A 57,671-nucleotide genomic window follows, 5' to 3' on the forward strand; every position below is an offset into this window, starting at 1 on the left:
GTAACGGAAGTATTTGCTGATAATATGGAGATGTTATCTCCGAAAGGTACTGCTTCGCAGGGTGGTGCATATGTTCCTCCTGCCCAACCGCAAGGACAACCTCAATCAGTGCAGCAACCTAATGTATCACCAATACAGGATAACTCGGTAGATGATTTACCGTTCTAGATTGTTTAACTAAAACCCAATTCCTTGGACCCTGACTCGTATTTATGCCATTTGGCGAATTTATTTGACGGTGTAACCGTAATGACTCCTTCCATAGGAGCTATTATAGCTTTGATTTTAGCTATATTGTTATTGTTTGCTTCCGGTTTTGTCTCTGCTTCGGAGATAGCCTTTTTTTCGTTGTCTCCAAAAGATAAGAGTGAAATAGAAGAAGAGAAACATCCTTCGGATGCTAAAATTATGGCATTACTGGATGATTCGGAACGCTTGCTTGCAACGATTCTTATATCGAACAACTTTGTGAATGTCACGATTATCATGCTTCTGAATTTCTTTTTCGATTCATGGATAAATTTTGGATCGTCAAAAGTGTTGCAGTTTATAGTGATAACGGTCATTCTGACATTCTTACTGTTATTATTTGGAGAAATTATGCCGAAAATATATTCGGCACAGAATACGTTGAAATTCACCCGTTTTACAGCACCTGCTATCTCTGTCTTAAAACGGATTTGCAAACCTTTATCCTCGTTATTGGTACATTCCACTACGCTTGTGAACAAGCATATTGAGAGGAAGAATTATAATATCTCGGTAAATGAGTTATCTCATGCTTTGGAATTGACGGATAAGAGTGAGATTTCGGAGGAAAATAATATATTGGAAGGAATTATCCGTTTTGGTGGTGAGACAGCAAAAGAAATTATGACTTCACGCTTGGATGTTGTAGATTTGGATTTGAAAACTCCATTTAAGGATGTTCTACAGTGTGTGGTAGACAATGCATATTCACGTATTCCTATTTATTCCGGATCGAAAGATAATATTAAAGGTATACTTTATATAAAAGATCTGTTGCCGCATTTGAATAAGGGCGATAATTTTCGTTGGCAGTCATTGATTCGTCCTGCCTATTTTGTTCCGGAAACGAAAATGATTGATGATTTGCTTCGTGATTTTCAGGCAAATAAGATTCATATTGCTATCGTAGTCGATGAATTCGGAGGAACTTCCGGTATTGTAACAATGGAAGATATTATTGAAGAAATTGTAGGTGAAATCAATGATGAATATGATGAGGAAGAACGTACTTATGTGAAATTGAATGACCGTACGTATATTTTTGAAGCTAAGACTCAGTTGACGGATTTTTATAAGATAACAAAACTGAGTGCGGATATATTTGAACCGGAGGCGAACGAGGCTGATACTCTTGCCGGATTATTATTAGAGATAAAAGGGGAATTTCCTGTACTTCATGAAAAATTGGAATATAAAGATTATACGTTTGAAGTACTGGAGATGGATGACCGCCGTATATTAAAAGTAAAATTTACTATCAATGACGACCATAAAGAAGAAGCATAACCTTTTCATGGCTGCCTATATACTATTTTTACTATTCATATCAATGGCAGCTTTTAATTGTTCCCATTCGGATAATAAACAAAATGTCCGTAAGATAGAACTTCCGGAAGCAACTTATAGCATGTCTCCGGATTCTTTCCCGTTTCGTTTTGAAATATCTGATCAGGCTGAACTTTCCGTCCGGAAGAATAAAGATGGAGAATACTTCTGTGATGTAGTGTATCCTGAATTGAATGCGCAAATTTATTGTACATGGCATGAAATTGTTCCTGAAAAGTTTAATCAGATGACAGAAGAAAGCCGGAGAATGGTTTATTCGCATACGAATGTAGCTACGGCGATTAAGGAGCAATTTTACTCGAATGATTTTATAAGAGTTTATGGCATTCTGTATGACATTAAAGGTCCGGTTGCCACTCCCGTGCAGATTGCACTGACGGATAGTACCAGTTATTTTTTTAATGCTTCTCTCTACTTTAATTCTGCCCCCAATACAGACTCTATTGCTCCTTATCTGGATTATGTTCGTAAAGATATTGTTCGTATGATGGAAAGTTTCACTCCTGTAAATCATTGATATGCCGATTCTTTGTAAACATAGTGAGAACGGGCTTATTTGGGGAATCTGGAAGATGGATGATGCTCCGGATTTGAGTAAGCGTGAACGTGAGCTAATTGCAGTCAATTCTTTAATGGCAGAATTGTGTAATGAGACAAAGACGATACAGCATCAGGAAAGCGGAAAGCCTTTTTTGGAGGATGAATCCTATCATATCAGTATATCGCATACGAAAGGATATGCAGCTGTTGCATTACATCCTTTCAAAGAGGTGGGTATTGATATAGAACAGTATGGAGATAAAGTTTGCAGGGTTCGTAATAAGTTTCTCCAGCCTGAAGAAGAAAAGCAGGTAGATAAGGATGACATCTATAAATTGTTACTTTATTGGTCGGCTAAAGAAACTGTTTTTAAAGTGCTTGGGTTGGAAGGAGTGGAGTTGAAGCAACATATTCGTATATTTCCTTTTGTATCTGCAGAGCAAGGTACGTTTCATGCTATGGAATTGAAAACAGGGACTAACAACCAATTTTTGATTAAATATTTAATTCATAAGGACTTTGTTTTGACTTATACGGTGTAAGGCTTGTTAAGCGCATGGGTATATAAAATTACCCAAGATACGTTTGATGCCGTAAACTTGGGTAAATAATATTTTCTGAGAGAGTCGGAAAATCATTCCTAATCAAATAAACTCTTAAACTTCTTGAATATCTTTTCTTTAATACTTGTATTAGGCTTGAAGTTTTCTGATGCTTCCATCTTCTCCAAAGCACTCTTTTCTTCTTTATTCAATGCTTCAGGAACATAGATACTGATATTTACCAGTAAGTCTCCTGTTCCGTATCCATTGACACTCGGCAGACCTTTGCCACGCAGACGAAGAACCTTGCCCGGTTGTGTTCCGGATTCTATTTTAACCTTCACCTTGCTGTCTATTGTCGGGATTTCTACCGTACCTCCTAAAGCTGCTGTCGGGAAACTTAGCAATAGGTTGTATATCAAATCGTTTTCGTCACGGATTAAGTTTGGATCTTGCTCTTCTTCTACCAAGATTAGTAAATCACCCGGAACGCCATTGTGTTTTCCCGCATTACCTTTTCCACTCATGGAAAGTTGCATACCTTCTGCTACGCCGGCGGGGATATTTACACTGACTACTTCTTCTCCGTATACAATGCCTTCACCCGAGCACTCTTTACATTTATTTTTAATAATTTTTCCTTCACCGCCACAGGTTTGACAGGTGGTGCGAGTTTGCATAGTGCCTAAAATAGTTTGTTGGTTACGAATGACTGTACCGCTACCCTTACAAGTAGGGCAGGTTTCCGAGTCACCACCTTCTGCACCGCTTCCATGACAATGGGTACAAGTTAGATATTTCTTTAACTTGAATTTCTTTTCTACTCCGGTAGAGATTTCTTGTAAGTTCAGTTTGACTTTTACACGCAGATCGGAACCCCTGAACCGGCGTTGTGTCTGCTGACCTCCACCGCCGAAGCCTCCGAAACCACCAAAGCCTCCGCCGCCATGTCCGCCGAATATATCGCCGAACATAGAGAAGATGTCATCCATAGACATACCGCCACTGAATCCGCCAAATGGTCCTCCGTTTCCTGCTGCACCACTCATACCCGCATGACCGAATTGGTCGTAGCGCGCACGCTTGTCAGGATTGCTCAATACATCATAAGCTTCGGCTGCTTCTTTGAATTTTTCTTCGGCTTCTTTATCACCCGGATTTTTGTCCGGATGATATTGGATGGCTTTTTTTCTGTATGCTTTCTTTATTTCTTCTACTGTTGCTGTTTTCGTTACTTCCAGCACTTCATAATAGTCTCTCTTTGCCATGTTTGCTGTCTAAAGATTAATTATTGACCAACTACGACTTTGGCGTGACGTACTACTTTATCATTAAGTGTATAACCGTTTTGCACGCAATCCAGAATTTTACCTTTTTGTTCTTCTGTCGGAGCAGGAACGAGTGCTATCGCTTCATGATAGTCTGTATCGAAATCTTTATCTTTCGTCTCTATCTTTTGCACTCCGTTTTCTGCCAGAACTTTCATGAACTTATTGTAAATCAGCTCTACGCCTTCTTTCATGGCTACTATATCTTCTGATGTTTCCATGTTTTTGATGGCGCGTTCCAAATCATCAAGTATGGGAAGTATGCTTGAAACAACCTTTTCACCGCCGGTTTTGATGAGTTCTGCTTTCTCTTTCATCGTACGTTTACGGTAGTTATCGAACTCGGCAGAAAGACGTAAGTATTTATCTTCCAAATCTTCTACTTTCGAATTTGCTTCTTCCAATAGCTTTTCTATGTCATTTCCTTCGTCTGCAACTTCTTTTGTTACAGTATCTTCTGTCTCCTGTTCATTGGTTTCAGTGTTGGTATCTTCCAACTCTTCTTCCTTTACTTTCTTTTCTTTCGGATCCATATTGATTGTCTTTTTGTTCTTTTTTGAATGATAATTAGCCATAATTATATGAGGTTTAAGTTTACAACGTAGCAACAAATAGTTTGCCAATATTGTTCTCTTTCCAAATAATCGTGCAAAAGTAGACTTTTTTGGTGAATAATAAAAAAAACAGAATGAAAAAACTATCGGTTTATGGCATTATGGCAGAATTATCCCTACCTTTGCACTCTGATTTTTTTAATATATATAAATTAAGATAAAGGATAATGATTACAGTTTCTAATGTTGCAGTACAATTCGGTAAACGAGTCTTGTTTAATGATGTGAATCTGAAATTTACGAATGGTAACTGTTATGGCATCATTGGTGCTAACGGTGCCGGCAAATCTACTTTTTTACGTACAATTTCAGGTGATCTTGACCCGACGAAAGGTACGATAACTTTAGGTCCGGGCGAGCGTTTGTCGGTATTGAGTCAGGACCACTTTAAGTGGGATGGTTTTACAGTAATGGATACTGTAATGATGGGACATAGCATTTTGTGGGACATCATGAAACAGCGCGAAGCTCTTTATGCAAAGGAAGACTTTACAGACGAAGATGGTTTGAAAGTATCTGAACTGGAAGAAAAATTTGCTGAGTTAGACGGATGGAATGCGGAAAGTGATGCTGCCGCCCTGTTAAGTGGTTTAGGTGTCAGTGAAGATAAACATTATGTGTTGATGGGTGAGTTGAGTGGTAAGGAAAAGGTACGTGTCATGCTGGCTCAGGCACTTTATGGTAATCCTGATAACTTATTGCTGGATGAGCCTACCAATGATCTCGATATGGAGACTGTTACATGGTTGGAAGAGTATTTGTCTAACTTTGAGCATACAGTATTGGTGGTCAGTCACGACCGTCACTTCCTGGATTCTGTTTGTACACATACGGTCGATATTGACTATGGAAAGATCAACCTGTTTGCCGGTAACTATAGTTTCTGGTATGAATCAAGTCAGTTGGCATTGCGTCAGCAACAGAACCAAAAGGCTAAGGCTGACGAGAAAAAAAGGGAATTGGAAGAGTTTATCCGCCGTTTCTCTGCCAATGTTGCTAAGAGCAAGCAGACTACCAGCCGTAAGAAGATGTTGGAGAAACTGAATGTAGAGGAAATCAAACCTTCTTCACGTAAGTATCCGGGTATTATTTTCTCAATGGAACGGGAACCGGGTAATCAGATATTGGAAGTTTCCGGTTTAAGTAAGAAGACGGAAGATGGTGTGGTATTGTTTAACGATGTGAATTTTAATGTAGAGAAAGGTGATAAGATTGTATTTCTCTCACGCAATCCTCGTGCGATGACTGCATTCTTTGAAATTATAAACGGTAATATGAAACCGGATGCCGGTTCTTATAATTGGGGTGTGACCATAACTACGGCCTATTTGCCATTGGATAATACCGATTTCTTTAATACGGATTTAAATCTGGTCGATTGGCTGAGCCAGTTCGGAGAAGGAAATGAAGTCTATATGAAAGGATTCCTCGGACGTATGCTTTTCTCCGGTGAAGAGGTTTTAAAGAAAGTCAGCGTTCTGTCCGGAGGTGAGAAAATGCGTTGCATGATTGCACGTATGCAGCTCCGCAATGCTAACTGTTTGATACTGGATACTCCGACCAATCATTTGGATTTGGAATCCATTCAGGCATTCAACAATAATTTGAAGTCTTATAAAGGAAATATCCTCTTCTCTTCCCATGACCACGAGTTTATTGAGACGGTTGCCAATCGGGTGATTGAATTGACACCGAATGGTATAATCGATAAGATGATGGAGTATGACGAGTACATAACTTCCGATCATATCAAAGAGTTACGTACACGCATGTATGGTAAGTAAATCAACATACGGTCGATTGATTGCAAACGATAGGAGTTTGTCATCAATCGACCGTATCTTTATTAACAAACGACCTTATGTTTTTTTCAATCAACCTTATGATTTTTAAAAACATCGTGGTGTTTGTTTATAACAGTAAGGTATTTTATAAATCGCCTAAGGGAGCGTTGCCCATCACTCAAGGGAGCGACGACTAACGCTCCCTTGAGTGATAGCTTACATCTACGGGAGCGTAAGCTAACGCCCCCTTAGGCGTTTTTGCTTGCTTATTTTGCTGATTTAGCTGTTATTTAATTTACTTTGAGTTGCCTTCACCTTATCACTATTTACTCTTATATTATTGATTACTATTTAATTAAAGTGAAGGCACTATTTTTTTGAACTGCACTCCAAAAAGTAGAATCAAGTTAGGGTATTAAAGCTCCTCCTCTGTTTATAGAGGAGGTGTCACGTAGTGACGGAGGAGTTCTTTTTTTTAAGTTGAGAATTGAGAAAAAGACACTCCCTCCCCTCTTTCAGAGGTACTCCCTCTATAAACAGAGGGAGAGCTTTTATTATTTGTTGTGAAAAGTTACCTTCACTCTAACCTATTACTATATAGTGATTTATCTCTAAAAGTGATAAGGTGAAGGCAGTACGAATACAATTTGAAAACATGCACAAAGACGTATCCATGTGCTTATTTGACGTCTTTTCCGTTAAGCATTACTTTTTCCAATCTGTCACATCCCAGAAATGCACTATCTCCAACTTCAGTTACACTTTCCGGCAATACCAGTTCACCGCTTAAATGCGTACAACCGCTGAATGCACGTTGCCCGATAGTTTTCAACGTTTTTGGAAAATCAATGTACATCAAGTACCTTTTCTGTGCAAATGTAAATTCGGGAATGATTCCGTTATTGCTTTCAGACAAATCTATGCCTACAAGATCAGGCATATTATCGCGTATGTTTTTGAAATCGGCAAGATCCATACTGCCGGATACTTTTAGGAAGTTTATCTGGTCGGGGCGATAGCCACTTTTGCGGATCTCATTATCCAGTGTACCCGGTTCATTCACAGTGACAGTTACCGAAACAGGATCACCTTCCAATATATTAAAATGTTCCCATTGAGGCTTACGCCAATACTCGTCACGACTTCCCAGTGGCACGAATACAGTTGTAAGAGAATCATTTAATGCTTGCGGAAGCAAATTAACCGACTTCTTTTTCTTTATCTGGCAAATTCTCAGATTATCACATCCCATGAATGCACAGTCTTCAATATTCTTTAAATTAGGAGATAATATAACCTGTTTTAATGTTTTCTTGTCTTTGAATGCATAAGCGGGAATACAGTTCATCGGATATACATAGGTCTTTTCCGGATATGTACCTTTTTTGCCTACATACAGTTTAATTTCGGCATTGGTCAGATCCAAATATTCAAGTTTGTTGAATTCGTCCCTCAATACTTTGAAATCAATGGCATTTAATTTACCTGTCAGTGTAAGATGCGTAACCTGTTGTGCTTCTTCCTCCGTTAGTTGCGCTCTTAGTTCACCTACTTCCGGTACGCGAATACTCATTTGTGCAGATAGATGGCAAATATTAAATCCTACTAGCAAGATTATCCATAAGAGTCTATTTTTCATGATCATAATGTTTGTTCGGAACAAAGATATATATTTTTGATAGTATACGTCTTTTCTCCAAAGATAAAATAGATGATATTCGTTAAATATTCTATTTCCGCGTTCTGAACTCTATTCCGATATTTAGGTTGAATACATCATCGGCATATGAAGACTTCGTCTTTTCTCCTTTTTTGATAAAGGAGTAGGGGATATGTGAAGCATGAGGTTCTATAAAGACTGCCAGATTCTTTTTTATGTAGTATTTTAATTGTATTCCTCCTGTCATGGCAGTATATGACTTTTGAATCGGATCGCTTCCATTTTGTTTATTCATTTTTCCGAATTCCACCCCAAACATAGGGATTACCTCCCAGCGAACAAACTTGTCCTTCGTGAAAAAGGCAATAGGATTGAGCATCGCTTCAATTCGTGCGCCTCCATATCTGCACCATTCATTCTGTGCTATATCTTCGTTGTAACGCCAGTCATTTTGCGATATAAATCCGCTTATACGGATACCGAATGGGTTAATAAGCCATTTCCCAAGTGATAAGTAACCGTTTGGACCTATGGATTTGAGTATTCCTATTTGTCGAACCAATGCGGAATTCTGAAATTGCACTCCTCCTCCGATACTGATGAATGAATTGGCGAGGAATCTTTCATACTCCGTATATATCTGCGTCTTATCCCGTTTATAATAACTTCCTAACCGATAGTTAATTCCTATAATTCCGCCATAACCAACATCGTATTTGTGCCAATTCCTTTGTGAAGAATGGTCTGCACCATCTGTAAGGATAGCTATTTGAGGTTCGATAAAGATATTTATGCGTGAGTTGGTATTTATTTTCAATTGTAATCCCAGATGAAGATCGAATGAACCTTTTACTTCACCGCCCAATGTGGATATGCGCCCTCCCAAGCCTTCTACTGTGGAGATTTCCATAAAACGATGAGGATCGTATCCATTCAGGAAGGCACTTATATTGAATATATGGTCGACAGCGATGCCATATCCGTTCAGTCTCATGTTATCACTTTCACAGCTAAATGATTTCCAATAACCGGATAATCTCATGCCGTTTATTGCATTAAATTCTTTTGTTGCAGAGACTCCGGCTTGTTCTCCCAAAGACAATTTTGTTCCTGCCCTGGGTACTATCTTGTCGATGCCTCCCCAAATGCCGATATACAGATTATCGGAGAAATTATTGTTCTTAAACTCCTGTCCTTTGGGTATGTACCGTTTCTGCAAAGAATAATTCAATGCATTAAATCCTTTTTGTGTTTTTGTGATTGTATCTTGCTGTGCATATATACTTGTGACAGGTATTATGCAGCACAGGATGACTATATATAATTTAAAGTGTACAGGCATTTTTTTATAAGTTATACTGTTGTATGAGTATGTCTATCATATCTATATCCGTAGGATACATATCCATCGTGTATTCATATAAATCCTTACCGATGTCTCCATCCATCTCGGCTATGTGTTGATAAGATTCGTCCAGTTGGAAACATTTGACAAGACAATTCTTGGCACTTTCAAATCCGGCTTCTCCGGTACGGTTATGAATGATAGCTTTTAGGTACCATGTCTTAGGATCGTCTGCCGGAAGATTCTTGGAAGCACGTAAAGCCATTGCATCATATCCTTTGGAATCCATTGCCAGATTCATGATAACTTCATTAAGCGGTGAAGTTGATTTCACAAGGTCGAATACTTTATGTGCCTGTTCTCTTTCTTCAGGAGTACGTCCTCCTTTATAATAGCCCCCCAAACACATGGCAAATGCTTTAAGTTTGGCATTCTTTTCCGTATCAGGTAGAATTTGCGCCATGATACTTGCCTGCTCAAAGTTATTTGCTTTCAAGTACATGGCAAGTTGGTTGGCTACGACTTCTTCCGGATTGATTATTTCTTTCGTCACTCCGTCTATGCGCGTGCGTTCTATATTTGCTCCCTTGGTCTTTCTGTCGATAAAAGGTTCCAGTATGGATACGTCTACCGTGTCTCGTTTCAAGTAAGATACAGCCAGATTGTTAGCAGGAAGTATCCACGGTTGTCCCTCTATTTCTTTAGAATCCTCGTAAGCCCTTCTATATAGGTCTTCTAATTCTTTGGCGTCTTTTACTAACCGGAATAAATGCCAGTATTCGTATAAAGCGAATTTCTTCTTTCCGGTACGGTAATCTTTGTCGTTTTCATACCGGGAGAGGATTTCTTCAGGGGTAAGTTCTCTGAATATCTCATGTTTATACTCAAAGCGCATATAGCGTAGTTTTGGTAAATGCTCTCTGATAGTTGTTTGATAGGAAGGTAATTTCTTTATTTGGGCAAATTGTATATCTTTGTTTTTAGGAGACCCTTCTATAATTTTTCTAATCTCTTTTGCTTCTTCAAAAAGAGAATCCTTTTCCAATATATCTGCCACATCCGTCCAATCGGCTACTTGAGCATCCGGAGCAGGCATAAATACACGGGACAGTGCTTTAGAAGGCAATAGGTTTGTGATTTGTTGTTTGGCGAATGCAGCGCGGCGTTGTGCTAAGGTGTAATTGGAACTATAAACCCCTTCCGGTGATGAAACTCCCGTGACATGTATTTCTTTCAGTTTACAGTCTTCACATTGGATGATTCCCATCAGGTCTTCTTTCAGCTTATTGAGTTGCATTGCATTCCCTTCGTCGTCCGGATCTATCTCAGCTTTACCCACAAGGAAAGTTAATGATACATTGGTGGCGCCGTTTCTTAACTCTCGCTTTGGTTTTCGGATATACTTGTTCGGATCCAAATTGTATTGTTCCAGAGAGTATTCAAGGAACTTTAGCGGGCGTTTTGCTTCGCAGCTGATTATCTTGGCTGTTTTGGAATAATAAATTACATTGAAATCTTCCAGTTGGATAACCGCATTACCAAAATAGTTTTTGGTCGGGTCGGGCACGGATATGGTATCTTCCCAAGATACATTCATCCTGTTTTCGGTTAGCGGAGAAGAACTGGCAAACTGTGCTAAAGGGTCATGGCGCAGATCATATCCCATTCGCCTTTCTTGAGTTAACTTATATTGTTCTCCGTCATAAATAATAGGATGTGAGTAGCAAATCGTATCCAGATTATCACACTGCACTACGTAGGGTTGTATGATAAGGCGTCCGTTTGTTTTTCCGAATTGGGCAGGTATGGGGAAAGTATTGTGCATCATCAGTTTGTTCCCTATCATGGTCGGTGCTGTTTCTATCGGGTTTATATCTTTGGAAATCCCTAGAATCTCAATGGGGGCTATCATGATGCCGGCATCAATCGATACATTAATTTCCATACGATAGTTTACGGCTTCGAGTACACAGGGAGCAACGCCGACTTTGAATATAAGTGCTCCGGTTTCCGCTACTCGTATTTCATAGTTTCCTCCGGCATCCGTTGTCGCTTCTCCGTCTGCTCTACCAATTTCTACTGTTTGATTGTCGATTGCGTCTTTTGCTTCTTGTGCACCGGCTATAGTATTAAAAGCATATACCCATACAGCTTCATCTTTAAATGGCTTTTTGGTCTCTTTGTCAATAACGCGTCCGGATACCAACTTTATCTGTTGTGCATATGTTGATATGCATAGCGCTTGAATTAGCAAAAGGAACAAGAAACAATAAAACGATTGTAATGCTGCTTTCATGTTTATTTAATAATATAAGAGAAAGATACACCTAGTTTGATGGGTAATAACTTATACCCGTGAGCATTGGCTCTACCTAAACCGTTGGTGGTATAATCCTTGAAATTATCACTGATATAGTATTGCTTCTGCTGAAAATAGATAGCACCGAATCCTCCGTAAAACTCCACATTGCAGTGTTTACCCAAAAGAATCGAATATCCCATTGTTATACCTATCCCTGCGGCATCGCCTTTGTAGATGTTCTTCTTCCAGGTAATATCATAATTGACCCCCAATGCTGCAATGCCGAGATATTCCCGAACCATAGGGCGACCGTTAAACCAAAAGCGGTATTCCGGTTGTATGCCTATCATTTTAATATCTGTGCCGTAAGGTTTATAATTTCCGAAAACTGAAATATCCATACTTGATCGGTCGCCGACAACGAATTCACAACCGGCATTGGGTGTACCTGCTGCAATCATTAAAGCATTGGTCTTCACTGCCACTCTCTGTGACGAAGCATTTTGCACTCCGACAAATAGAATGACGGATGATAGTAGTATGTATTTCAGTTTTCGAAACATATCAATTAATTAATATCAATTTCTTTATCGTTTTCCCCGTCCACCCATGTCTCTACTGTTGCAGTCATGTTGACTGTACGGGTATAATTAATCGTGATTTTGGTTGTTTTACCTTTCACCAACTTAATCGCTTCTGCTCCTGTACTTTTATCATATAATGTATATTCAGTCGGAGTACCGTTTTCATTAGTCAATGCTAATTCTATTTTTTGAATAGCATCAACTGCCGGGATAAACATAAACTTGGAAGCAAGGGTAGAGGTGACCGTTATATTTGTATTTGGACTATCCTCGAATACATTTGTTGCAGTAGTTTCGAGACTCTTATCTGTAGTGATGTCTCCGGTTGAGATATCCATGCTACCTTTTTGTCCCTCTACAGTTGTAACTGTTATCTTATTCAAAATAGGAGCAGTTGTAAAATCATCAACCATTGTTTTTATATAAAAGTCCAGTCTGCCTAAAGCATGGTTAAATGTAAGAGGTACATCGACGGACTTTTCGGCAACACCGGCAGCAACAGGTTCTTTTCCTGTATACATATAATCAGGCGTAGCTTCAACAGTAGACTGAATTTCAACCGGGATGATCGGTGCACTGCCTGCCGTATATGAAACATTGGCGGTATAAGGATAATATGCATAGAACACCAGAGCTGCTCCTGATTCATCCGGAAATTTCGGTGTTGCGTTCTGTTTCAGTAATTGTGAGCCGTTAGCAAATGCTTTGGCTTCATACTGTGCATTGTCCAGATACTCTTGCATGACAATGTTTTCTTTTGTCCAATCCAATAAATTCATTTCATCGGCAGTAGATTTTATGCCGTAAATACCTATCTGTTCTCCCGCTGAAAAGTATGTATTCTCAATGATAGAACGACTTTTGGCTTTGTCTATTTCCAATGACATATTGGCATTGACGCCGGAGGTGAAAGTAATTTCCACCCCCTTGTTTGAGTCAATGTTTTTTATATCCGCTTCTTCGCTACATGAAGCGAGAAGAAGCATCGGTAATATTCCTAATATATACTTATTCATATTTCAATGAATCCTTAGTTGATTTCTATTCCAAGATCTTCTCCGGTGTTCCAATGAGTCAATGTGGCAGAAATATTAATGTTACGCATTCCGTTTACTGTAAGTGTCACTTCATGAGAATCTCCCTTTACAAAAGCACTCTTATCACTTTTCTCGATACTGAACTGTGAAGTGTATTCTTCGTTTGCTAATGCCGGGTGATTGGTCTTACCGGTTTCGTTCAAACCAATTGTAATCGATACTTTGTATAATGTAGTAGTATTGGAAGGAACCATAATGCTTTCACCCATTGAAACACCTGTATCAGTACCCGGTGTAGTTGCTGTAGCATCAGTCCCGTCTGCATTTTTTAGTATAATATCATCAGAACCGTCACAGTATAACTCGCCTCCGGTAGCGTTGTTTTGGGCTATCGTAAGCGTTGCATTTGTCGGTATTTCATTAAAAATGATCTTTCTTACTTCCAGTTCTGTAGGAGGAATATTGTTTTCCGGATCATTTCCGGCTATGATTTTGAATGTAAAACGCGTGAGTAGGTGGTTAAAATTGATATTCGGTTCTTCTCCACCTTTTCTCAGATAGCGTGCGTTATAACCTTTATACACAACGTCTCCAACTGTTTTATCTTCGGCTACTGCAATTCCCCACAAAATGTCTTGTGTTCCGTCAAGCGTATATGTACAAGTTGCTGTCGTGGTGGTATAGCTGACAGTAGCATAAGGATAATAGGAATAAAAAGAATAATTCTTATATAACCCCGTGATATATCCGGCAGGATATGCATAAGGCTTATCGAGAGTAATACTGTATCCGTTTGGCAGAATAGCTGCAATAGTAGATTGGGCGTTGTCTATCAGGCGGATATCTTTGTCGGCAGCAACACTTGTATCATCCCAGTTAAAACTATTCGCTAAACCCAGAACTCCGAAATTATGTCCGGCGGTAGTCCAATTGTCTTGATCTACAACTGCTTTAGTAGTCGTATTGATAGTTGGAGCTGTAGCATTGAGAGATACTTCCATTAATTCGTCCCCATTCTCATCGATGATAGTATTATTATCATCTTTGGAACATGCCGGCAGCAGCAATACTGCTGCCAACATATAAGGTAATATATTTCTTTTCATGGATTTTCTTGTTTATTAGAATTCATTATCCGGATCAATAGGAATGCTACCGCCATCTTTCCAAGCAGTGAGTTCAGCGGTAATATCAATCTTTTGTAATCCCCAAACGGTTAAGTTAATGTTATATGCATATCCGGCAAGGAATAGTCCTTTGGACTCTCCTTCTGTAGGGGGATTGATCTTTTGAGTAGGATAACTATAAGTGCTTTGTGTAAATGGAATTTTATTACCGTCTATATCATAGTATTGTACTACATCAAATTCAACTTCATAATAATCTGTCCCTGCGGGAGATACTAATAAACCGGCTCCCACTACTGTTGCCTTTTGTGTAGCTCCTTCTGCATCATCCCATACCGGATAATATTTACCGAATTTGCTTACATCTGCCGGTTTAGTTTCAGGAACATTTTGAATGTTATTATATACCTCAGCACTTGTTGTATACCAAGTAATTCCATTGTTTAGCATCACAAGATTTGCAGTGGAAGAGGCGGGTTGCGCTTCTTCTTGCAATATTAATTTCTCAGTGGTTTCTTCCCATTGAATATAATCTGTAACAGAAGGGTTGTAAACAACCAATAGCTTACCTGTGTTTTTAGATTTCACTCTGATTTCTTTAATAAACACATTTTCTCCTCCTTCGTTTCCTGCATAGACATTGAAGTTCAGTTGTGTAAGCAAGTGGTTGAAAGTCATGTTTGGTTGCACACCTTTACGGGCTGTGTAAGCGCTATATGCTTTTCCTGGATCTGCAGGGTCTGTCAATAATGCTTTTTGAGCATCCGTTAATACAGCTTTGGCTACCATCAAGTCCTGTGAACCGTCAATGATAAACGGTACTGCAATAGCACTGTCTTTGCTTGCTACTTCGATAATCTCCGGATCTCCCGTACTTGCATCATCAATGTGATATCCAAAGAAATCATAAGCCTTTGTTCTGGGGAAATATCTGGTTATATTATCTTTCCAGTCAAGTTTGCTTTGATTCATTGGTTCTACTGTTGCTGTCGGTGCGATTGCCGGTTCATTGTTGATTAGCAATAAATCTCCATTTACCGTTGTACTTACTCCGTCATTGGTGAGTTGGTATGAATAGGTGTCATACGTAGTTGTTCCGGTAGGGAAATGTTTTTCAATGGCATAGATATTTACCGTTTCACCATTCCAAACATTAGTTTCTGTCGTTTGTCCGCCTACCATACCAATACCTTTGGTGGTAGCTCTCGCATTTTGAGATGTTACTGACAGTTGAATTGCTGCTTCCTGATCGTTATCCGAACCACCGGCAACGTCTGAATCCTTAGAACAAGATGCCATCACACAGATTGCCATCATTGCAAAAAACAAATTTTTCTTCATACTAAAATTGTTTTAAGAGTTAATATTAAAGTGATTATTAAAATTCAAATTCATTATCCGGATCAACGTCTGTATTTCCACCGTCTTTCCATTGTTCTATTTCAATTGAAATTTGTATCTCTATATCTCCATATACGGCAATACGTACATTATAAATATATCCGGGTTTAAATCCTCCGTTGTTCTTAATATTTTGCGGAGTTGTGAAATACCTTACGATTCCATTATCTTCCGTTTGTTTGAAACGGACTAAAAGATCATAAGAATCGTCTGGTGGAAGTAACAAGTCGCTTCCTATATCAGTAGCCTTACGGTCATATACATCTTTGGATTTATCACCTTCTTGCCAGATTGCTTTATAAAAGTCTTGTCGGAGATCGCTTCCGTCACTCTCCGTTAAATAGAGATATCTCATATTTGTCCAGTCGGACAGGCCTATCTCATCCGTATTCTTAGATACAACTACGAATTTTCCTATCGTATTGGCTTTTACAGATATGGTATCAAGGACTACTTTACCGGCTTTAATGGAATCGCCTGCATAAATTTGGAACTTTAATCGTGCCATGTGGTGCTTGAATTGGAAATAAGGGTGCACTCCTCGATGGGCGGTATAAGCACTGAAATGATAATTAAGCATATTATTCCGTTCGTTAACAGACATCCCGTTAATAATTCCCAATTGTGTCTCGGATAAAGTAGCTACGGATGACATCAAATCCTGTCTGCCGTCTATCTGTACCGGAAAGGATATTTGGTCGGAAGTACGCGAAATATCTTTGTCGGTTATTATATTATTTGTGAATAAATCATCTACATAGAATGCATAAAATGTATATGGACAGCTTTGATGGGTGGTATTATAATTAATTTCCGTATCATTCTGCCATAGCAGGTATGCATAGTCGTCCCGATTAAATACGGCAGGCATACCACCTTTCATATTATTGTCTCCCAAATGAGTACCATCAACCAAACAATTATCAGGCACTTCTTTATTATCTGCGTATTTCCCGGAGAAATCTACGTTATCATCACTGCTAAAGGCATAAATATAAAATGTAGATTTATCTCTCAATAAAGTATCTGCATGCATACCGGGTAATGGATTGAAAGCTCCATTGCCACGGCTAAGAACTGTATAGCTGGGATCTCCGATTGCCAATAATACAGGCACGGGTTCATCTAGTATCTCTATGTCCGGAGTGTCCGGACCATCTCCCTGAAATGAACGGTCGGCACAGCTTGTTAACATTGCCAGGAGTAGAATTATACCGGATAATATTATTTTTTTCATTTATATTTTATTATATATCTACGTTAATATCTCCATTTTCTTCATTTGTGAACCATCCGCTCACTCCGTCTTCTTCTTCTTTCTCTATTTCTCCGGCTTTAATCTTTAATTGCCGGTCAATAATGAGGGTGGCTGTTTCTTTTGCTTTTACATTGCCTTCCCCGCTCTCTGATGATTTAAGTAAACCGGCTTCTGTTATCAGTTTGGATATATTGACTCCGGCGCGAAAGATCTTTTTTTTACTCTCGGACTTGGCTAAAACGGCTATTTGTAAAACTCCCGGGCCGGATACTGCTTTCTCGTCTTGTCCGGCTACTAATCCGAATACACTAATCGTCCCTTCGAACGTACTAACGTTATCTTGTCTTTTTGCTAAATCGGGAGAATAAATCATTTTACCTAAGTTTGCTTCGTTAACAATACCATTATAAGGATTCATATCCATTGGGATCCCGGCTATTTCTGCCATTATTTCTTCTAGTTGTACTGAATTGTCGGTTTCTATTTCTAGACGAATTGTGATATTCTGAGTTAATATTTTAGGAAAGAAACTAATTTCTGCAGAATTTCCGGTGTATATTGATATGTAATTCTGTACATCGGCAAAGAATGCTCCGGTATTTGCCATATAACTGTATCCGGGACTAAAATCTATCCAGTCCATTCCTGCCAGTTGTGGAACTTCCTCACGTTTCAGACTTTTCATACGAAGGGCTAGGTCTTCTAAACTGATGTTACTAAAGTCTGTTTTGAATTCATTCAGGTTTACGATATCAACCATACTGTCCTTGTTGCAAGCTACCATGAAATATTCTCCACTTTTCATTCCTACCGGACTACTGTTGACGGAAGGTAAACTGAAATAATCATGGTATGTATTGAGCGGGCGACTAACGATGACATACATTGAATCCGGTTTTGTTTTGTCAAGTGTTCCCCAGTTAAACTTAAAAGAAACTTGTGCCAAATGCGGATGTACGGATACGTCGCAGAGCTGCACATCTGTACATGCACTCCACAATAAAGAAGCTATACCTATTATTATATATATGTATAATTTCCTCATATCGTTTTTATTTAGGTTCTTTTTGCATTTTGTACTTGTTCTTTATAGATGCAAAACGGTATACAAAAGATACATTTAAATTGCTTATGACAGGGAATGGAACCAGATGCCCGCCTTTACTCTTTTCCGGGATTCGGGGATAACAATTACTTTCTCTGTCATATTCAAATACATCATATTTTGTATATAATAATCCCACACTTCCACCTATCTCCAGATCTACGGCATGATTGCGATAACCATATAAAGGTATACTGAATCCTGCGGAGATGCCGGCTCCTATAGCTTTACCTTGTTTGCCTTGTTTACCGAATTTTAATGTATAACTGGAGGCATCTACATATGCTCCGATATAATAAGCGCGCCAGTAGCGGGGATGAAATCTTCTTTTAGTGAATACATCTTCTTTAAGGCGTTTGAAAAAACCGATCTTTACAGTATCCGGACGTCTATCATTGCGGATAGTAGTACGGTAGTATGAACGAAATTCCATGCGGGTAGTAAAGAGATTGTATACAGTGGAAGGTTTATAATTCTGTGAAGTATTCCAATTCCATTTAGCTCCGAGGCTTAGTGTGTGACGATTATATGGCGAATTTCCCAAATCAAACTCTGCCGTCAGATTTGGGAGTATGCATAGCCAGTCAACCGCATTGGTTTTAAAAGCCCATCTGTCTTTAAATGGTACAATTGAGTCTTCGTTTATTTCTTTTATTTTCCTGTAATGTGAAACCGGTGCTTCTTGTCCATAGGATTCTGTCGGGAAACATGATGAAAGGAATATTAAAAAGAGTGATATATATACAAAAAAAATGGAGCTGTTTTGGGAGCTTCTTCTTACAATATATAAGAATATTCCTATTCTTTGAATATTGCATAATTTATACATTTGCCTGCATCTAACGTGGCACATTACTGGATACGACGTTTCTGTTTTTTATTATAGAATGCGGCAAATGTATATCTTATATTTTAAAAATAAAAATAAAAAGAAGCAAAACTTATATATTCGTTATTTTATTCTTTTTATTTGGTTGCAATTTGTAACTAATTGGGCGGTTTTTCTATTTATTGTTCTATTCCTTTCATTGTTAGCTGTACTCGTTTTCGTTCCATATCCACGCCAATGACTTGTACCATTACGTGTTGGTGTATTGAGACTATTTCAGTCGGGTCGGAAATGAATTTATCTGCCAATTGTGATACATGTACTAATCCGTTTTCTTTAATGCCTACGTCAACAAAGCATCCGAAGTTAGTAATATTGGTTACAATGCCGGGTAGGGTCATTCCTTCATGCAAATCTTCGATTGTTCTGATATTTTTATCAAACTCGAATACTTTGATTTTTTGTCGCGGATCACGCCCCGGTTTATCCAGTTCTTGCATAATATCGTTGAGTGTGGGCATACCGACAGTAGGGGATAGGTATTTTTCCAGATTGATTTTAGAACGTAATTCTCTATTGGCAATAAGATCTTCTACCGTACAGTTCATATCTTTAGCCATTTCTTCTACTATATAATAACTTTCCGGATGTACGGCTGTGTTATCCAATGGATTTTTAGCTTGGGGAATACGGAGAAATCCTGCGCATTGTTCGAATGCTTTGGCTCCCATCCGAGGGACTTTCATTAGTTGCTTACGGGATGTGAATGCCCCGTTTTCGGTACGATAATCTACGATGTTTTGTGCCAGTTGTGGTCCTAAACCGGAGATATAGGTGAGCAGATGGCGGCTTGCGGTATTCAGGTTCACACCTACCAGATTGACGCAATTCTCTACGGTTTGGTCAAGAGATTTTTTTAGCTTGGTCTGGTCTACATCATGCTGGTATTGTCCCACACCGATGGATTTGGGTTCTATTTTAACCAATTCCGCTAACGGGTCCATCAATCGTCTGCCGATAGATACAGCTCCGCGTACGGTAACATCGTAATCGGGAAACTCTTCTCTTGCGGTTTTGGATGCCGAATAGATGGACGCCCCGTTTTCACTTACAACGAACACCTGTACTTCCCGGTCGAATCGTAAGGAAGTAATAAATGACTCTGTTTCCCGACTTGCTGTTCCATTGCCAATAGCAATCGCCTGTATGTCGTACATTTCAACTAATTTAGCTACTTTACGTCCGGCTATACTGTTCTCGTTCTTGGGAGGATGCGGATAGATCGCTTCATTATGTAAAAGGTTTCCTTGCGCATCAAGACATACAAGTTTACATCCGGTACGGAATCCGGGATCAATGCCTAACACTCGTTTTTGTCCCAAGGGAGGAGCTAATAATAATTGACGCAGATTTTCGGCAAATACCCGGATTGCTTCTTCGTCTGCTTTTTCTTTGGACAGGGCTGCAAACTCCGTTTCAATTGAAGGTTTTAATAATCGTTTATAAGAATCCCGGACAGCTTCGGAAACCTGTTTACCGCATTCGTTGTTGCTACGGACAAAAATGCGTTCCAGCCGTTCGATACATTCGTCATCTTCCGGCGATATGCCAACTTTCAACAAACCTTCCGCTTCTCCTCGACGAATAGCGAGTATACGGTGTGAAGAACTCCGTTTCAACGGCTCGGAAAAATCAAAATAATCACGATATTTAATCGCTTCTTCCTCTTTACCTTTTACCACTTTGGAAGTAATCACTGCCTGACGGGTAAATTGGTTACGTATTTGGTTACGTGCTCGCTCGTCTTCATTTATCTGTTCGGCGATAATGTCTCGTGCACCTTTCAGTGCATCTTCTTCATCTTTTACATCTCCTTTTACAAATAACCGTGCTTTACTCATGATGTCTGTTTCGCGCTGCATCATGATTGTCATGGCAAGCGGTTCTAACCCTTTCTGGCGTGCTACTTCCGCACGTGTTTTCCGTTTGGGTTTATAAGGTAAATAGATATCTTCCAGTTCTGTGCTATCCCAGCAAGCGATAATGCGTTTTTTTAGCTCGTCGGAGAGTTTCCCTTGTTCTTCAATTGTTTCGAGAACCGTGTTTTTTCTTTTCTCCAATTCGCAGAGTTTATCATGCTGTTCTTTGATGTTCCCGATCTGCACTTCGTCCAATCCGCCGGTAACCTCTTTACGGTAACGGCTGATAAAAGGAATGGTTGCCCCGTCATTTAGGAGGCCTAATGTATTGTTTACCTGTTTCTCGGCTATCTTTAAAGCCGAAGCTATCATTTGAGGAAATATATTCATGGTGTTTATGATACTTTGATGTTGCGCAAAGATAGCATATTTTTATCTCAAAATAAGGTCGGACAAGAAAACATACGGTCGATGGTTTGCAAACGATAGGAGTTTGTAATCAATCGACCGTATCTTTGTAATCAAACGACCTGATGTTTTTTTTAATCATCGAGATGTTTTTTAAATTCACTTCGATGTTTTTTAAAATCAACCTGATGATTGTTTCAAAACTAGCGGAAGTTAAAAATGCTGCATTTTGCTGACGTAGACTCCTGTTAAAATGGAATTGTTTTTATTTATCCTTCAATCCTTCAGCTTTTGGAGAATATGTTTGATAATCAGTGCTCTTAGACTGAAAGATCCTCTTGAAAAAGGTTCAGGACCAGAGGTATCAAAATACATATTCCGTCTTTCAGCTGAAGGATAGCATCATTCAGCCTAACGTGTTATGAATCAAACGTAAATACGGAAACTGAAGGATGAAAGAGCTTTAAAACATCGTTCTGTATTAGAAGTCTTCTATTTCTTCGTATTCCTTTTCCCGGTAAACATTCAATTGGTTTCTAAGAAAATGAATTTCTTGTTGCATACTTTGCATTCTGTCCAGTAGATGATGAATGGCATCTATTCCGGCAATATTAATGGAAAGGTCGTAATACATCCGGGTATATCTTTCCAGATCTGCCAACTGAGAAACAAACAGATACTTTTCCTTATTCATTTCCTGAATCTCAATTAATCCGTCTTCTTCCAGCATGAGGATAAATGACGGTTCTATATGGCATTTGTTGCAGTATTCACTGACAATAATTAAATCGGTTTGCATAATTCAATCGTTTTATTATTTACTATTTTGCAATTCCCGGAATAATTCCTTTTGCTTTTCTGTTAATCCCGTAGGTATAGTAATGGAATAGGTGACAATTAAATCACCGGCCTTACCTTCCTGCTTATAGACAGGAAAACCTTTTCCCTTCAGTCTTACCTTTGTTCCGTTTTGCGTTTCGGGTTTGACTTTCAGCTTAACTTTTCCATCAAGTGTTTCTACGGTTTGCTCACCTCCTAATATAGCGGTATACAGGTTGAGTGGAGCGGTGATATACAGGTCATCTCCCAGTCGTTTGAAAGTAGCATCTTCCGGAATAACGAATGTGATATATAAATCACCGTTCGGTCCGCCATTGATACCCGGTGCGCCGTGCCCTTTCAATTTGATGGTTTGCCCGTTTGCCACACCTGCCGGTATGGTAATACGAATGCTTTTCCCGTTCACATTGAGTATTTGTTTATGCGTTTGTGCAGCGTCACGCAATGATAATTGTAACTCTGCATTGTAATCCTGCCCCCTGAAACCGCCGCGATTCCCATTCCCGGTTCGTCCATGATTTCCGAATAAAGATTCAAAGAAATCGGAAAATCCACTTTCGTTTCCTCCGAAACCACCTCCAAATCCTGAACCATCAAAGCCCTGTCCGGATGAATACCAGTATTCACCTCCACCACCGCTACCAGCATGTCCTCGATACTGTTGCTTCTGTGCTTCAAACTCATCAGCATGTTTCCAGTGTTCACCGTATTCATCGTATTTTTTACGTTTCTCGGGATCGCTCAACACTTCATTTGCTTCGTTTATTTCTTGAAATTTATCTTTGGCACTCGGATCGTTCGGATTCAGGTCAGGATGATATTTCCTAGCCAGTTTACGGAATGCTTTTTTAATGTCATCCTGTGAAGCGCTTTTATCCACTCCGAGTACCTTGTAATAATCTATATAAGCCATGTTCTCGAATATTTAGTTTAACATGTTTTATTAGACTGACAACAAAAAAAGAACCGTTTAGTTGTTGCTGCCTCTCTTTTTTATAATTATTATGTTAATCTTGTTTTTTGTGTTTTTTTCTAGATATATCCGATATTTGCATTATATTTGCAACTAATTAATTATTATTGTTAATAGTCTGCTCATAAGTAAAAGTGAAACTCAAGAGGATAAAATATATTATTCTGGTTTTTATGCTGCTTATCTTGCCTTGGGTAAGTGTTCAGGCTGATGCACCGCAAGAAAAATACATACTTGTTATTAGTTCTTATAATCCTGAAACAGGGCAGGTCGCGGAAAATCTATCTTCTTTTTTAGATGAATATAAACGTTTAGGCGGCACTAAGTCTGTGATTATCGAGAATATGAACTGCAAGAGCTTTTCTGAATCTGTGTTATGGCAGAAACAGATGGCTGATATCTTAGAGAAATATGACCGTAATGTTTCTCCTGATTTGATAATTCTTTTAGGGCAAGAAGCATGGTCTGCCTATTTGTCACAAAGTAAGGTGCTTCCCTCGCGTATTCCTGTCATGTGTGGCATGGCGAGTCGTAATGCTATTATTTTACCGACAGATACAACTGCTCTTGCCGATTGGGAGCCGGAAAGCATTGACGCTTTTAAGGATGTAAGAAATTGTAATATTGTAGCCGGATTTGCCTATGAGTATAACGTTACAAAGAATATAGAGTTAATAAAAAAGTTATATCCTGAAACAAAAAATATAGCTTTCCTCTCTGATAATACATACGGAGGAGTGTCTATGCAAGCGCTTTTCCGTAAAGAAATGAAGCAGTTTCCTGAATATAATCCGATATTGCTTGATGGAAGAAAGTATTCTATTTATACGATTGTGCCGAAAATTATAGATTTGCCGAAAAACACAGTCTTGTTGTTAGGTACATGGCGTGTAGATATGAATGAGGGTTATTTTATGCGTAATGCAACTTATACTTTACGGGATGCCAATCCGAATGTGCCGGTCTTTTCACTTGCTTCTATCGGTATGGGATATTGGGCTATTGGAGGATATATGCCGAACTACAAAATAGTAGGCAAGGATATGGCTCGTCAGGTAGTTGACTTTTTTAGTGGGAAAGGCCAAAGCCAAGTACATATAGAATTTGTGCCCGGAAGCTATGTCTTTGATGCAACCAAATTAAAGGAGTTGAATATTTCTAAGGATATATTGCCTAAAAATGCCGAATATATAAATGTGTCGCATTCTTTCTTCGAAGAATATAAATACCGGATTATTGGTGTTGTTGCGGCTTTCCTAATCTTGCTTGCGGGATTTTTAGTTTCTCTTTATTTTTATATCCGTGCTAAATTGTTGGCGGATGATCTTATGAAATCTGAAGTGGAATTACGTAAAGCAAAAGATAAGGCAGAAGAGTCGAATCGGTTGAAAACCGCATTCCTTGCCAATATGAGCCATGAAATACGTACGCCACTTAATGCTATTGTCGGCTTTTCGAATGTTTTGGTGAGCAGTGATGTTACTCACGAAGAACAACAAAAATATTTTGATATTATTCAGACTAATTCAGGCTTATTACTTCACCTTATTAATGATATTCTTGATATTTCCCGTCTTGAATCAGGACGTATCAAATTTGTTTATGAGGATTGTGATATCGTCGGTTTGTGTCATAACGTAGTGGCAACTTCAGCTTATGCGAGAAAGACAAATGCGGTGTATAAGTTTGAATCTTCATTAGAAGAGTATACTTTGAGAACGGATGTACAGCGTTTACAGCAAATTTTGATAAATCTGTTGTCTAATGCAGCCAAGTTTACTCCTGAAGGTTCAATAACGCTTGATTTTGAAATAGATGAAGCTTCACAAATGGTTATATTTTCAGTAACAGATACAGGATGTGGTATTCCTATAGAAAAGCAAAAACAAGTTTTCGAACGTTTTGAGAAACTGAATGAATATGCTCAAGGTACCGGATTGGGACTTTCTATCTGTAAACTGATACTTAATATCTTTGGAGGAGATATTTGGATTGATCCTACTTATACGGGTGGGGCCAGATTCATGTTCTCTCATCCGTTGAAAGTGGAAGAACAACAAGAAGACTAATTTTCATGAAACGTATTAATTTTATTATCGTACTGCTGTTTGCTTTTTCATTATATTTGCAAGCACAGATTAGAGAGGTGAAGCTAAAGTTTGTAGAAACAAGTGATGTACACGGTAATTATTATCCTTATAATTTTATAGAAGATAAAGCATGGAACGGCAGTTTGGCTAGAGTTCATGCTTTTGTTGAAAAGAAAAGGGAAATATATAAGGATAATCTGATATTAGTCGATAATGGGGATATTCTGCAAGGACAACCGACTGCTTATTATTATAATTTTATAGATACGGTATCCATTCATCTAACTGCGGATATGATGAATTATATGGGATATAATGTCGGCAATATGGGGAATCATGATGTGGAAACCGGACATGCCGTATATGACCGTTGGATAAAAGAGTGTAATTTTCCGGTACTTGGAGCAAATATCGTTCGTGTATCAGATGGTACTCCTTATTTGAAACCCTACGAAATAATAGTGCGTGATGGCGTTAAGATAGCAATTCTGGGGATGATAACCCCTGCTATCCCAACTTGGTTGCCGGAAGCTTTGTGGCAGGGATTACGTTTTGACGATATGGAAGAAACGGCTAAAAAGTGGATGACAATCATTAAAGAAAAAGAGAATCCGGATATTATTGTCGGACTGTTTCATGCCGGTAAAGATGCGGTAAGAGTTGCGGATAAATATAATGAGAATGCTTCTGTTTCTATAGCACGAAATATTCCCGGGTTTGATTTCCTGTTTATCGGGCATGACCATTTACGAAATTGTTTTAAGGTGGCTAATATTGAAGGAGACTCAGTGCTGATCATGGATCCGGGCAGTCGGGCAGGCGTTGTGTCGAATGTCGATGTAAAGTTGACTTTGAAAGATGGGAAAGTGATAGATAAAAGAATTAGTGGTGTACTGTCCAATGTAGATAAGTATGGAGTAAGTGAGGAGTTTATGAAGAAATTTACTCCTCAATATGATGTGGTCAAGGCATTTGTCTCTAAGAAAATCGGAACTTTTACCCATGCTATCAGTACTAAACCTGCTTATTTTGGGCCGGCGGCTTTTATTGATTTTATTCATAAAATACAATTAAATCTAACTAAAGCTGATATTTCGTTTACCGCTCCATTATCTTATGATGCAGAAATACCGGGTGGTGACATAGAAGTAAGGGATATGTTTAATTTGTATAAATATGAAAATATGCTTTATACAATGCGTATGTCGGGGAAAGAGGTTAAAGGATTTCTTGAAATGTCATATGCTATGTGGACAAATCAGATGAAATCGGCAGACGATCATATTTTATTGTTGAAAGAAACGTTGGGCTCAGATGAAACATATTTCTTTAAGAATTTCAGTTTTAACTTTGATTCGGCAGCAGGGATTATCTATACTGTGGATGTGACCAAACCGGAGGGAGAAAAGATTACTATCGTGAGTATGGCAGATGGTACCCCGTTTGATGAAAATAAAATGTATAAGGTAGCAATGAATTCTTATCGTGGTAATGGTGGCGGTGAACTTCTGACAAAAGGAGCCGGTATTCCACAGGATGAACTGAAAAGTAGGATTATTTCATCGACATCCAAGGATCTTCGTTACTTCATGATGAATTATATAGAAGATAAAGGAATTCTGAATCCTCAATCTCTCAATCAGTGGAAATTTATACCGGAGGATTGGGCTAAGATGGCTTCAGAACGTGATTATAAACTACTATTTGGAGAAAAGTAAGATCCTTATTTAGATTTATTCAAAATAATATTATATCTTTGCAACCCAATAAATATAGTTTGTGAGATTGAGAAGAAAAATATCATTGTCATTTTTCCTGTTGACATTATTTGTGTCATATCAAGTGAGCATAACAATGTTTACTCATGTGCACTACGTAAATGGGATAATGGTGGTACACTCTCACCCATCACGGGATAAACATCATAAACATACTTCTTCTCAAATAGTTCTTATCAGTCAATTAAGTCATTTTAATACTCCAAAGACTGAGACTGCTTGTGTGCAGACGGTGGAACGGCCTTTACTTTATTTATTAAAATATAGTGGACAGGTTTCTTATGCGAAAGGCATACATTTAGAAAATCTTACCCTTCGTGCTCCTCCGGTGAATGAATAATACATATTGATTAATTCTTGTATTATTATCATTCACATAATATTTATAAATGAAAAACTATATTTTTACTATTGTACTCATATTTATGGGTATGGGGCTTCGTGCCAATAATCCCGTGCGAGAAGGGAATATAATTGATGGTCATGTTTTGGTAAAGGGTTCGGAAGAGAATATACCCTATGCGACAATTCAGATCGTAGGGCATTCTTATGGGACTGTTTCCAATGAAGAGGGGCAGTTTGAGTTTAAAGGTTTACCTGCTGGAAAATATACATTGCGAGTTCAGGCATTAGGCTATAAGAAACAGGACAAAGTAGTTGAAGTGAGTAAAGAATATGCTACTGTCGTACATTTCCTGATGGAAGAAGAAACATTTGTGACGGATGAAATTGTTGTTTCTGCCAATCGTAATGAGGTGAGCCGTAAGGAGGCTCCGGTCATTGTAAATGTAATGGGAGCAAAGCTTTTTGAAACGGTCAATTCAACAGATTTGGCCAAGTCGTTATCGTATCAGTCGGGGTTACGGGTTGAGAATAATTGTCAGAATTGCGGATTCCCACAGGTACGAATCAACGGCTTGGAAGGACCGTATTCCCAGATCTTGATAAATAGCCGTCCGGTAATCAGTGCTTTGTCGGGAGTATATGGCTTGGAACAAATTCCTGTTAATATGATAGACAGAGTGGAGGTCGTTCGTGGAGGTGGTTCTGCTTTATTTGGTGCGAATGCCGTAGGCGGTACGATTAATATTATAACGAAAGATCCGGTAAGCAATTCATTTCAGGTTGCATCTACTATGTCGAATATGAACGGACAGAGTTGGGAGCAATATATGGGTGCTAATGTTTCTTTGGTGGCAAAGGATAATAGTTATGGCATAGCTTTGTATGAATCTTACCGAAATAGAAATCCTTACGATGCGGATGGCGATGGATTTTCCGAGTTGGGAAAATTGAATATGAATACTTTCGGATTTCGTTCTTATTACAGACCGACAAAGTTCAGTCGTATAAACCTGGAGTATCATACGACAAATGAATTTCGTCGTGGTGGGAATAAATTTGATCTGCAACCGCATGAAGCTGATATTACCGAGCAGACAAAGCATGTGATAAACAGCGGGGGAGCAAGTTATGATCTTTCATGGAAAGAATATAAGCATAAGATTTCAGTATATGGTTCTATACAGCATACGGACAGAAATAGTTATTATGGGGCTCAACGAGATTTGAATGCTTATGGTAAAACAACGGATCTCACTTGGGTAGTTGGTGCGATGTATATAGGTAATATGAAGAAATGTTTATTTGCTCCGGCCACATTCACCGGAGGGGTGGAATATCAGGATAATTCAATGCATGATATTATGACCGGTTATGGTAGAGATATGCAGCAGGATGTACGTATTGCCGGTACATTTATTCAGAATGAATGGAAGATGAAACAATTCATTTTATTAATAGGTGGACGTCTGGATAAACATAACCTGATTGATAATCCGATATTTAGTCCTCGTATAAATTTGTTATATAAACCGACCGATAAATTGCAGGCCCGTTTGACTTACTCTACAGGATTCCGTGCTCCGCAGGCCTATGATGAAGATTTGCATGTAACGGCCGTAGGAGGGGAGGGAATGTTAATTCGTTTGGCAGAAGGATTGAAACCGGAACGCTCTAATAGTTTTAGTGGTTCGGTAGACTGGACTGCGAATTTCGGACATTTTCAATCCAATTTATTGATAGAAGGTTTTTATACGGATCTTCGTGATGTGTTCGTGCTGGAATCTATCGGACATGATAATGGTAATTTGGTAAAAGAACGTCGTAACGGAAGTGGTGCACGAGTGTTTGGTGCGAATATTGATGCGAAGATTGCGCATGGTAAAGAAGCTGCTTTGCAGCTTGGATTTACGGTGCAGAGAAGTCAGTATAAATCAGCGGAAGCATGGAGTGAGGATGAAGCTGTGGAAAAGATAAAGCGTATGCCTCGTACACCGGATTATTATGGCTATTTTACCTTTACAAGTGCTCCATTAAAGAATTTTGATTTTGCTTTATCCGGTACATATACAGGTAAAATGGTAGTGCCGCATTTTGCTCCAAGTGACATCCCTGCTGAATTTGCGAATATGTATATTAAACAAGATCGTTTGGAAAGGACACCCGATTTCTTTGATTTGAATATTAAATTAAACTATACTTTTGTGTTGCATGATCATATTAAGTTGCAAATTAATGGAGGTATTCAGAATATATTCAATAGTTTCCAAAAGGATTTGGATAAAGGAGAATATCGTGATTCCGGTTATTTTTATGGTCCTACTCAACCAAGAACTTATTTTGTGGGAATTAAGATTATGAATTAGGAAAAGAGCTATTGATCTGTGATAATAAAGCGAAGAACCTGCTGAATATAGCTATTTTATAAATGGTAGCAGGTTCTTCACTTTTATAAATGGGGATTATCTTTCGAAAACTCTGCTGCGTGCTAACATATATGCTCCGATAACGCCAGCTTTATCTTTTAATTTAGATGTTGTTATTATAGAGTCTTTGCTCACCAAGTTCAAAGAATATTTGCGAATGGCTGATTTTATAGGTCGGGTAATATAATCGCCGATGGCAGAAACTGTTCCACCTGTAATTAAAATATTTATTATTTAGAAAGAGTTAGATGTGCTATTCTAAGTTGTTGTATTATAGTAGAATTGAATTAATTAAAATAATAAGAATGACGACTTACTTTCTTAAAATAGTAAGTCGTATATCGTGAATCTATTTTGGCTTGACTTCATTAATGAGATTCTTACCCTCTGTATAAGATTTGATATTTTCTAATGTGGTGGTTGCAATATTTCGCATAGCTTCATGCGTAAAAAATGCCTGATGGGAAGTGACAATAACATTTGGAAAGGATAAAAGACGTGCTAATGTATCGTCATCAATAATTTTATCCGACTTATCTTCATAGAAATATTCACTTTCTTCTTCATAAACATCCAGACCGGCATAACCGATTTTTTTGTTTTTTAATCCTTCTATCAAAGCATTGGTATGAATCAGTTGTCCACGACCGGTATTAATAAGCATAACACCATCTTTCATTTTACTGATAGAATAGTCATTAATCAGATATTTAGTTGTATCTGTGAGCGGACAATGTAGTGAGATAATATCGGAATTATGATAAAGTTCGTCTAATGTTGTATAAACGACTTGATGTTCACGGGCAAAATTATAGTCTGGATATAAATCATAAGCTAATATATTCATTCCGAATCCTCGGAGTATTTGAATCAAGATTTTAGCTATTTTGCCGGTTCCGATGATTCCTACTGTTTTTCCATGCATATCGAATCCCATTAATCCGTGGAGAGAAAAATTCCCATCACGGGTACGCCATGTTGCGCGTGGTATTTTACGGTTAAGAGATAGCATCAAGGCTACTGTGTATTCTGCTACTGCATAAGGTGAATAAGCAGGTACACGTACCACGGTAATTCTATTTGCTTGTGCTGCAGATAAGTCTACATTGTTGTATCCTGCACAGCGCAGAGCTAATAATCTTACTCCATTATCAGCCATGACTTTAAGTACTTCTGCATCCGCTATGTCATTTACGAATATACAGACAGCATCTGCCCCCTGAGTAAGCATGACGTTGTTTTTATTGAGATGACCTTTGAAATATTTAATCTCAAACCCAAACTTTTTATTTACCTTATCGAAAGATACTTCATCGTAAGGCTTTGTTCCGAAAAATGCAATTGTGTATGTCATATAGTCTTTTTTATTGAAACAATGAGCTATGTAGGAAAGTTTGAATCAAGATGGATAATAAGTTGATTATATATCTGCTTGGATTTAGAAAGAAGTTTTTTCTCTTTTATAAATATTGTAATAGTTTCTCTTGAAACAATCAGCTTAAAGTATATAAAACAGATAAAATTTAATGGTTATTGAACTTATTTGCACAAGACTATTGTGTGTGTGCAATATTGTCGTATCTTTGCACCTGAATTAATTTAAAAACTGTTATAATGAAGAAAATTTCATTGATTAGTATCGTGTTGCTAACCGTTTCAACTACAACTTTTGCCGGTGGACTTCTCACCAATACTAACCAGAACATTGCATTCTTAAGAAATCCGGCACGAGATGCTTCTATTGAAATTGATGCTGTATATTCAAATCCGGCAGGACTTGCTTTCCTTGCTAAGGATGGTTTTCATATATCACTAAACGGACAAAGTGCATTTCAAACTCGTACGATCACTTCTAGTTTTAAACCCTTCTTGATGAATACCGATGGCAGAACAACAGGTACAGACGGTAGTCGTGTATATAAAGGTGAAGCATCTGCTCCTTTTATTCCATCTGTGCAGGCTGCGTATAAGAGAAATAATTGGACTTTCTCTGCTGGATTTGCTGTGACCGGAGGTGGTGGTAAGGCTACGTTTAATGAAGGACTTGGCTCTTTTGAATCACAGGTGGCTTTACTTCCGTTGGCATTGCAACAAGCCGGGTATAATGCTACTCAGTATTCTGTAGATAGCTATATGCGTGGTAAACAATATATTTTTGGGTTGCAATTGGGAGCAACTTATAAGATTACGGATTATCTTTCGGCTTTTGTTGGAGCTCGTATGAATTATGTTAGTAATGGCTATGAAGGTCATATCCGTAATATACAGGCAAATATTGGTTTAAATGGTGAGATGATTAACGTGAATAAATATTTTACGACTGCAGCAGAACAGGCATCACAAGCAGCAGCGGCTTATCTTGCTGCCGGAAATCAAGCTGCAGCAGAACAATATACGGCATTGGCCATAGCTGCACAAGAAGTTGCCGGTCAAACTGCTGATAAAAATTTGGATTGCGATCAAACCGGTTGGGGAGTAACACCGATATTAGGACTTGACTTTAAGTGGAAGAAATGGAATGTAGGTGTGAAATATGAATTTAATACCAAACTGAATGTGGAGAATAAGACTCGTGTAGATGATACGGGATTATTTAAAGACGGTGTAAATACACCTCACGACATCCCCAGTATGCTGACGGTTGGTGTATCTTATGAAATACTTCTGGTACTTCGTGCATCAGTAGGTTATCACCATTTCTTTGATACACATGCAAAGATGGCGAGTGATAAGCAGAAATCTATCAGTCAGGGTACGAATGAATATCTGGGAGGTATTGAATGGGATGTTTGTAAATGGGCTCAGGTCAGTGCAGGAATGCAGCGTACTAAATATGGTTTAGAAGATGGTTATATGTCTGATATGAGTTTCACTACCAGTTCATATTCTTTTGGGTTTGGTGCAGGATTCCGGTTAATGGAAGATTTGAAATTGAACATTGCTTATTTCTGGACTAATTATGATACTTATAATAAAGTAACTGCTGACTATAATGGTACAGGATTAGATTTTAAAGATAGTTTTACCCGTACGAATAAGGTATTCGGTATCGGTTTGGATTATCGTTTCTAATTTATTCGGATAATAGCTTATTGTAAGAGAGGGTTCTAAAAAATCCTCTCTTTCTTTTTATTATTCCCTTATAAACTGCTATCTTTGCAACCCAATTAACGTACGATGCCGTGAATAGCGGTCGTGTATTCTAGAACACCACGTAAAAAACAGGAAAATGAAAAATAAAGTATCTGTACCCTTTATGCTGTTGGGAATACTTTTTTGTGTATGTCTCGTAGCATCTAATTTATTGGAAACCAAAGTTGTTCAACTTTGGGGCATTACGGCAACTGCCGGATTGATCGTATTTCCTATTTCTTATATCATTAACGACTGTATAGCCGAAGTTTGGGGCTTTAAGAAAGCGCGCCTGATTATCTGGAGTGGTTTTGCAATGAACTTTTTGGTAATCGGTTTTGCGCAATTGGCTGTTATGCTTCCTGCCGCACCTTTTTGGGAAGGTGAAGAGGGCTTCAACTTTGTGTTTGGTATGGCTCCTCGAATAGCAGTTGCCAGTTTGACGGCTTTCCTTGTCGGGTCTTTCCTCAATGCTTATGTGATGAGCAAAATGAAAGTTGCTTCCAATGGAAAGCATTTTTCTCTTCGTGCCATTCTCTCTACTTTAGTAGGCGAGAGTGCAGATTCATTAATCTTCTTTCCGATTGCATTCGGCGGACTGATTCCGGTGAATGAGTTACTGATAATGGTTGCTACACAGGCGGTATTGAAGTCACTTTATGAAGTCATTATCCTTCCGGTTACTATATATGTGGTGAAGTATATAAAAAAGGTAGATGGTAGTGATGTGTATGATGAGCACATTTCTTATAATGTTCTTAAAATCAAAGATATTTAATTCGTATGAATAAAGAAACAGCATTGGTCGTGTTCAGTGGTGGACAAGACTCAACTACTTGCCTGTTTTGGGCTATGAGAGAGTTTAAGAAAGTGTATGCATTGAGTTTTATTTATGGGCAAAAGCACCGGAACGAAGTGGAACTGGCCCGTCATATAGCTGATGAGGCTGAAGTGGAATTTGAAGTTATGGATGTATCCTTTATTGGGAAATTAGGAAGAAACTCTTTGACGGATATGTCGATTCCGATGGATCAGGAAAAGCCGACGGATAGTTTTCCGAACACTTTTGTTCCGGGAAGGAATTTGTTCTTTTTGAGTATTGCAGCTGTATATGCTCGTGAAAAAGGAATAAATCATATCGTAACTGGAGTTTCTCAGACTGATTTTAGCGGCTACCCGGATTGTCGTGATGCTTTTATTAAATCATTAAACGTTACATTGAACTTGGCGATGGACGAGCAGTTTGTTATCCATACTCCTTTAATGTGGATTGACAAGGCACAAACATGGCAACTTGCGGATGAGTTAGGGGTACTTGAGTTGATTCGCCGTGAAACATTGACTTGTTACAATGGTGTTCAAGGTGATGGATGTGGGCATTGTCCCTCTTGCAAATTGCGTAAAGAAGGATTGGATAAATATCTGGAAGCAAAGAATAAAGGTATAAAATTGTAATAAAATAATAGGAATGGCAGATTTAAAAGAGCAGCTTTCTCTTTTAGGAAGAAAGACGGAGTATAAGCAGGATTATGCTCCTGAAGTATTGGAGGCGTTTGATAATAAACATCCGGAGAATGATTATTGGGTTCGGTTTAACTGTCCTGAGTTTACAAGTTTATGTCCCATCACCGGACAACCTGATTTTGCGGAGATACGCATCAGTTATTTACCGGACATCAAGATGGTAGAGAGTAAAAGTCTGAAACTTTATCTATTCAGTTTCCGTAATCATGGTGCTTTTCATGAAGATTGTGTCAATATCATCATGAAAGACTTGATTCGTTTGATGAATCCGAAATATATTGAAGTAACAGGTTTGTTTACTCCTCGTGGCGGTATTTCTATTTATCCTTATGCTAATTATGGGAAACCTGGTACAAAATATGAAGAAATGGCTCATCACCGTATGATGAATCATGGTATGAAATAGAAGCCTGATTATTATACATACGGTCGATTGATTTTAAAGGTGCGGTCCTTTGTTTACAAACTCCTATCGTTTGCAAACAAAGGACCGTATGTATAAAAAACACTTAATGGGAAGATTCTTTTTGCATCTTATCGACCAATTGATTAATAAATATCTTTGGTCTTTTCAGCCTCTTTTGTATTTAGTATATCCTTTCCCTTTTCTTAGGGTTGAAAGAGCTTTCTGTACTTTCATTATTTGTCATTTCTCTATGTATGATAGCTTTGTGCTTTGATTAACATGAATATGACCACTGCTGCAATAATTCCTATTTGCAACCAATCAGCCCATACGCCCAAAGTCAATGACATACTAATCCATTGCCAAAGTATAACAAAAATACCTAAACCAATAAGCATGTTACGCATCATGGAGGAAAGTCCATCGATGTCCACCTTGGCTTTTTCTTCTTTCGACATAGTATTGTAACCTGCAATCAGATTAGGAAAACGTTTCACCAAAAGACCACATAAAATGAGAATGCCTCCGGTTATAAAGTTTACTTCCATAATTCTAATACATTAATTTGATTAATTGTCTGCAGATTATATCGCTTGCAATAATGATGACGGCATATGACAATCCTAATTTCCAACCTTTAAGATTACATGAAACTTTGAAAGCCTGATACATCCAAATGAGAACTATCACTATAAATAAGATGGATGGAAACGTAATGAATGCTCCTTTTATCATGTCCGGCTGTTGCATAATCCATTCAGGTGTGGCAGTAGTCGGAATATTCATTAGTTTCTGAACTGATTCGGGAAAGAAAAATAAATTCATCAATATAAAAGGTAGTTGAGCGAAAGCAATTGTTCCGAATACGTCGATACCTCTGATGTGTGAGGGAGAAAGTAACTTGCCGGCTACAAAGAATAATATGGAAGGAATTAACCATATAATTATATGTTCTCCGGCAAAGCACCACCATGCATTGTTCGAGGCCGGACCGAAATGCAGTAGTCCGTGATAATGGATCGGTGCTATGATGGACATAGCAATTGAGATAATAATGCCTGCAATGCCCCATAAGAGAGCTTGTATACCCGCTATTTTCAGGAACGGATTAGACAGTGTACTGAAAAAATGTTTTACGTTTGCCATAGTTATGATATTTTGTTGAGTTTGATAATCAGATCGTCCAATAAATTACGTACGGTAGGATAGCTTAGTCCCATACTCTTTGCCATATCCTTTAGGCTACCGCTTGCTTTCACGAAGTCTAAGACAAAAGTTTGTTCCTTTTCTGTGAGACGGGCTAGGGGAGGAAGTTCAAATTCTCCGCATACTTTAGTGCCGCATTGTTCGCAAAATAGTTCGCTTACTTTTAAAGATGTATCACAGCCGGGGCACTGTAAAGGCAATCGTTTCTTAATTTCCATTTTGTTAATCCATAAGTATTGTTTTGCAAATATAGAATATTATTTTAATATTGTCAATTATATATTTAATAAAATTGAATTATATATTCGTTTTATTCATTTTGTGAACAACGTTTTCCATAATCTGTTCTCATGTTTGGAAATCTGTAACTATGCTGTTAGGATTATATTTAATTGCGATATTGAAATTAGGGAGAACAGAAACTAAAATCTACTCTAAAAAATATTTTCGTTTCAATTCTTTCTAAATTTTATTTATCTTTGCACAAAATGTCGGAGTATATCCGGCATTGTTGATTAGACATAATATTATCAGAACAAGAAACTGGCACTTTCAAAGACAAAGATAATATGATGTCTGCGCTAGCTTGTATTGCAATAAATATAAGTTCTGGTGCGGGCATGCTGTATTCTCTTTTGTCAGGTATGCCAGTACCTTTGTTCTGGGATTACAAGTATGCTTGCACCTTTTTAAATAAGGGTGAGCATACACAAAGACAAAGAGTATGAAAAACCCGGAAACACAAGCTTTACGCAGAGCTTTGACGAAAGTGCGCAGACAAAACAACAAAGAAAAGGCTGAAATATTAAAGCCGTTTTTAGAGATGCTGGATTTAAGTATCAGTTCTGATATGTTATTCTTTAGCAAAGATGATCCAGAAAGTATTTTCCCTTTACCTCTTGATAATATATTTGGTTTGCAAATGGATGAAGATTATCTTTATCTATTTTGTCAGAATGGATATGTACATATTCTCGGGATAAGAGAAAGAGGACACTTGGTTCAATTTTTGGAAAGGAAACGTCCAAGTGTTTTGGAGCAATTTAAATATTTTCTTTGGAGTTGCTTCGGTAAATCATAGGAATGATATTATACCATATAATATGGTAGTCCAACTTATTATTATCAAGACTTTCTTTAGTGGTTAAAGATTGAAAAAGAAAAAAGCCCCCGATAAAGGACGAGGGCAACCTAAATGTTTTCACAACGGAATAATCCTTATTGTGACTTGCTTCAAATTAGTTTTGCAAAAATAAGAAATAATTTTCTACAAAACAACCTTCTGTAGAAATAAATTTGTATTTTTGAAAAGTTTTGATAAAGATTCTATTATGAAAAAGATTTTAGGCCTTGATTTAGGTACTACTAGCATAGGATGGGCTTTGGTAAATGAAGCTGAAAGTAGTGAAGAGCAATCATCAATAATCAAACTTGGTGTGCGTGTAAATCCTTTAAGTGTCGATGAACAGAGAAGTTTTGAACAAGGTAAGAGTATTGCAACAAATACCGATCGGACATTGAAAAGGAGTATGCGCCGTAATTTGCAGCGATATAAATTACGCCGTGAGAATCTGATAGATTGTTTTAAAGAGAATGGATTGATAACTGATGAGACTTTATTGTGCGAGAATGGTAACCAAACTACTTTTCAAACCTATCGGTTACGTGCCAAGGCTGTAACGGAGGAAATCTCATTGGATGAATTGGCGCGTGTTTTTTTGATGATAAATAAAAAGCGTGGCTATAAAAGCAGCCGTAAAGTAAAATCTGTGGAGGAAGGACAGAAAATTGATGGTATGTCGGTCGCTATGCAATTGTATGATGAAGATATAACTCCTGGTCAGTTAGTATTATCATTATTTAATCAAGGTAAAAAGTATGTTCCTGATTTTTATCGTTCGGATTTGCAAAAAGAGCTTGATAGAATATGGATGTGTCAGCAACAATTTTATCCGGAAATATTAACGGATGAATTTAAGGAATTGCTGAAAGGAAAAAGTAAGTCGAATACAATTAAAATATTTCTAGGAAAGTATAAGCTGTATACGGCTGATAATAAAGGGAAAGATAAGCGATTGCAAGTTTATCAATGGCGTGTTGATGCTTTAACAAAACAGCTTTCCATTGAAGAAGTAGCTTTGGTGATTAGTGAATTGAATGGAGCTATTGATAGCTCTAGCGGTTATTTGGGAGCAATTAGTGATCGTAGTAAAGAACTATATTTTAATAAGCTTACCGTAGGGCAATTTCTTCTGAGAGAATTAGAACGCGACTCTAATTGGAGTCTTAAAAATAAGGTGTTTTATCGTCACGATTATTTGGATGAATTTGAAGCTATTTGGGAAAAGCAAGCGACGTTTCATCCGGAGCTTACTTCTGAATTGAAGAAAGAAATTCGTGATATTATTATATTCTATCAACGTCCACTAAAGAGCCAAAAAGGATTAGTTGGTTTTTGTGAGTTTGAAAGTCGCCAAATGGCAATTTGTATAGATGGAAAACAGAAAATGAAGACAGTGGGTTGTAAAGTATGCCCTCAGTCATCTCCTCTTTTTCAAGAATTTAAGATTTGGCATACCCTCAATAATTTGCGAGTGATTGAAAAATCATCGAACTTATCGCGTTTCTTGGAACAGGAAGAAAAGGAAACTCTATTTATGGAATTGAGTGTTAAGGATAAACTTAATAAGAAAGATGCCCTTAAATTGTTATATAGAAATTATAAGGATTTAGATTTGAATTATGAAGATTTAGAAGGAGATTGCACTCAATCGATATTGTTTAAAGCGTATCAAAAGATTATTGCAATGACTGGAAACGGAGAATATGATTTCTCTAGGATGCCGTCTGATGAAATAAAAGAAAAGGTAAAGGTTATTTTTGATGGATTAGGATATAATACGGATATATTATTTTTTGATTCGTCAAAAGAAGGGCATACTTTTGATAAACAACCGATGTATCAGTTGTGGCATTTGCTATATTCTTATGAAGGAGACAAATCAAATACAGGCAATGATAGTTTGATTCGTAAAATAACAGAACTTTGCGGTTTTGAAAAGGAATATGCCAATATAATTGCTAATATAACATTTCAATCGGATTATGGCAGTCTAAGCACGAAAGCTATTCGTAAGATTTTACCTTATATGAAAGAGGGAAGTTGTTATAATCAAGCTTGCGAATTTGCAGGTTATCGCCATTCTCAGCGTTCCTTGACAAAAGAAGAGTTGGATAAGAAAGAATATAAAGATCATTTGGATCTTCTCCCTAAGAATAGTTTGCGTAACCCTGTAGTTGAGAAGATACTTAATCAGATGATAAATGTTGTGAATCATGTGGTTGATACATTTGGAAAGCCTGATGAAATCCGTATAGAGTTGGCACGCGAATTGAAAAAGAGTGCGAAAGAACGCAAGGTTATGACTGAGAATATAAATAAGGCGACAATTGACCATGATAAGTATCGGCAAATTCTTCAAAAAGAATTTGGGTTGGTGAATGTGAGCCGAAATGATATAATTCGTTATAAATTATATTTAGAACTAAAGGATAATGGTTATAAAACACTTTATTCTAATATGTATATACCTCAGGAAAAGTTGTTTAGTAAAGAATTTGATATAGAGCATATTATTCCTCAGGCGAAATTATTTGATGATTCTTTTTCTAATAAAACTATTGAGAGCAGAAAGGTTAATATTGAGAAAAGCAATTTAACAGCCTATGATTATGTATTGAATAAATATGATATCGAAGGTGTGCGTGATTATGAAGTCCGTATCGAGAATATGTATAAAAATGGTGCGCTTCGTAAAACGAAGTATAATAAACTATTAATGAAAGAGGCTGATATACCAAATGATTTCATTGAGCGTGATTTACGTGATTCTCAGTATATAGCTAAAAAAGCCCGTGAGATATTAGAAGATTTGGTGAAGTTTGTTGTTCCTACTGTAGGTTCTATAACTGACCGTTTACGTGAAGATTGGCAATTGGTAGATGTTATGCAAGAATTGAATTGGGATAAATATGATAAATTAGCTTTAACGGAGATTGTAGAAGACAAAGATGGGCGCAAAATTCGACGTATAAAAGATTGGACAAAGCGTAATGATCATCGCCATCATGCAATGGATGCTTTAACAATTGCATTTACTAAAAGATGTATTATACAGTATTTGAATAATTTAAATGCTAGAAGTGATAAATCCAGTAGTATTTATGGAATAGAACGAAAGGAGCTCTATCGCGATAAACATGAAAAATTGAGATTCATTCCTCCGATGCCATTAGATGTGTTTAGAACAGAAGCGAAGCGGCATCTCGAAAGTGTTCTAATTTCTATAAAGGCTAAGAATAGGGTAGTTACACCAAATATTAATAGGACAAAAGCACAGAATGGTTATAATAAAAAAGAGCAATTGACTCCTCGTGGGCAATTACATAATGAGACTATTTATGGTAGTATAAAACAATATGTAACTAAGATAGAGACTGTTGGTGGAGGGTTTGGTGCTATGCAAATAGCAAAAGTTGCGAATAAAAAATATCGAGACGCTTTATTGGCACGTCTTGTTGCTTTTGATAATGACCCCAAGAAAGCCTTTACCGGTAAAAATAGCTTGGAGAAAAATCCTATCTATTTAGATGAACTTCATACTCAGCGAGTGCCGATAAAAATTAAGACTGTAACTTTAGATACAATTTATACGATACGTAAAAGCATTTCACCGGATTTAAAAATTGATAAGGTTGTTGACGTTAAAATTCGTAGGCTTCTGGAGAAACGTTTGGTAGACTATGGAGGAGATGCAAGAAAAGCATTCTCAAATTTAGAAGATAATCCTATTTGGCTGAATGAAGAAAAAGGAATTTCTATTAAACGAGTTACGATAACCGGAGTAAATAATGCAGAACCATTACATTGTAAGAAAGATCATAATGGTGAACTGATATTGGATTCTGAAGGAAAAAAACAACCTGTGGACTATGTAAATACAGGAAATAATCATCATGTTGCTATTTATCGCGATGAAAAGGGAGAATTACAAGAAAATGTTGTTTCCTTCTATGAAGCAACAGCTCGCGCTATTTTAGGTGAAGCCATTGTGAATAAAGCTTATAATGATTCTGAAGGTTGGAGTTTCTTATTTTCTATGAAACAAAATGAGTATTTTGTTTTTCCAAATGAGAATACAGGCTTTGATCCCAATGAAATAGATTTATTAGATCCGGATAACTATGCATTAATCAGTCCTAATTTGTATAGGGTACAGAAGATAACCTCAAAAGATTATGTGTTTAGGCATCATCTTGAAACAACAGTTGAGAATAAAAAAGAACTGCAGAATATTACTTGGAAGAGAGTTACTTCACTTACTAACTTTGATAAAATTGTTAAGGTCAGGATTAATCACATTGGGCAAATAGTTTTTGTTGGTGAATACTAAATTGTGGTGGAAAAGAAGATTAAGTATCTTGCAGTAGGACTAATAAGTAGATCGAACTTTATTAAGTCATAGCTGATATCCTTGTATATTTTATAATCGGCAGTAATAAACTTTAAATACTAGTACTATGATAAAGAAAACACTTTATTTCGGAAGTCCTGTTTATCTGTCCCTACGGAATGCACAATTAGTTATAAAACTTCCGGAAGTGGAGAAAAGTGCGTCTTTGCCGGATACATTCAAAAAACAGTCAGAAGTTACGAGGCCGGTTGAAGATCTAGGTGTTGTGATATTAGATAATAGGCAGATCACTATAACTTCCGGTGTGCTTGAAGCTCTTTTAGAGAATAATTGTGCTGTAATTACTTGTGATAGTAAGAGTATGCCTGTTGGATTAATGCTACCTTTATATGGAAATACGACTCAAAATGAGCGATTTCGTCAACAATTAGATGCTTCTCTTCCTCTAAAGAAACAACTTTGGCAACAGACTATCAAAACGAAGATTGATAATCAAGCTTCTGTTTTGAATGATTGTGTAGGAGAAGAAATGAAATGTATGCGCGTTTGGGCAAATGAAGTAAGAAGTGGAGATCCTGATAATTTAGAAGCGAGAGCAGCTGCGTATTATTGGAAATCTTTATTTGGTTATATTGAAGGATTTTCTAGAGATCGTGAAGGAATTCCGCCTAATAATTTACTGAATTATGGTTATGCAATACTTCGCGCGATAGTGGCTCGTGGATTAGTGACAAGTGGTTTGTTACCGACATTGGGTATACATCATCATAATCGGTATAATGCTTATTGTTTAGCTGATGATATAATGGAACCTTATCGTCCTTATGTAGACAGGTTGGTTTATCAGTTAGTGCAGTCTTATGGATCTGAATTGGAATTGACGAAAGAAATAAAGGGGAGTTTACTTTCTATTCCTACTTTGGAAGTAAAAATAGGAGGAAAACGTAGTCCTTTGATGGTTGCTGTTGGGCAAACGACAGCATCACTTTATAAATGTTTCAGTGGCGAACTTCGTCATATTTTATATCCGGAAAAATAATGGATCGTTTTAGCGAATATCGTGTTATGTGGGTTCTTGTTCTTTTTGATTTACCAACGGAGACAAAGAAAGATAAAAAAGCTTATTCTGATTTTAGAAAGAATTTACAGAAAGATGGCTTTACTATGTTTCAGTTTTCTATTTATATCCGTCATTGTGCTAGTAGTGAAAATGCTGAAGTACACATAAAAAGAGTGAAGTCCTTTCTTCCAGAGTTTGGTCAGGTTGGAATAATGTGCATAACAGATAAACAGTTTAGTAATATTGGATTGTTTTATGGAAAGAAAGCTCAGTGTGTTAATACTCCGGGACAGCAATTAGAGTTGTTTTGAAAGTAAAAAATCCCATTTTAAGATGGGATTTTTTGTAGGAAACAACCTTCTTTTTTATTTTCTAAATCTATGTGTAATGTATTAATACACAGATAGTAATGTGGGTTAAGTTGTTTCCAATGGTTCAAAGATACTAATTTGAAAGCAAATCACAACTAAAATTGTGCAGACAGAATATGGTTTCCAGTTGTTTCCAATGGTTCAAAGATACTAATTTGAAAGCAAATCACAACAAGATGATAACAGACCTACCCGTGTTGATTGTTGTTTCCAATGGTTCAAAGATACTAATTTGAAAGCAAATCACAACGTGTGTGTGTGTGTGTGTGTGTGTGTGTGTGTTGTTTCCAATGGTTCAAAGATACTAATTTGAAAGCAAATCACAACCCCGGGTGGGTTGGTAGACCATAATTATAGTTGTTTCCAATGGTTCAAAGATACTAATTTGAAAGCAAATCACAACTGTGAATCTGCAATGTTCACAACTACATTGTTGTTTCCAATGGTTCAAAGATACTAATTTGAAAGCAAATCACAACAGTGTGGAACAAAGCTTACTGGGTGGAAGTGTTGTTTCCAATGGTTCAAAGATACTAATTTGAAAGCAAATCACAACACAACGTCCTACCTTCAATTAATACAAAAGTTGTTTCCAATGGTTCAAAGATACTAATTTGAAAGCAAATCACAACGAATGTTATCACTGTATTCGCATTCAATAAGTTGTTTCCAATGGTTCAAAGATACTAATTTGAAAGCAAATCACAACATAGAATAAACCGTTTGCCTGAGACATTTGTTGTTTCCAATGGTTCAAAGATACTAATTTGAAAGCAAATCACAACTGCGATAGTTTGGTCTATCAATTATAAAGGTTGTTTCCAATGGTTCAAAGATACTAATTTGAAAGCAAATCACAACAAGATTGCAAATTGAAATTAGAAACATATTGTTGTTTCCAATGGTTCAAAGATACTAATTTGAAAGCAAATCACAACTTCTCTATTGAAGGAAACGTAGCACCTAATGTTGTTTCCAATGGTTCAAAGATACTAATTTGAAAGCAAATCACAACTACCTCTAACCTCATAAAATCATGCAAAGAGTTGTTTCCAATGGTTCAAAGATACTAATTTGAAAGCAAATCACAACTCTTTTCCATAATCGTATTTTTTAATTAGTGTTGTTTCCAATGGTTCAAAGATACTAATTTGAAAGCAAATCACAACTATCGTCTTTCCATCATTGTGAGATGTTTGGTTGTTTCCAATGGTTCAAAGATACTAATTTGAAAGCAAATCACAACCCATAGTTGCAGTTCCAAATTGTTCGTAAGGTTGTTTCCAATGGTTCAAAGATACTAATTTGAAAGCAAATCACAACAAATACACAAACAATCATTCAACACACATAGTTGTTTCCAATGGTTCAAAGATACTAATTTGAAAGCAAATCACAACTCCCCAGCCTGTGTTAGTTTCTGGATAAAGGTTGTTTCCAATGGTTCAAAGATACTAATTTGAAAGCAAATCACAACTAAGCAATTACAGATAATCGACCGCCTTTGGTTGTTTCCAATGGTTCAAAGATACTAATTTGAAAGCAAATCACAACACCTTGCAGAACCATCGCCTTATGGAAGGGTTGTTTCCAATGGTTCAAAGATACTAATTTGAAAGCAAATCACAACTCGGCAGCCCATCTATCGTGGTACTCAAGAAGTTGTTTCCAATGGTTCAAAGATACTAATTTGAAAGCAAATCACAACACAATAGCATTATTAATACCATTCATAGTGTTGTTTCCAATGGTTCAAAGATACTAATTTGAAAGCAAATCACAACTGATCGGTTAGTTGCATTAATTCAATATCGTTGTTTCCAATGGTTCAAAGATACTAATTTGAAAGCAAATCACAACTTGTATAAGATAAGGGAGAATTTAGAAAAAGTTGTTTCCAATGGTTCAAAGATACTAATTTGAAAGCAAATCACAACTTCCCAAGATGTGATCTGTACAGTAGGTGCGTTGTTTCCAATGGTTCAAAGATACTAATTTGAAAGCAAATCACAACTTCCCAAGATGTGATCTGTACAGTAGGTGCGTTGTTTCCAATGGTTCAAAGATACTAATTTGAAAGCAAATCAAAACTAACACGTTGCCGTGTGGCAATAAGACCTTGTTGTTTCCAATGGTTCAAAGATACTAATTTGAAAGCAAATCACAACACAAATTGAAGCGTGGTTCACCGAAATGTGTTGTTTCCAATGGTTCAAAGATACTAATTTGAAAGCAAATCACAACGTACCGTCAAACGGTGTATCCTGATAATTGTTGTTTCCAATGGTTCAAAGATACTAATTTGAAAGCAAATCACAACAGACCTGTCTAACTGATTGATATCAATTAAGTTGTTTCCAATGGTTCAAAGATACTAATTTGAAAGCAAATCACAACGTAGCGACGCCTGGACGGACTTCGGCGACAGTTGTTTCCAATGGTTCAAAGATACTAATTTGAAAGCAAATCACAACCCAATAGATAACACTAGGGCTTGCATTAAAGTTGTTTCCAATGGTTCAAAGATACTAATTTGAAAGTAAATCACAACAAGTCGCTCAATTTCTTCGCTTCGGATGTTGCTGTTTCCAATGGTTCAAAGATACTAATTTGAAAGCGAATCACAACTAATCTTCGCCATTCCGCGCATGGGGCGAGGCGTTGTTTCCAATAATTCAAAGATACTAATTTGAAAGCAAATTACAACACATTCGTCAATAAGTTCACGAAGTAGTTCGCTGTTTCCAATGTCCCAAAAATATTCATCCAAAAGCAAACTATAGCATACTAAGCTTTCATTTTATTTATGTAAGTTCTTCCTAACGCTTCAAAAGCTCTAATTAAAAGATCTGTATTAATACAATTCCAATCCGAATTCCTCTTTCAGTTTCAATAGCTCGGGATTCTTTTGACTCATCATCTGGAAACGTTCCACTCTGCTGTAAGCACGGATATTCTCAGTCGGGGCACTTACGCGGACGGTCATTGTTATCTTCCGGTTATGTAACTTATTTCGCAAATGGTCTTGTATCTGCGGGATAAGAGGAGTCATTATTTTCTCTACAAGTTCGTTGTCCACAGCGACCTCAAAAGTCGTATCGTTCAGTAACTTTGGTTTCATGTTCATCATTCGCCCGGCAGTTGCTTTCTCTTCTACCGGAAGTTGGTTGGCATACTCGCGCCAGTAATAATCCAAATCCTTTTCGTTGAAAATGAAATCTTCCGCTATTTCGGTCTGTACCGGTTTAACGGTTGCTGTTTGCTGTTGTTGTACCTCTCTGCTTGCCGGATGTTTGATAGATACGCCAAGACTGCCCGCCTTGAATACGGGAATCTTTTTCTCTTCACTCTGTTGTGGAATAGGATTTTGCCGTATCGGTGGAGTATTGGTCGGCTGGGCTTGAGGTGCTACACCTTGCTGCACAGTTTGTGACTGTACAGATGAAGTTGATGCAACTGGAGTTCTTGCCGATTGTTGTGCCTGGACAGATGGTTGGGCTTGTGCCGGCTGAGCCTGAGCACTTTGCTTATTGAATATGGGTTTTATAGCTTGTTCAGGGCTACGCCCATGAGCTGTGTCGTCTGCATCCGCCGTCAGTTGTGCCACCTGAATCAGGGTTATTTCTACTAGCAGACGTTTGTTTTTGCTGGCACGGTAGTTCAGGTCGCAGTCGTTGCAAAGTTTCATTGCCTTGTAAAGAAACTGTGGCGGGCATTTTTGTGCTTGCTGTTGGTAGCGTTCACGTATGCTTGCGCCCACTTCCAGTAGTGGAAGGGTGGAAGCATCTTTACTGACAAGCAGGTCACGGAAATGAGATGAAAGTCCTGTAATAAAGTGACTTCCGTCGAATCCTTTATTTAATATATCGTTGAAGATAAGCAGGGATTCGCTGATCTTATTATCCAGCAGGCAGTCTGTCAGGCGGAAATAGTATTCATAGTCCAATACATTCAGGTTGTCGATAACATTCTTGTACTGTATGTTTCCTCCTGTGAAGCTGACTACTTGGTCAAAGATGGACAATGCGTCGCGCATACCGCCGTCTGCTTTCTGGGCAATGACATTCAGTGCTTCCGGTTCTGCGGTAATACCTTCCTTTTGTGCCACATATTGTAGGTGCTCCACTGTATCGTTGACCGTAATGCGGTTGAAATCGTATATTTGGCAACGGGAGAGGATAGTAGGCAATATCTTATGCTTCTCGGTAGTAGCGAGAATGAATATGGCATGATGGGGAGGTTCTTCCAGTGTTTTCAGGAATGCATTGAAAGCTGCCTGCGAAAGCATGTGCACCTCATCGATAATATATACTTTATATTTCCCTATCTGTGGCGGGATACGCACTTGTTCTATCAGTGAACGAATGTCCTCTACCGAGTTATTGGATGCCGCATCCAGTTCATGTATGTTGTATGAGCGTTGTTCGTTGAAGGCCCGGCAAGATTCGCATTCGTTGCATGCTTCTCCGTCTGCCGTAGGATTCATACAGTTGATGGTCTTGGCAAAGATACGTGCGCAAGTGGTTTTCCCCACACCTCGCGGTCCGCAAAACAGATAGGCGTGAGCCAGTTTCTGACCTGCTATCGCATTTTTGAGTGTCGTAGTCAATGCCTTTTGTCCTACAACGGAGTCGAAAGTTGAAGGACGGTATTTTCGTGCCGATACAATATAATTCTCCATAATAAGGGATATTCTGCTGTTTTTTCTGTTTTTGCAAATGTACATTAAAAGAATGAAGAATGAAGAATGAAGAATGAAGATTTTAAATAAAATAGTTATCTTTGTCCCGTATTCAATTATCAATCAGCCATGAGTAGGTTACTAAGCGTCTGGAATTTTATCCGCAGGAATAAATACTATATTACCATCGGATTGTTTATCGCCATTATCGGTTTTCTCGATGAAAACAGTCTGCTTCGCCGCGCTAAGAATAAACGTGAGATTATGCGTCTGGAGGCGGAGATCCGTAAATATCAGGCTGAATACGAAGAAAGTACGAAACGTTTGAATGAATTAATGGCAAATCCTGCGGCAATGGAGAAGGTGGCTCGTGAGAAGTACCTGATGAAGAAGCCGAATGAGGATATATATGTATTTGAAGAAGAATGAAACAATATCAATCGATGATTTTTGGAGCCGGAGCGATTCTGGCATTGTTGGGAGCGGCGGTTATGATTACAGGTTGGGAGTATGCTCCTTATATATATTGTGTAGGAGCGTTGCTTATCGCTTATGTACAGCTGACCAACGGCTATAAAGGAGATAATGTCACTATCAAAAGATTACGTAAACAGCAGGTATTCGGTGCGGTATTGTTATTGCTTACCGGCTTGTTCATGTTTACCACGCAGCATAACGAATGGGTTGTTTGCCTGACTGTCGCTGCCGTTCTTGAATTGTATACCGCTTACCGCATTCCTTATCTGGAAGAAAAAGATAAATAGTTTCTTATGATGGACGATATGCCTGATTCCCTTCAAGTCAGAGAGATTGAATTAAGCAACGGATTTACGGTTTGGTTGAATGAAGACCACAACCAGCCTAAAGTATTCGGTGCGGTAGTTGTCAAAGCCGGAGCTAAGGATTGTCCAGATACGGGTATAGCCCATTATTTTGAACACATGATGTTCAAGGGGACGGACAAGATAGGGACTACGGATTATGAAGCGGAAAAGGAAATACTGGATGCCATCGCCGATAAATATGATGAACTGGCAGCGTGTAAGGATGAAAAGCTTCGTCCGGAGTTGCAGAAGGAAATCAACCGGTTAAGTATCCGTGCTGCCGAATATGCCATACCCAATGAATTCGACAAGCTTACTTCCATGTTTGGCGGCAGTCAGCTCAATGCCGGAACTTCTTATGATTATACCGTCTATTTCAATGTCTTTTCTCCGCAATACTTCGCTCATTGGGCGGAGCTGAACAGTGAACGCTTGCTGAATCCTGTATTCCGCCTCTTTCAAAGTGAACTGGAAACGGTTTACGAAGAGAAGAATATGTATAGCGATATGATGGGAATGTTGGCAATGGAGCGTTTGACTCACCGGTATTTTTCACCGCATCCGTATGCCTATCCGATAATAGGCAGCACAGAGAACCTGAAGAATCCGCAACTGACACGTATGCGCAGATTCTTTGAAGATTATTATGTGGCATCCAATATGGGATTGATTCTGAGCGGTGACTTCCATGCGGAAGAGGTGATTCCTATCTTGGAAAAGACCTTCTCGCGCATCCGTAGCGGTAAAGCACCGGTAAGCCCGTCTGTTGTGTTGCCGGATTTTAGGGGCAAGGAAAAGGTAAAGGTGAAACTTCCCGTGCCTTTTGTCAAGATGATGGCGCTCGGATTCCGTGGTGTGCCTGCCAATCATAAAGATAAGGTAGCCATTAATATTGCGATGGCACTGCTTAATAATGAGAACGGGACGGGATATCTTGACCAGCTTTCGGTTAATCATAAGATAATGGCGGCGATGTCCATGAATCAGGGACTGAATGAAGCCGGTATCCTGGCGGTGGCTATTGTGCCTAAACTCATGTTCCAGTCATACGCTTCGGCGGAGAAGTTGGTATGGCGCGAGATAAACCGTGTGAAAAAAGGAGATTTCACGGATGAGGCTTTTTGCAGCTTGAAGCTGGAGCAACGGAGGAATTATGAGTTGGCACTGGAAGACATCAATGCCCGTGCCAAGATGATGATGACACTCTATTCGCAAGGAAAGAGTTGGAAAGAATATCAGGAAGAGATGAGCGGGATAGATGCCTTGACGAAAGAGGACGTGGTGAAGGTGGCGTGCAAGTATTTCACGGATAATTATCTGTATGCCACGAAGAAAACGGGCAATTACCCGAAAAACAATCTTCCCAAACCTGATTTTGAACCGATAGTACCCCGCAACGGTGATGCGGTATCCGAATATGCGCAGAAGCTGAAGGAACTTCCGGTGAAAGAGGTGTCACCACGTTTTGTCGACTTTGCCAAAAATGTAAAGAAAGTGACCTTGGCTCCTTTGGCAACGCTTTATCTTACACCGAATCCGGTGAATAAGATTTTCACACTGAGGCTTTCTTATCATGTAGGCTTTATAGAATATCCCGCCTTGGTACAATTGAATGCTTATCTGCCTTTCTTGGGCACGGATACCATGCCGTTTAAGGAATTTCGCAATAAGCTGCAATATCTGGGCAGTGTACTCGAGTATGACGTGGAGGAACATAAATTCCATATAAAACTATCCGGCTTTGATGAACATTTTGCCGAGTCCGTCCGTCTGCTGGGGCTGTTCATGCAACACGTCGAGGCGGACGACAAGCAGTTGAAGCAGTTGGTGAATGAAGAAAAAGTAGCGGCAAAATCATTCTTCAAATCCAGTGAAGATGTGGCGGAAGCCTTGTTTCAGAAAGTGAAGTTCGGGAACGGATCTTCCAAGCTCACCAAACTTTCACTGAAGGAAGTGAAACACCTGAAAGGTAAGGAGTTGCTGGAGCTGTTTGATAAAGTGAAGCATACGGAATGTGTTATGCATTATTGCGGCACGTTGGGTGAGAGTGAAGTGGTGGATACGGTCGGGGAGTGGATGAATCCGGATGAGATTACTTTGCCAGCCTCCAACCGCTTACGCGATTTGCAGGTGTATGACCGCCCGAAAGTTTATTTCTTCCATGACGGAAAAGTATCCCAAAGTATTATTTACGGGTATATCTGCGGCGATACGTTGAAAGACGAGCGTACACGCCATACTTCCAAACTGTTTTCCGGCTATTTCGGTGGAGATATGTCTTCTCTGATGTTTCAGGAAATCAGGGAATTTCGTTCGTTTGCCTATCGTGTGAGGGCAGAATATGAATTACCTTTCCGGCGTTGTCCCGACAAATCCGGCTGCTTCGTAACCATGTTGTCCACGCAGAGTGACAAGACGACGGATGCGCTTGAGGTGCTGGATGCTTTAATAAAGGATATGCCCCTGAAACCCGAAAAGATTCCGGCCGTACGTCAGGCGTTGGTAAACAATGTCAATAACAATTTCCCGTCTTTCAGGGAGCTGTCGGCACGGGTTTCCCAGTGGGAAGAAGACGGTCTGGCTTCTGACCCGAATGAAACTTACCTGCATAGTCTTTTGGCGACGGATATGGAAGATGTCGATGCTTTCTATCATTCTCAGGTTCAGGGACGCCCGATGGTCTATGCCATTGTAGGAAATGAAAAGAGCATTGATATGAATAAACTCTCGGCCTTTGGAGAGATTATCAAAGTAAAGAAGGAAGATATCTACAGATAAGCGGAAAGCATCCTTAACAAACTTATTTATTAGTGAATGTTCAGGTACTTATTAGCTCGTTTTCACGGGTTAACAAGCGCTTTTGTGCTGACTCATTGTCTGTCTCACAACAGGTGCATTAGCTATTGCACATATTGTGAGATAGCTAACGCACCTGTTGTGGAATAGCTATTCCACCTGTTGTGAGACAACTACTTGATAAAGGATATTGTATTAGTTATCCCCAATGTTTAGACTACTTTGCAGGGAGGCGACAGATAGTTTCGTTCGTTTTTGAAACCGGTTGTTCTTCTATGAAATAAAAAAGGCTTACCGTGTGATGGCAAGCCTTTCAGATGAAATATGTGAATAAGATTATTTCTTGCTGGCAGCAGAAGATGGATTATATCTTTTGTTCAAACCTTCTACAATTTCGTTGGTGATGTTGTATGCGGGATCGGCATAAAGCAGATTGTCAAAACCGGTATTGCTTAAAATAAGGCTGTACCCTTTGTCCTTATTATATATTTTAAGGAAAGAGTTGATAGAATCGCGAAGTTGCAGACCGTTCTTCTGGTTTTCGGCAGCCAGTTCATTCGTCAGTCGGTTTTGCAATTCCTGCAAGTCTTGTTGCTTCTTTATCAGTCTGGCATTCTCTTGTTCGGCACGTTCGCGGGTTGCGAATGCGTTGTTTTCGAGTTTACGTTGGAATTCTTTTGCATCAGCTTCCAGTTCGCGACCTTTTTGGTTGAGTGTAGCGCGGATGTTTTCTTCCTTTTTCATCATCATCTCATTCAGGTCATTCCAGTAATTGTATTTGGTCAGTAGTGTGTCTATTTCAACATACGCTATTTTTAATGTACAAGTTCCGGTTTTACCTTCAGGAACATTAGCCGTTTCCGGCTCGCCTTTCTTGTTATTGCACTGTGCAAACAAGAGTATAACAGTCAAAGCCAAAATTCCATTGAAGATGTTAGTCATTCGTTTCATAATAAATATTCGATATAGTTTTTAATTAATTTATTTCCTTATCCGTCTTCCCTTTTTCTCTTTCCGGAACAGCCAGTTTACTTTCTTTTCTCGCTTCCCTGTCTTGAGACTGCACACATCCGATACCTTTTTCCCGTAAAGCCTTACTTCCGCTTACATGCGTATTAGGAAACTTTTTCTTCTTGGTGAAAAAGATATTAACGCCTAATAATGCTATACAAATAGCAACTATTAACAAAGTTATGAGGATAGTGTCAAGCATTTCTGTTATTTTTGCGATGCAAAGATAGACTTTTGCAAGGACTATGCCTTCTCTTTTTAGATAAAAATTGAAAACAGGGTTCTAGTATAGGAATTAATTAACTAAATTTAGCGCCTCATAAATGGAAGTGTTAAATTATAAATAGGAATAAATTATGGATAGAACAGAATTAAAACCGGCTTCCGTTTTTCATTATTTTGATGAGATTTGTCAGGTTCCGCGTCCTTCCAAGAAGGAAGAAAAGATTATTGAGTATCTGAAAGCCTTCGGAAAGAAGCATAATTTAGAAACGAAATTTGATGAGGTAGGGAATGTCTTGATTAAGAAACCTGCAACAAAAGGAAAAGAACATTTGCAGACAGTTGTGCTACAGTCTCATGTCGATATGGTTTGTGAGAAGAACAGTGATGTACAGCATGACTTCCTGAAAGATCCGATACAAACTTATATAGATGGTGAATGGCTGCGTGCAAAAGGTACTACCTTAGGTGCGGACAATGGCATCGGTGTGGCTACGGAGCTGGCTATACTTGCTGCCGATGATATTGAGCACGGACCGATAGAATGTCTTTTCACGATTGATGAAGAAACCGGGCTGACGGGTGCTTTCGCTTTGAAAGAGGGCTTCATGAACGGTGATATTCTTCTTAATCTGGACTCGGAGGATGAAGGCGAGCTGTTTATCGGTTGTGCCGGAGGTATCGATACGGTGGCCGAGTTTGAATATAAGAAAGTAGCCGCACCACAGGATTATTTCTTTTTCCGTGTGGACGTGAAGGGGCTCACAGGAGGACATTCCGGTGATGATATCAATAAAATGCGTGCAAATGCGAATAAGGTTTTGGTTCGCTATCTGACACGTATTTCTAAGAAGATGGATATGTATTTGTGTGAGATCAATGGAGGAAATCTTCGCAATGCCATTCCTCGTGAGGCGTATGCGGTATGTGCCGTACCTATGCCTGAGAAAGAAAATGTCCGTATTGAATTGAATATTTTTGCTGCCGAGGTAGAAGATGAATATGCTGTGACCGAACCGAATATGAAGTTGCTCTTAGAATCGGAAACTCCTCGTAAAGAAGCAATAGACCGTGATACGACCACTCGTTTACTAAAGGCTTTGACGGCTGTTCATCATGGAATATACGCTATGAGTCAGGACATTGAGGGATTGGTGGAGACCTCTTCCAATCTTGCTTCTATAAAAATGGTAGAAGGCAATACCATACGTATAGCAACCAGCCAGCGTAGTTCCATCCTTTCTTCCCGTGACGATATGGCGAATACGGTAGGTGCTGTTTTTGAATTGGCAGGAGCTACGATTACCGTAGGAGAAGGTTATCCGGGTTGGAAACCGAATCCGTCTTCTGCTATTCTGAAAGTAGCAGTCGAGGCATACAAGCGTTTGTTTGGAGTAGAGCCGAAAGTAAAGGCTATTCATGCGGGATTGGAGTGCGGTTTGTTCCTTGAGAAGTATCCTTCTTTGGATATGGTTTCATTCGGACCGACTCTTCGCGGCGTGCACTCTCCTGATGAGCGTATGCTGATACCGACAGTGGATAAGTTCTGGAGACATTTGCTTGAGGTTCTGGCAAATATTCCGGAGAAGAAATAATAATAGAAAAAGATTCTCGTTATATTTAGGCACGGATTATACGTAATTCGTGCCTAAATAATATCTTTATAATCATCCGAATGAACAGACATATATATATAATAGGTGGAGTCTTGCTGGTAATGCTCAGTCATTTCTTTATGAGCTGTAATGACGATAAGTATTCTGTAGACCCTGCTTATAGGCTTTCTTTTTCTACCGATACGGTTTCTTTCGATACGGTTTTTACTACGATTGGTTCTGCTACATTCCATCTGAAAGTATATAACCGGAACGATAAAGGTGTAAATGTAAACTCTGTCCGTTTGGCAAGTGGAGGTAGCTCCGGATTTATGATAAATGTGCCGGATGGCTATGGAGATGCTTCGGCGATAGAGATTCCCAAGAACGATAGTTTGTATATCTTTATAGAGGTAAAGGTCGATCCTCAGAATCGGGACAATCCTATACTGATAAAAGATTCGTTGATATTCCAGTTGGCTAGTGGCGTACAACAAGACGTTAAGTTATTGGCTTATGGTCAGGACATTTTGATAATGAAAGGTAAGGTTATTGATAAAGATACGACTTTGACGGCTTACCGTCCCATACTTGTCTATGATAGTCTTCGGGTCAACGAAGGTATGAAACTGACGATGGAAGCGGGTACCCGTCTCTATTTTCATAATAAAATAAATTGTCTGGTTTACGGTTCTGTTATTGCCAATGGCACAAAGGAGAATCCGGTGGTCTTGCGTGGTGACCGTCTGGATAAGATGAAAGAGCTGGATTTGCCTTATGACCGTGTTTCAGGGCAATGGGGGGGAGTGCGTTTCTTTGAGCAAAGCTATGATAACTATTTGAACTATGTGGATATTCATGGAGGACAATACGGTATCCAATGTGATTCTTCGGATGTGGAACGAACAAAATTGGTGCTTGAGAACTCTGTTGTACATAATGTGAAAGGTAATGCTCTGGATTTGATATCTAGTAAAGCATTGGTCGGCAATAGTCAGATTACGAATGCCGGAGGTTATTGTGTATCTGTCTTGGGTGGGGAAGTAGAGTTTATCCACTGTACGATTGCTAATTTTTACAGTTGGGATATAAGGAAAGGAACGGCTGTATTTTTAGGAAACAGTGAGCACATGCCGCTGACAAATGCGATGTTTAGAAATTGTTTGATAACAGGCTCCATGTCCGATGAAATGAGCGGAGGGCGAACAAAGGATGAATCTATTCCTTTTAATTACGAATTCTCTTACTCTCTGGTAAATACGAAATTGGATGAAAAGAGTCCGGGCTATCAGGAAGAGCTGTCATATTATCCTAATACGATTTGGGATGAGAAAGAAGACGATAAAGGAAAATCTCTAGCTAAAGATAAGAACTTCCTCTATATAGGGAAAGAGGACTTCGACTATGATTTCAGGATAGACTCTTTATCGGCTGCGGTGAATTTGGGTGCACCTGAATATGCAAAACAATATCCTTTAGACCGGAACGGGCGTGATCGTTTGAATGACGGTGGTCCGGATGTCGGGTGTTATGAATGGATGCCCGGAGATAAACGACGGGAATGAAGTCGTTTATCTTATTAGCTTTTCTTGTAACATCCGTTACTGTGTTTGCGCAAGAACCTTTCCGGGTAATGTTTTATAACGTGGAGAACCTGTTTGATTGCCGGCATGATAGTTTGAAAAGCGATTATGAATTTCTGCCTGCTTCTGTTCGTGGGTGGCATCTTGGACGTTATAAGAAAAAGATTAATCACATAGGAAAAGTAATCGCTGCGGTGGGCGAATGGAATCCTCCTGCACTGATTGGGCTTTGTGAAGTGGAGAATGAAAAGGTTATGGATGACCTGGTGAAGTATTCTCCTTTGAAAGAATATGAGTATAGATATGTAATGACAGATTCGCCGGATGAACGTGGCATTGATGTTGCTTTGTTGTGGCAGCGTGGGAGCTTTAAACTTTTAAGTTATCATTCCATTCGTCTTTCTTTTAAGGAAAAGGATAGAAGGCCTACCCGTGATATATTGCATGTTACAGGATTGGTCTCCTCTGGTGATTCTTTGGATGTTTTTGTTTGCCACATGCCGTCCCGTTATGGTGGTGAGAAAGAGAGTGAACCTGCAAGACTTTACGCCGCTTCCATATTAAAATCGACAGTAGATAGTATTTGCTTTGTTCGTACCAATCCTAATATCTTGATTATGGGGGATTTCAATGACTATCCTGAAAATGCTTCGATAGCAAATATATTGGGGGCAAAATCTCCGGCTAGTCCGATTGATCCCGATCTTTTGTATAATCTGATGGCGGATAAGGGAGATAAGCTGGGCACTTATAATTATCAGGGAGAGTGGGGGATACTTGATCAGTTAATTGTTTTGGGTTCATTACTCATGCCGGGGAATAAGATGCATACATCCAATGAGAAAGCTCGTATCTGTGATTTTCCTTTTCTTTTGGAAGATGATTCCAAGTATGGGGGACGGAAGCCTTTTCGTACTTATTATGGGATGAAATATATAGGAGGTTTCAGTGACCATTTGCCTGTGATGGTAGATTTTGAAATATCCGAATGATTTTAAGAGGTTAAATATGATTTGTTAATACTTGACTTCTAGAATCTTACTGTGCTTACTCTTAAATTCTTAAAAAAATACCTCTAAAAGATTTGTGTACTTCAAAACAACTCCCTATATTTGCACCGCATTTGAGAGATAATGCGGGTAAAGGAAGTTTGGGTGAGTGGCTGAAACCACCAGTTTGCTAAACTGACGTACGGGTAACTGTACCGGGGGTTCGAATCCCCCAGCTTCCGCTGAACTACTTTGAATCCTACAAGTCATTGATTTGTAGGATTTTTTGTTTAAGTACAATTATAAAGTCCGTAAGAAGTCTTCCAATGACGTTTCTTGTTCTACTTCCATCTTCTTTCTCATACGGTAGCGTGCCATATTTATTGTCTCGGGAAGTACGGATAGCATCGATGCTATTTGTTTGGAACTCATTCCGATTCGGATATAGGCGCATAAGTGTAGTTCATTTTCGGAGAGAGTAGGGTATTTATTTTTTAGTGCGGTAAAAAAGTCCGGATGAACTTTCTCAAAATGGATTTTAAAGAATTGCCATTCATCGTCGGATGCCAAATGATTTTTTATATCTTTGGTAAGGCTATTTTTGTATTTGGGAGGTAATATTCCTTCACTTCCTAGGGCCTCAATCTCTTTCATCAGTTTCTTTAATGTCTGGTTTTTCTCTGCTATGATTAAAGTGTTGGAAGTGAGTTTGCGATTCTTTAAATCTATTTCCATCTGGAAACGCTCGTTTTGCAGCGTCTCGGTTTTAAGGTGTTCGCTTAATTCCCTGTTTTCCGTTTCTTTTAGTTGCTGATTGATTTTTCCTTTTTTATAGAGTAGCCAGAATATATAACAAAGCAATAAAGACAGGGTAGTCAGTGACATCGTTATTAGGAATGACATCTTTCTATGCCATGAGGTTTTTTCTCTGGCTTGTTTTAGTTCAGATTCGTATTTCTCAATGGCATA

The 57,671-nt window shown here is 38.5% G+C and carries 46 protein-coding genes, 1 tRNA gene, 1 pseudogene and 1 CRISPR repeat array (2 of these 49 cut by a window edge); of the genes and pseudogenes, 24 read left to right on the forward strand and 24 right to left on the reverse strand.

Features of this window, described 5'->3' with window-relative positions:
• The 4 genes in view from DXB63_RS06240 to DXB63_RS06255 are tightly spaced (at most 24 nt apart) and all read left to right on the forward strand, a layout consistent with a single transcriptional unit that may run on beyond the window.
• Positions 1-168: the final stretch of a single-stranded DNA-binding protein gene (locus tag DXB63_RS06240; protein ID WP_122125548.1), read on the forward strand. Its footprint begins 288 nt before the window's first position; 168 of the gene's 456 nt are visible here — the last part of the coding sequence; its start codon lies beyond the left edge, outside the window; it ends in the stop codon at positions 166-168.
• A gap of 24 nt (positions 169-192) precedes the next feature.
• A complete protein-coding gene (gldE, locus tag DXB63_RS06245; protein WP_122125549.1) occupies positions 193-1,536 on the forward strand; it encodes a gliding motility-associated protein GldE in 1,344 nt (447 codons plus the stop codon).
• Complete coding sequence (locus DXB63_RS06250; protein ID WP_122125550.1) at positions 1,511-2,113, forward strand: gliding motility lipoprotein GldD; 603 nt, start codon at positions 1,511-1,513, stop codon at positions 2,111-2,113. Before gldE ends, DXB63_RS06250 begins: the two co-directional genes overlap by 26 nt.
• A gap of 1 nt (position 2,114) precedes the next feature.
• Positions 2,115-2,678, forward strand: coding sequence for a 4'-phosphopantetheinyl transferase superfamily protein (locus DXB63_RS06255; protein WP_122125551.1), 564 nt, complete (start codon positions 2,115-2,117; stop codon positions 2,676-2,678).
• Between the two features lie 98 nt (positions 2,679-2,776).
• On the opposite strand, the gene dnaJ is transcribed toward DXB63_RS06255, so the two are convergent.
• The gene (gene dnaJ, locus DXB63_RS06260; protein ID WP_122125552.1) at positions 2,777-3,946 is read right to left on the reverse strand and encodes a molecular chaperone DnaJ; all 1,170 of its coding nucleotides are present in this window, start codon (positions 3,944-3,946) and stop codon (positions 2,777-2,779) included.
• Positions 3,947-3,966: 20 nt separating this feature from the next.
• Complete coding sequence (locus tag DXB63_RS06265; RefSeq protein WP_233522810.1) at positions 3,967-4,581, reverse strand: nucleotide exchange factor GrpE; 615 nt, start codon at positions 4,579-4,581, stop codon at positions 3,967-3,969.
• A 206-nt stretch (positions 4,582-4,787) separates the two neighbouring features.
• On the opposite strand from DXB63_RS06265, the gene DXB63_RS06270 reads away from it, so the two are divergent.
• Complete coding sequence (locus DXB63_RS06270) at positions 4,788-6,404, forward strand: ABC-F family ATP-binding cassette domain-containing protein (RefSeq protein ID WP_122125553.1); 1,617 nt, start codon at positions 4,788-4,790, stop codon at positions 6,402-6,404.
• A 679-nt stretch (positions 6,405-7,083) separates the two neighbouring features.
• Here the strand turns inward: DXB63_RS06270 and DXB63_RS06275 are convergent.
• The 13 genes from DXB63_RS06275 to DXB63_RS06335 all read right to left on the reverse strand — a co-directional run bounded on the left by DXB63_RS06275 (position 7,084) and on the right by DXB63_RS06335 (position 23,132).
• Positions 7,084-8,043 carry a leucine-rich repeat domain-containing protein gene (locus DXB63_RS06275; protein WP_158563647.1) on the reverse strand — a complete coding sequence of 320 codons (960 nt, stop codon included), beginning with the start codon at positions 8,041-8,043 and terminating at the stop codon, positions 7,084-7,086.
• 91 nt (positions 8,044-8,134) lie between these two features.
• On the reverse strand, positions 8,135-9,406 hold the full coding sequence (locus tag DXB63_RS06280; RefSeq protein WP_122125555.1) for a hypothetical protein: 1,272 nt from the start codon (positions 9,404-9,406) through the stop codon (positions 8,135-8,137).
• A 4-nt stretch (positions 9,407-9,410) separates the two neighbouring features.
• Positions 9,411-11,705, reverse strand: a complete 2,295-nt coding sequence (locus tag DXB63_RS06285; RefSeq protein WP_122125556.1) for a hypothetical protein — start codon at positions 11,703-11,705, stop codon at positions 9,411-9,413.
• Between the two features lie 2 nt (positions 11,706-11,707).
• Positions 11,708-12,274: a DUF3575 domain-containing protein gene (locus tag DXB63_RS06290; protein ID WP_122125557.1), complete on the reverse strand. Its 567-nt coding sequence runs from the start codon at positions 12,272-12,274 to the stop codon at positions 11,708-11,710.
• Positions 12,275-12,279: 5 nt separating this feature from the next.
• Positions 12,280-13,311: a fimbrillin family protein gene (locus tag DXB63_RS06295; RefSeq protein WP_122125558.1), complete on the reverse strand. Its 1,032-nt coding sequence runs from the start codon at positions 13,309-13,311 to the stop codon at positions 12,280-12,282.
• A gap of 14 nt (positions 13,312-13,325) precedes the next feature.
• Positions 13,326-14,438: a fimbrillin family protein gene (locus tag DXB63_RS06300; protein ID WP_122125559.1), complete on the reverse strand. Its 1,113-nt coding sequence runs from the start codon at positions 14,436-14,438 to the stop codon at positions 13,326-13,328.
• A 15-nt stretch (positions 14,439-14,453) separates the two neighbouring features.
• Positions 14,454-15,800 (reverse strand): fimbrillin family protein, encoded by a 1,347-nt coding sequence (locus DXB63_RS06305; protein ID WP_122125560.1) that lies wholly within the window; start codon positions 15,798-15,800, stop codon positions 14,454-14,456.
• 37 nt (positions 15,801-15,837) lie between these two features.
• The gene (locus tag DXB63_RS06310) at positions 15,838-17,097 is read right to left on the reverse strand and encodes a fimbrillin family protein (protein WP_122125561.1); all 1,260 of its coding nucleotides are present in this window, start codon (positions 17,095-17,097) and stop codon (positions 15,838-15,840) included.
• Positions 17,098-17,107: 10 nt separating this feature from the next.
• Positions 17,108-18,163 (reverse strand): hypothetical protein, encoded by a 1,056-nt coding sequence (locus tag DXB63_RS06315; RefSeq protein WP_122347992.1) that lies wholly within the window; start codon positions 18,161-18,163, stop codon positions 17,108-17,110.
• Positions 18,164-18,170: 7 nt separating this feature from the next.
• Positions 18,171-19,052, reverse strand: coding sequence for a DUF3575 domain-containing protein (locus DXB63_RS06320; RefSeq protein WP_122125563.1), 882 nt, complete (start codon positions 19,050-19,052; stop codon positions 18,171-18,173).
• A 179-nt stretch (positions 19,053-19,231) separates the two neighbouring features.
• On the reverse strand, positions 19,232-21,361 hold the full coding sequence (locus DXB63_RS06325; protein ID WP_122125564.1) for a Tex family protein: 2,130 nt from the start codon (positions 21,359-21,361) through the stop codon (positions 19,232-19,234).
• A 499-nt stretch (positions 21,362-21,860) separates the two neighbouring features.
• A complete protein-coding gene (locus DXB63_RS06330) occupies positions 21,861-22,178 on the reverse strand; it encodes a chaperone modulator CbpM (RefSeq protein ID WP_122125565.1) in 318 nt (105 codons plus the stop codon).
• A 15-nt stretch (positions 22,179-22,193) separates the two neighbouring features.
• On the reverse strand, positions 22,194-23,132 hold the full coding sequence (locus DXB63_RS06335; protein WP_122125566.1) for a DnaJ C-terminal domain-containing protein: 939 nt from the start codon (positions 23,130-23,132) through the stop codon (positions 22,194-22,196).
• A 233-nt stretch (positions 23,133-23,365) separates the two neighbouring features.
• Between DXB63_RS06335 and DXB63_RS06340 the strand changes: the two genes are divergently transcribed.
• The 4 genes from DXB63_RS06340 to DXB63_RS06355 all read left to right on the forward strand — a co-directional run bounded on the left by DXB63_RS06340 (position 23,366) and on the right by DXB63_RS06355 (position 29,768).
• Complete coding sequence (locus DXB63_RS06340) at positions 23,366-25,261, forward strand: ATP-binding protein (protein ID WP_122125567.1); 1,896 nt, start codon at positions 23,366-23,368, stop codon at positions 25,259-25,261.
• A 5-nt stretch (positions 25,262-25,266) separates the two neighbouring features.
• Complete coding sequence (locus DXB63_RS06345; RefSeq protein WP_122125568.1) at positions 25,267-27,000, forward strand: bifunctional UDP-sugar hydrolase/5'-nucleotidase; 1,734 nt, start codon at positions 25,267-25,269, stop codon at positions 26,998-27,000.
• Positions 27,001-27,169: 169 nt separating this feature from the next.
• Positions 27,170-27,400 (forward strand): hypothetical protein, encoded by a 231-nt coding sequence (locus tag DXB63_RS06350; RefSeq protein WP_233522811.1) that lies wholly within the window; start codon positions 27,170-27,172, stop codon positions 27,398-27,400.
• Positions 27,401-27,449: 49 nt separating this feature from the next.
• Positions 27,450-29,768, forward strand: a complete 2,319-nt coding sequence (locus DXB63_RS06355) for a TonB-dependent receptor (protein ID WP_122125570.1) — start codon at positions 27,450-27,452, stop codon at positions 29,766-29,768.
• Between the two features lie 96 nt (positions 29,769-29,864).
• On the opposite strand, the pseudogene DXB63_RS06360 reads toward DXB63_RS06355, so the two are convergent.
• Together DXB63_RS06360 and DXB63_RS06365 are read right to left on the reverse strand one after the other, a co-directional pair.
• Positions 29,865-30,053, reverse strand: a pseudogene (locus DXB63_RS06360) (ROK family transcriptional regulator); the annotation flags it as partial.
• Between the two features lie 124 nt (positions 30,054-30,177).
• Entirely contained in the window at positions 30,178-31,182 is a 1,005-nt protein-coding gene (locus DXB63_RS06365; RefSeq protein ID WP_122125572.1) for a 2-hydroxyacid dehydrogenase, read from the reverse strand.
• A 260-nt stretch (positions 31,183-31,442) separates the two neighbouring features.
• Between DXB63_RS06365 and DXB63_RS06370 the strand changes: the two genes are divergently transcribed.
• From DXB63_RS06370 to queF, 4 genes are all read left to right on the forward strand, one after another.
• Positions 31,443-32,900, forward strand: coding sequence for an OmpP1/FadL family transporter (locus DXB63_RS06370; RefSeq protein WP_122125573.1), 1,458 nt, complete (start codon positions 31,443-31,445; stop codon positions 32,898-32,900).
• Between the two features lie 157 nt (positions 32,901-33,057).
• Positions 33,058-33,738: a queuosine precursor transporter gene (locus DXB63_RS06375; RefSeq protein WP_122125574.1), complete on the forward strand. Its 681-nt coding sequence runs from the start codon at positions 33,058-33,060 to the stop codon at positions 33,736-33,738.
• A gap of 5 nt (positions 33,739-33,743) precedes the next feature.
• Positions 33,744-34,415, forward strand: a complete 672-nt coding sequence (gene queC, locus DXB63_RS06380) for a 7-cyano-7-deazaguanine synthase QueC (protein WP_122125575.1) — start codon at positions 33,744-33,746, stop codon at positions 34,413-34,415.
• 13 nt (positions 34,416-34,428) lie between these two features.
• A complete protein-coding gene (queF, locus tag DXB63_RS06385; protein WP_122125576.1) occupies positions 34,429-34,890 on the forward strand; it encodes a preQ(1) synthase in 462 nt (153 codons plus the stop codon).
• 248 nt (positions 34,891-35,138) lie between these two features.
• Here queF and DXB63_RS06390 read toward each other — a convergent pair whose 3' ends face one another.
• From DXB63_RS06390 to DXB63_RS06400, 3 genes are read right to left on the reverse strand one after another with little or no spacing between them, the layout of a single operon-like run.
• Entirely contained in the window at positions 35,139-35,438 is a 300-nt protein-coding gene (locus DXB63_RS06390) for a DUF3784 domain-containing protein (RefSeq protein ID WP_122125577.1), read from the reverse strand.
• A 4-nt stretch (positions 35,439-35,442) separates the two neighbouring features.
• Entirely contained in the window at positions 35,443-36,036 is a 594-nt protein-coding gene (locus DXB63_RS06395; protein ID WP_122125578.1) for a hypothetical protein, read from the reverse strand.
• 2 nt (positions 36,037-36,038) lie between these two features.
• Positions 36,039-36,314: a DUF2089 family protein gene (locus tag DXB63_RS06400; RefSeq protein ID WP_122125579.1), complete on the reverse strand. Its 276-nt coding sequence runs from the start codon at positions 36,312-36,314 to the stop codon at positions 36,039-36,041.
• A gap of 506 nt (positions 36,315-36,820) precedes the next feature.
• Here DXB63_RS06400 and DXB63_RS06405 point away from each other — a divergent pair.
• The 4 genes from DXB63_RS06405 (at position 36,821) to cas2 (ending at position 42,941) form a co-directional block, all read left to right on the forward strand.
• A complete protein-coding gene (locus DXB63_RS06405; protein ID WP_122125580.1) occupies positions 36,821-37,177 on the forward strand; it encodes a hypothetical protein in 357 nt (118 codons plus the stop codon).
• Positions 37,178-37,427: 250 nt separating this feature from the next.
• Positions 37,428-41,549, forward strand: a complete 4,122-nt coding sequence (gene cas9, locus DXB63_RS06410) for a type II CRISPR RNA-guided endonuclease Cas9 (protein WP_122125581.1) — start codon at positions 37,428-37,430, stop codon at positions 41,547-41,549.
• Positions 41,550-41,676: 127 nt separating this feature from the next.
• Entirely contained in the window at positions 41,677-42,609 is a 933-nt protein-coding gene (gene cas1 / locus DXB63_RS06415; protein ID WP_122125582.1) for a type II CRISPR-associated endonuclease Cas1, read from the forward strand.
• Complete coding sequence (cas2, locus tag DXB63_RS06420) at positions 42,609-42,941, forward strand: CRISPR-associated endonuclease Cas2 (RefSeq protein WP_122125583.1); 333 nt, start codon at positions 42,609-42,611, stop codon at positions 42,939-42,941. The genes cas1 and cas2 overlap by 1 nt, the downstream gene beginning before the upstream one ends.
• Before the next feature lie 111 nt (positions 42,942-43,052).
• Positions 43,053-45,774: direct repeats of the CRISPR family, unit length 34 nt; unit sequence TGTTTCCAATGGTTCAAAGATACTAATTTGAAAG.
• An 81-nt stretch (positions 45,775-45,855) separates the two neighbouring features.
• Here cas2 and DXB63_RS06425 read toward each other — a convergent pair.
• Positions 45,856-47,682 (reverse strand): DNA polymerase III subunit gamma/tau, encoded by a 1,827-nt coding sequence (locus DXB63_RS06425; RefSeq protein ID WP_122125584.1) that lies wholly within the window; start codon positions 47,680-47,682, stop codon positions 45,856-45,858.
• 129 nt (positions 47,683-47,811) lie between these two features.
• On the opposite strand from DXB63_RS06425, the gene DXB63_RS06430 reads away from it, so the two are divergent.
• Genes DXB63_RS06430 through DXB63_RS06440 form a run of 3 tightly spaced genes read left to right on the forward strand, consistent with a single transcriptional unit; the run spans position 47,812 to position 51,284 of the window.
• Positions 47,812-48,111: a septum formation initiator family protein gene (locus tag DXB63_RS06430; protein WP_122125585.1), complete on the forward strand. Its 300-nt coding sequence runs from the start codon at positions 47,812-47,814 to the stop codon at positions 48,109-48,111.
• A complete protein-coding gene (locus DXB63_RS06435) occupies positions 48,108-48,446 on the forward strand; it encodes a hypothetical protein (protein WP_122125586.1) in 339 nt (112 codons plus the stop codon). Before DXB63_RS06430 ends, DXB63_RS06435 begins: the two co-directional genes overlap by 4 nt.
• A gap of 6 nt (positions 48,447-48,452) precedes the next feature.
• Positions 48,453-51,284, forward strand: a complete 2,832-nt coding sequence (locus DXB63_RS06440) for a pitrilysin family protein (RefSeq protein ID WP_122125587.1) — start codon at positions 48,453-48,455, stop codon at positions 51,282-51,284.
• Between the two features lie 354 nt (positions 51,285-51,638).
• Here DXB63_RS06440 and DXB63_RS06445 read toward each other — a convergent pair whose 3' ends face one another.
• Both DXB63_RS06445 and DXB63_RS06450 read right to left on the reverse strand, forming a co-directional pair.
• Positions 51,639-52,253 (reverse strand): OmpH family outer membrane protein, encoded by a 615-nt coding sequence (locus DXB63_RS06445; protein ID WP_122125588.1) that lies wholly within the window; start codon positions 52,251-52,253, stop codon positions 51,639-51,641.
• A gap of 25 nt (positions 52,254-52,278) precedes the next feature.
• The gene (locus tag DXB63_RS06450) at positions 52,279-52,515 is read right to left on the reverse strand and encodes a hypothetical protein (RefSeq protein WP_122125589.1); all 237 of its coding nucleotides are present in this window, start codon (positions 52,513-52,515) and stop codon (positions 52,279-52,281) included.
• Between the two features lie 154 nt (positions 52,516-52,669).
• On the opposite strand from DXB63_RS06450, the gene DXB63_RS06455 reads away from it, so the two are divergent.
• The 4 genes from DXB63_RS06455 (at position 52,670) to DXB63_RS06470 (ending at position 56,944) form a co-directional block, all read left to right on the forward strand.
• On the forward strand, positions 52,670-54,130 hold the full coding sequence (locus tag DXB63_RS06455) for an aminoacyl-histidine dipeptidase (RefSeq protein ID WP_122125590.1): 1,461 nt from the start codon (positions 52,670-52,672) through the stop codon (positions 54,128-54,130).
• An 80-nt stretch (positions 54,131-54,210) separates the two neighbouring features.
• Positions 54,211-55,695 (forward strand): hypothetical protein, encoded by a 1,485-nt coding sequence (locus DXB63_RS06460; protein ID WP_122125591.1) that lies wholly within the window; start codon positions 54,211-54,213, stop codon positions 55,693-55,695.
• On the forward strand, positions 55,692-56,705 hold the full coding sequence (locus DXB63_RS06465; RefSeq protein ID WP_122125592.1) for an endonuclease: 1,014 nt from the start codon (positions 55,692-55,694) through the stop codon (positions 56,703-56,705). The genes DXB63_RS06460 and DXB63_RS06465 overlap by 4 nt, the downstream gene beginning before the upstream one ends.
• 152 nt (positions 56,706-56,857) lie before the next feature.
• Positions 56,858-56,944, forward strand: a tRNA-Ser gene (locus tag DXB63_RS06470).
• Between the two features lie 58 nt (positions 56,945-57,002).
• Here DXB63_RS06470 and DXB63_RS06475 read toward each other — a convergent pair.
• Positions 57,003-57,671: the 3' portion of a LuxR C-terminal-related transcriptional regulator gene (locus tag DXB63_RS06475; protein ID WP_158563648.1), read on the reverse strand. 1,077 nt of this gene lie beyond the right edge of the window; 669 of the gene's 1,746 nt are visible here — the last part of the coding sequence; its start codon lies off the right edge, out of view; its stop codon occupies positions 57,003-57,005.

The organism is Bacteroides sp. OM05-12 (assembly GCF_003438995.1).
Classification (GTDB): domain Bacteria; phylum Bacteroidota; class Bacteroidia; order Bacteroidales; family Bacteroidaceae; genus Bacteroides.

What these genes read in the sequence shown, in the direction of transcription:
- DXB63_RS06250 (WP_122125550.1), top strand. Translation starts at nt 1,511, where the DNA reads ATGACGACCATAAAGAAGAAGCATAACCTTTTCATGGCTGCCTATATA.
- DXB63_RS06255 (WP_122125551.1), top strand. Translation starts at nt 2,115, where the DNA reads ATGCCGATTCTTTGTAAACATAGTGAGAACGGGCTTATTTGGGGAATC.
- dnaJ (WP_122125552.1), bottom strand. Translation starts at nt 3,946, where the DNA reads ATGGCAAAGAGAGACTATTATGAAGTGCTGGAAGTAACGAAAACAGCA.
- DXB63_RS06265 (WP_233522810.1), bottom strand. Translation starts at nt 4,581, where the DNA reads ATGGCTAATTATCATTCAAAAAAGAACAAAAAGACAATCAATATGGAT.
- DXB63_RS06270 (WP_122125553.1), top strand. Translation starts at nt 4,788, where the DNA reads ATGATTACAGTTTCTAATGTTGCAGTACAATTCGGTAAACGAGTCTTG.
- DXB63_RS06275 (WP_158563647.1), bottom strand. Translation starts at nt 8,043, where the DNA reads ATGAAAAATAGACTCTTATGGATAATCTTGCTAGTAGGATTTAATATT.
- DXB63_RS06280 (WP_122125555.1), bottom strand. Translation starts at nt 9,406, where the DNA reads ATGCCTGTACACTTTAAATTATATATAGTCATCCTGTGCTGCATAATA.
- DXB63_RS06285 (WP_122125556.1), bottom strand. Translation starts at nt 11,705, where the DNA reads ATGAAAGCAGCATTACAATCGTTTTATTGTTTCTTGTTCCTTTTGCTA.
- DXB63_RS06290 (WP_122125557.1), bottom strand. Translation starts at nt 12,274, where the DNA reads ATGTTTCGAAAACTGAAATACATACTACTATCATCCGTCATTCTATTT.
- DXB63_RS06295 (WP_122125558.1), bottom strand. Translation starts at nt 13,311, where the DNA reads ATGAATAAGTATATATTAGGAATATTACCGATGCTTCTTCTCGCTTCA.
- DXB63_RS06300 (WP_122125559.1), bottom strand. Translation starts at nt 14,438, where the DNA reads ATGAAAAGAAATATATTACCTTATATGTTGGCAGCAGTATTGCTGCTG.
- DXB63_RS06305 (WP_122125560.1), bottom strand. Translation starts at nt 15,800, where the DNA reads ATGAAGAAAAATTTGTTTTTTGCAATGATGGCAATCTGTGTGATGGCA.
- DXB63_RS06310 (WP_122125561.1), bottom strand. Translation starts at nt 17,097, where the DNA reads ATGAAAAAAATAATATTATCCGGTATAATTCTACTCCTGGCAATGTTA.
- DXB63_RS06315 (WP_122347992.1), bottom strand. Translation starts at nt 18,163, where the DNA reads ATGAGGAAATTATACATATATATAATAATAGGTATAGCTTCTTTATTG.
- DXB63_RS06320 (WP_122125563.1), bottom strand. Translation starts at nt 19,052, where the DNA reads ATGTATAAATTATGCAATATTCAAAGAATAGGAATATTCTTATATATT.
- DXB63_RS06325 (WP_122125564.1), bottom strand. Translation starts at nt 21,361, where the DNA reads ATGAATATATTTCCTCAAATGATAGCTTCGGCTTTAAAGATAGCCGAG.
- DXB63_RS06330 (WP_122125565.1), bottom strand. Translation starts at nt 22,178, where the DNA reads ATGCAAACCGATTTAATTATTGTCAGTGAATACTGCAACAAATGCCAT.
- DXB63_RS06335 (WP_122125566.1), bottom strand. Translation starts at nt 23,132, where the DNA reads ATGGCTTATATAGATTATTACAAGGTACTCGGAGTGGATAAAAGCGCT.
- DXB63_RS06340 (WP_122125567.1), top strand. Translation starts at nt 23,366, where the DNA reads ATGCTGCTTATCTTGCCTTGGGTAAGTGTTCAGGCTGATGCACCGCAA.
- DXB63_RS06345 (WP_122125568.1), top strand. Translation starts at nt 25,267, where the DNA reads ATGAAACGTATTAATTTTATTATCGTACTGCTGTTTGCTTTTTCATTA.
- DXB63_RS06350 (WP_233522811.1), top strand. Translation starts at nt 27,170, where the DNA reads ATGGTGGTACACTCTCACCCATCACGGGATAAACATCATAAACATACT.
- DXB63_RS06355 (WP_122125570.1), top strand. Translation starts at nt 27,450, where the DNA reads ATGAAAAACTATATTTTTACTATTGTACTCATATTTATGGGTATGGGG.
- DXB63_RS06365 (WP_122125572.1), bottom strand. Translation starts at nt 31,182, where the DNA reads ATGACATACACAATTGCATTTTTCGGAACAAAGCCTTACGATGAAGTA.
- DXB63_RS06370 (WP_122125573.1), top strand. Translation starts at nt 31,443, where the DNA reads ATGAAGAAAATTTCATTGATTAGTATCGTGTTGCTAACCGTTTCAACT.
- DXB63_RS06375 (WP_122125574.1), top strand. Translation starts at nt 33,058, where the DNA reads ATGAAAAATAAAGTATCTGTACCCTTTATGCTGTTGGGAATACTTTTT.
- queC (WP_122125575.1), top strand. Translation starts at nt 33,744, where the DNA reads ATGAATAAAGAAACAGCATTGGTCGTGTTCAGTGGTGGACAAGACTCA.
- queF (WP_122125576.1), top strand. Translation starts at nt 34,429, where the DNA reads ATGGCAGATTTAAAAGAGCAGCTTTCTCTTTTAGGAAGAAAGACGGAG.
- DXB63_RS06390 (WP_122125577.1), bottom strand. Translation starts at nt 35,438, where the DNA reads ATGGAAGTAAACTTTATAACCGGAGGCATTCTCATTTTATGTGGTCTT.
- DXB63_RS06395 (WP_122125578.1), bottom strand. Translation starts at nt 36,036, where the DNA reads ATGGCAAACGTAAAACATTTTTTCAGTACACTGTCTAATCCGTTCCTG.
- DXB63_RS06400 (WP_122125579.1), bottom strand. Translation starts at nt 36,314, where the DNA reads ATGGAAATTAAGAAACGATTGCCTTTACAGTGCCCCGGCTGTGATACA.
- DXB63_RS06405 (WP_122125580.1), top strand. Translation starts at nt 36,821, where the DNA reads ATGAAAAACCCGGAAACACAAGCTTTACGCAGAGCTTTGACGAAAGTG.
- cas9 (WP_122125581.1), top strand. Translation starts at nt 37,428, where the DNA reads ATGAAAAAGATTTTAGGCCTTGATTTAGGTACTACTAGCATAGGATGG.
- cas1 (WP_122125582.1), top strand. Translation starts at nt 41,677, where the DNA reads ATGATAAAGAAAACACTTTATTTCGGAAGTCCTGTTTATCTGTCCCTA.
- cas2 (WP_122125583.1), top strand. Translation starts at nt 42,609, where the DNA reads ATGGATCGTTTTAGCGAATATCGTGTTATGTGGGTTCTTGTTCTTTTT.
- DXB63_RS06425 (WP_122125584.1), bottom strand. Translation starts at nt 47,682, where the DNA reads ATGGAGAATTATATTGTATCGGCACGAAAATACCGTCCTTCAACTTTC.
- DXB63_RS06430 (WP_122125585.1), top strand. Translation starts at nt 47,812, where the DNA reads ATGAGTAGGTTACTAAGCGTCTGGAATTTTATCCGCAGGAATAAATAC.
- DXB63_RS06435 (WP_122125586.1), top strand. Translation starts at nt 48,108, where the DNA reads ATGAAACAATATCAATCGATGATTTTTGGAGCCGGAGCGATTCTGGCA.
- DXB63_RS06440 (WP_122125587.1), top strand. Translation starts at nt 48,453, where the DNA reads ATGATGGACGATATGCCTGATTCCCTTCAAGTCAGAGAGATTGAATTA.
- DXB63_RS06445 (WP_122125588.1), bottom strand. Translation starts at nt 52,253, where the DNA reads ATGAAACGAATGACTAACATCTTCAATGGAATTTTGGCTTTGACTGTT.
- DXB63_RS06450 (WP_122125589.1), bottom strand. Translation starts at nt 52,515, where the DNA reads ATGCTTGACACTATCCTCATAACTTTGTTAATAGTTGCTATTTGTATA.
- DXB63_RS06455 (WP_122125590.1), top strand. Translation starts at nt 52,670, where the DNA reads ATGGATAGAACAGAATTAAAACCGGCTTCCGTTTTTCATTATTTTGAT.
- DXB63_RS06460 (WP_122125591.1), top strand. Translation starts at nt 54,211, where the DNA reads ATGAACAGACATATATATATAATAGGTGGAGTCTTGCTGGTAATGCTC.
- DXB63_RS06465 (WP_122125592.1), top strand. Translation starts at nt 55,692, where the DNA reads ATGAAGTCGTTTATCTTATTAGCTTTTCTTGTAACATCCGTTACTGTG.